This window comes from Xenophilus arseniciresistens, from assembly GCF_028023875.1.
GTDB classification, from domain to species: Bacteria; Pseudomonadota; Gammaproteobacteria; order Burkholderiales; family Burkholderiaceae_C; genus Xenophilus; species Xenophilus arseniciresistens.
Window position 1 is genome coordinate 114,843 of the sequence record NZ_JAQIPB010000003.1, and the last position, 54,818, is coordinate 169,660.

At 69.1% G+C, this 54,818-nt stretch carries 54 protein-coding genes and 5 tRNA genes (2 of these 59 cut by a window edge); 14 read left to right on the top strand and 45 right to left on the bottom strand.

Annotation, left to right across the window (positions count from 1 at the left end; genetic code table 11):
• The 6 genes from fabG to PGB34_RS09205 form a co-directional block, all read right to left on the bottom strand.
• Positions 1-44, bottom strand: partial view of a 3-oxoacyl-ACP reductase FabG gene (gene fabG / locus PGB34_RS09180; RefSeq protein ID WP_271427786.1) — the 5' end (the start) only. It extends 703 nt beyond the left edge of the window; the window shows 44 of its 747 coding nt (coding positions 1-44); its start codon is at positions 42-44; its stop codon lies off the left edge, out of view.
• A 17-nt stretch (positions 45-61) separates the two neighbouring features.
• Positions 62-1,015 (bottom strand): ACP S-malonyltransferase, encoded by a 954-nt coding sequence (gene fabD, locus PGB34_RS09185; protein WP_271427787.1) that lies wholly within the window; start codon positions 1,013-1,015, stop codon positions 62-64.
• 72 nt (positions 1,016-1,087) lie between these two features.
• Positions 1,088-2,065, bottom strand: a complete 978-nt coding sequence (locus tag PGB34_RS09190) for a beta-ketoacyl-ACP synthase III (RefSeq protein WP_271427788.1) — start codon at positions 2,063-2,065, stop codon at positions 1,088-1,090.
• Positions 2,065-3,165 carry a phosphate acyltransferase PlsX gene (plsX, locus tag PGB34_RS09195; RefSeq protein ID WP_271427789.1) on the bottom strand — a complete coding sequence of 367 codons (1,101 nt, stop codon included), beginning with the start codon at positions 3,163-3,165 and terminating at the stop codon, positions 2,065-2,067. The genes PGB34_RS09190 and plsX overlap by 1 nt, the downstream gene beginning before the upstream one ends.
• 61 nt (positions 3,166-3,226) lie before the next feature.
• Entirely contained in the window at positions 3,227-3,409 is a 183-nt protein-coding gene (rpmF, locus tag PGB34_RS09200) for a 50S ribosomal protein L32 (protein WP_271427790.1), read from the bottom strand.
• 285 nt (positions 3,410-3,694) lie between these two features.
• On the bottom strand, positions 3,695-4,249 hold the full coding sequence (locus PGB34_RS09205) for a YceD family protein (RefSeq protein ID WP_271427791.1): 555 nt from the start codon (positions 4,247-4,249) through the stop codon (positions 3,695-3,697).
• Positions 4,250-4,346: 97 nt separating this feature from the next.
• Here PGB34_RS09205 and PGB34_RS09210 point away from each other — a divergent pair, with 97 nt between their 5' ends.
• From PGB34_RS09210 to PGB34_RS09220, 3 genes are read left to right on the top strand one after another with little or no spacing between them, the layout of a single operon-like run.
• Positions 4,347-4,928, top strand: coding sequence for a Maf family nucleotide pyrophosphatase (locus PGB34_RS09210; RefSeq protein WP_271427792.1), 582 nt, complete (start codon positions 4,347-4,349; stop codon positions 4,926-4,928).
• Between the two features lie 9 nt (positions 4,929-4,937).
• Complete coding sequence (locus PGB34_RS09215) at positions 4,938-5,705, top strand: SAM-dependent methyltransferase (protein ID WP_271427793.1); 768 nt, start codon at positions 4,938-4,940, stop codon at positions 5,703-5,705.
• A 51-nt stretch (positions 5,706-5,756) separates the two neighbouring features.
• On the top strand, positions 5,757-6,902 hold the full coding sequence (locus tag PGB34_RS09220; protein ID WP_271427794.1) for an MFS transporter: 1,146 nt from the start codon (positions 5,757-5,759) through the stop codon (positions 6,900-6,902).
• A gap of 7 nt (positions 6,903-6,909) precedes the next feature.
• Here the strand turns inward: PGB34_RS09220 and PGB34_RS09225 are convergent, their stop codons facing one another.
• From PGB34_RS09225 to PGB34_RS09240, 4 genes are read right to left on the bottom strand one after another with little or no spacing between them, the layout of a single operon-like run.
• A complete protein-coding gene (locus PGB34_RS09225; RefSeq protein WP_271427795.1) occupies positions 6,910-7,956 on the bottom strand; it encodes a S49 family peptidase in 1,047 nt (348 codons plus the stop codon).
• Between the two features lie 29 nt (positions 7,957-7,985).
• Positions 7,986-8,366, bottom strand: coding sequence for a Rieske (2Fe-2S) protein (locus PGB34_RS09230; RefSeq protein WP_271427796.1), 381 nt, complete (start codon positions 8,364-8,366; stop codon positions 7,986-7,988).
• Between the two features lie 43 nt (positions 8,367-8,409).
• The gene (locus tag PGB34_RS09235) at positions 8,410-9,090 is read right to left on the bottom strand and encodes an HAD family hydrolase (RefSeq protein WP_271427797.1); all 681 of its coding nucleotides are present in this window, start codon (positions 9,088-9,090) and stop codon (positions 8,410-8,412) included.
• Positions 9,074-10,114: an RluA family pseudouridine synthase gene (locus tag PGB34_RS09240; protein ID WP_408647869.1), complete on the bottom strand. Its 1,041-nt coding sequence runs from the start codon at positions 10,112-10,114 to the stop codon at positions 9,074-9,076. Before PGB34_RS09240 ends, PGB34_RS09235 begins: the two co-directional genes overlap by 17 nt.
• A gap of 577 nt (positions 10,115-10,691) precedes the next feature.
• Here PGB34_RS09240 and PGB34_RS09245 point away from each other — a divergent pair.
• Positions 10,692-13,772 carry an Rne/Rng family ribonuclease gene (locus PGB34_RS09245; RefSeq protein ID WP_271427799.1) on the top strand — a complete coding sequence of 1,027 codons (3,081 nt, stop codon included), beginning with the start codon at positions 10,692-10,694 and terminating at the stop codon, positions 13,770-13,772.
• A 104-nt stretch (positions 13,773-13,876) separates the two neighbouring features.
• Here PGB34_RS09245 and PGB34_RS09250 read toward each other — a convergent pair whose 3' ends face one another.
• The 7 genes from PGB34_RS09250 to PGB34_RS09280 all read right to left on the bottom strand — a co-directional run bounded on the left by PGB34_RS09250 (position 13,877) and on the right by PGB34_RS09280 (position 22,469).
• The gene (locus PGB34_RS09250) at positions 13,877-14,104 is read right to left on the bottom strand and encodes a hypothetical protein (RefSeq protein WP_271427800.1); all 228 of its coding nucleotides are present in this window, start codon (positions 14,102-14,104) and stop codon (positions 13,877-13,879) included.
• Positions 14,101-15,324, bottom strand: a complete 1,224-nt coding sequence (locus PGB34_RS09255; RefSeq protein ID WP_271428246.1) for a PepSY-associated TM helix domain-containing protein — start codon at positions 15,322-15,324, stop codon at positions 14,101-14,103. The genes PGB34_RS09250 and PGB34_RS09255 overlap by 4 nt, the downstream gene beginning before the upstream one ends.
• Before the next feature lie 33 nt (positions 15,325-15,357).
• Positions 15,358-17,451 (bottom strand): TonB-dependent siderophore receptor, encoded by a 2,094-nt coding sequence (locus PGB34_RS09260; protein ID WP_271427801.1) that lies wholly within the window; start codon positions 17,449-17,451, stop codon positions 15,358-15,360.
• Between the two features lie 175 nt (positions 17,452-17,626).
• Positions 17,627-18,757, bottom strand: a complete 1,131-nt coding sequence (locus tag PGB34_RS09265) for a DUF1513 domain-containing protein (protein WP_333909026.1) — start codon at positions 18,755-18,757, stop codon at positions 17,627-17,629.
• Positions 18,741-19,775, bottom strand: a complete 1,035-nt coding sequence (locus tag PGB34_RS09270; RefSeq protein WP_271427802.1) for an imelysin family protein — start codon at positions 19,773-19,775, stop codon at positions 18,741-18,743. The genes PGB34_RS09265 and PGB34_RS09270 overlap by 17 nt, the downstream gene beginning before the upstream one ends.
• A gap of 19 nt (positions 19,776-19,794) precedes the next feature.
• A complete protein-coding gene (locus tag PGB34_RS09275; protein ID WP_408647857.1) occupies positions 19,795-21,237 on the bottom strand; it encodes a di-heme oxidoreductase family protein in 1,443 nt (480 codons plus the stop codon).
• A 35-nt stretch (positions 21,238-21,272) separates the two neighbouring features.
• Complete coding sequence (locus tag PGB34_RS09280) at positions 21,273-22,469, bottom strand: imelysin family protein (RefSeq protein WP_271427803.1); 1,197 nt, start codon at positions 22,467-22,469, stop codon at positions 21,273-21,275.
• A 157-nt stretch (positions 22,470-22,626) separates the two neighbouring features.
• On the opposite strand from PGB34_RS09280, the gene mobA reads away from it, so the two are divergent.
• From mobA to PGB34_RS09295, 3 genes are read left to right on the top strand one after another with little or no spacing between them, the layout of a single operon-like run.
• On the top strand, positions 22,627-23,271 hold the full coding sequence (gene mobA, locus PGB34_RS09285; RefSeq protein WP_271427804.1) for a molybdenum cofactor guanylyltransferase MobA: 645 nt from the start codon (positions 22,627-22,629) through the stop codon (positions 23,269-23,271).
• 59 nt (positions 23,272-23,330) lie between these two features.
• The gene (gene xth / locus PGB34_RS09290) at positions 23,331-24,110 is read left to right on the top strand and encodes an exodeoxyribonuclease III (RefSeq protein WP_271427805.1); all 780 of its coding nucleotides are present in this window, start codon (positions 23,331-23,333) and stop codon (positions 24,108-24,110) included.
• 17 nt (positions 24,111-24,127) lie between these two features.
• Positions 24,128-24,706 (top strand): YgdI/YgdR family lipoprotein, encoded by a 579-nt coding sequence (locus tag PGB34_RS09295; protein ID WP_271427806.1) that lies wholly within the window; start codon positions 24,128-24,130, stop codon positions 24,704-24,706.
• 9 nt (positions 24,707-24,715) lie between these two features.
• Here PGB34_RS09295 and ntrC read toward each other — a convergent pair whose 3' ends face one another.
• The 22 genes from ntrC to folC form a co-directional block, all read right to left on the bottom strand.
• On the bottom strand, positions 24,716-26,284 hold the full coding sequence (gene ntrC / locus PGB34_RS09300; protein ID WP_271427807.1) for a nitrogen regulation protein NR(I): 1,569 nt from the start codon (positions 26,282-26,284) through the stop codon (positions 24,716-24,718).
• A gap of 22 nt (positions 26,285-26,306) precedes the next feature.
• Positions 26,307-27,389, bottom strand: a complete 1,083-nt coding sequence (glnL, locus tag PGB34_RS09305) for a nitrogen regulation protein NR(II) (RefSeq protein ID WP_271427808.1) — start codon at positions 27,387-27,389, stop codon at positions 26,307-26,309.
• A complete protein-coding gene (locus PGB34_RS09310; protein ID WP_271427809.1) occupies positions 27,389-27,910 on the bottom strand; it encodes a hypothetical protein in 522 nt (173 codons plus the stop codon). The genes glnL and PGB34_RS09310 overlap by 1 nt, the downstream gene beginning before the upstream one ends.
• 146 nt (positions 27,911-28,056) lie before the next feature.
• A complete protein-coding gene (glnA, locus tag PGB34_RS09315) occupies positions 28,057-29,472 on the bottom strand; it encodes a type I glutamate--ammonia ligase (protein ID WP_271427810.1) in 1,416 nt (471 codons plus the stop codon).
• 153 nt (positions 29,473-29,625) lie between these two features.
• Positions 29,626-30,420 carry a competence/damage-inducible protein A gene (locus PGB34_RS09320; RefSeq protein WP_271427811.1) on the bottom strand — a complete coding sequence of 265 codons (795 nt, stop codon included), beginning with the start codon at positions 30,418-30,420 and terminating at the stop codon, positions 29,626-29,628.
• Complete coding sequence (locus tag PGB34_RS09325; protein WP_271427812.1) at positions 30,417-31,304, bottom strand: EI24 domain-containing protein; 888 nt, start codon at positions 31,302-31,304, stop codon at positions 30,417-30,419. The genes PGB34_RS09320 and PGB34_RS09325 overlap by 4 nt, the downstream gene beginning before the upstream one ends.
• 51 nt (positions 31,305-31,355) lie before the next feature.
• Positions 31,356-32,357 carry a sterol desaturase family protein gene (locus PGB34_RS09330; protein ID WP_271427813.1) on the bottom strand — a complete coding sequence of 334 codons (1,002 nt, stop codon included), beginning with the start codon at positions 32,355-32,357 and terminating at the stop codon, positions 31,356-31,358.
• Positions 32,358-32,365: 8 nt separating this feature from the next.
• Complete coding sequence (locus PGB34_RS09335; RefSeq protein WP_271427814.1) at positions 32,366-33,172, bottom strand: polysaccharide deacetylase family protein; 807 nt, start codon at positions 33,170-33,172, stop codon at positions 32,366-32,368.
• Positions 33,159-34,121: a YncE family protein gene (locus PGB34_RS09340; RefSeq protein ID WP_408647870.1), complete on the bottom strand. Its 963-nt coding sequence runs from the start codon at positions 34,119-34,121 to the stop codon at positions 33,159-33,161. Before PGB34_RS09340 ends, PGB34_RS09335 begins: the two co-directional genes overlap by 14 nt.
• A 172-nt stretch (positions 34,122-34,293) precedes the next feature.
• Positions 34,294-35,028 carry a pseudouridine synthase gene (locus PGB34_RS09345; RefSeq protein ID WP_271428250.1) on the bottom strand — a complete coding sequence of 245 codons (735 nt, stop codon included), beginning with the start codon at positions 35,026-35,028 and terminating at the stop codon, positions 34,294-34,296.
• 42 nt (positions 35,029-35,070) lie between these two features.
• Entirely contained in the window at positions 35,071-36,675 is a 1,605-nt protein-coding gene (locus tag PGB34_RS09350; RefSeq protein ID WP_271427815.1) for a methyltransferase regulatory domain-containing protein, read from the bottom strand.
• Between the two features lie 213 nt (positions 36,676-36,888).
• Positions 36,889-36,965 (bottom strand) — tRNA-Asp (locus PGB34_RS09355).
• A 61-nt stretch (positions 36,966-37,026) separates the two neighbouring features.
• Positions 37,027-37,102 (bottom strand) — tRNA-Glu (locus PGB34_RS09360).
• An 83-nt stretch (positions 37,103-37,185) separates the two neighbouring features.
• Positions 37,186-37,262: transfer RNA gene (locus PGB34_RS09365), tRNA-Asp, on the bottom strand.
• Positions 37,263-37,308: 46 nt separating this feature from the next.
• Positions 37,309-37,384 (bottom strand) — tRNA-Glu (locus tag PGB34_RS09370).
• Positions 37,385-37,440: 56 nt separating this feature from the next.
• Positions 37,441-37,516 (bottom strand) — tRNA-Ala (locus tag PGB34_RS09375).
• A gap of 108 nt (positions 37,517-37,624) precedes the next feature.
• Entirely contained in the window at positions 37,625-39,010 is a 1,386-nt protein-coding gene (gltX, locus tag PGB34_RS09380; RefSeq protein WP_271427816.1) for a glutamate--tRNA ligase, read from the bottom strand.
• Positions 39,011-39,026: 16 nt separating this feature from the next.
• The gene (locus PGB34_RS09385) at positions 39,027-40,241 is read right to left on the bottom strand and encodes an O-succinylhomoserine sulfhydrylase (RefSeq protein ID WP_271427817.1); all 1,215 of its coding nucleotides are present in this window, start codon (positions 40,239-40,241) and stop codon (positions 39,027-39,029) included.
• 31 nt (positions 40,242-40,272) lie between these two features.
• Complete coding sequence (gene purF, locus PGB34_RS09390) at positions 40,273-41,790, bottom strand: amidophosphoribosyltransferase (protein ID WP_271427818.1); 1,518 nt, start codon at positions 41,788-41,790, stop codon at positions 40,273-40,275.
• A 44-nt stretch (positions 41,791-41,834) separates the two neighbouring features.
• Positions 41,835-42,320, bottom strand: coding sequence for a CvpA family protein (locus tag PGB34_RS09395; protein ID WP_271427819.1), 486 nt, complete (start codon positions 42,318-42,320; stop codon positions 41,835-41,837).
• A 12-nt stretch (positions 42,321-42,332) separates the two neighbouring features.
• Positions 42,333-43,172: an SPOR domain-containing protein gene (locus PGB34_RS09400; protein ID WP_271427820.1), complete on the bottom strand. Its 840-nt coding sequence runs from the start codon at positions 43,170-43,172 to the stop codon at positions 42,333-42,335.
• 60 nt (positions 43,173-43,232) lie between these two features.
• Positions 43,233-44,549: a bifunctional tetrahydrofolate synthase/dihydrofolate synthase gene (gene folC, locus PGB34_RS09405; RefSeq protein ID WP_271427821.1), complete on the bottom strand. Its 1,317-nt coding sequence runs from the start codon at positions 44,547-44,549 to the stop codon at positions 43,233-43,235.
• 36 nt (positions 44,550-44,585) lie between these two features.
• On the opposite strand from folC, the gene PGB34_RS09410 reads away from it, so the two are divergent.
• The 3 genes from PGB34_RS09410 to ppnP all read left to right on the top strand — a co-directional run bounded on the left by PGB34_RS09410 (position 44,586) and on the right by ppnP (position 46,028).
• Entirely contained in the window at positions 44,586-44,942 is a 357-nt protein-coding gene (locus tag PGB34_RS09410) for an ArsC family reductase (RefSeq protein WP_271427822.1), read from the top strand.
• Positions 44,943-45,029: 87 nt separating this feature from the next.
• Entirely contained in the window at positions 45,030-45,656 is a 627-nt protein-coding gene (locus PGB34_RS09415; RefSeq protein ID WP_271427823.1) for a hypothetical protein, read from the top strand.
• 51 nt (positions 45,657-45,707) lie between these two features.
• The gene (gene ppnP, locus PGB34_RS09420; protein ID WP_271427824.1) at positions 45,708-46,028 is read left to right on the top strand and encodes a pyrimidine/purine nucleoside phosphorylase; all 321 of its coding nucleotides are present in this window, start codon (positions 45,708-45,710) and stop codon (positions 46,026-46,028) included.
• A gap of 90 nt (positions 46,029-46,118) precedes the next feature.
• On the opposite strand, the gene PGB34_RS09425 is transcribed toward ppnP, so the two are convergent.
• Together PGB34_RS09425 and murB are read right to left on the bottom strand one after the other, a co-directional pair.
• Positions 46,119-46,985, bottom strand: a complete 867-nt coding sequence (locus PGB34_RS09425; RefSeq protein ID WP_271427825.1) for a glycine-rich domain-containing protein — start codon at positions 46,983-46,985, stop codon at positions 46,119-46,121.
• A complete protein-coding gene (murB, locus tag PGB34_RS09430) occupies positions 46,982-48,034 on the bottom strand; it encodes a UDP-N-acetylmuramate dehydrogenase (protein ID WP_271427826.1) in 1,053 nt (350 codons plus the stop codon). Before murB ends, PGB34_RS09425 begins: the two co-directional genes overlap by 4 nt.
• Before the next feature lie 63 nt (positions 48,035-48,097).
• On the opposite strand from murB, the gene PGB34_RS09435 reads away from it, so the two are divergent.
• Together PGB34_RS09435 and PGB34_RS09440 are read left to right on the top strand one after the other, a co-directional pair.
• Positions 48,098-48,583 carry a YajQ family cyclic di-GMP-binding protein gene (locus PGB34_RS09435; RefSeq protein ID WP_271427827.1) on the top strand — a complete coding sequence of 162 codons (486 nt, stop codon included), beginning with the start codon at positions 48,098-48,100 and terminating at the stop codon, positions 48,581-48,583.
• Between the two features lie 9 nt (positions 48,584-48,592).
• Positions 48,593-49,243: a retropepsin-like aspartic protease family protein gene (locus PGB34_RS09440; protein WP_271427828.1), complete on the top strand. Its 651-nt coding sequence runs from the start codon at positions 48,593-48,595 to the stop codon at positions 49,241-49,243.
• A gap of 27 nt (positions 49,244-49,270) precedes the next feature.
• On the opposite strand, the gene PGB34_RS09445 is transcribed toward PGB34_RS09440, so the two are convergent.
• The 4 genes from PGB34_RS09445 to PGB34_RS09460 are packed head-to-tail and all read right to left on the bottom strand — an operon-like array spanning position 49,271 to position 51,957.
• The gene (locus PGB34_RS09445) at positions 49,271-49,624 is read right to left on the bottom strand and encodes a RidA family protein (protein ID WP_271427829.1); all 354 of its coding nucleotides are present in this window, start codon (positions 49,622-49,624) and stop codon (positions 49,271-49,273) included.
• A 48-nt stretch (positions 49,625-49,672) separates the two neighbouring features.
• On the bottom strand, positions 49,673-50,311 hold the full coding sequence (gene plsY, locus PGB34_RS09450; RefSeq protein ID WP_271427830.1) for a glycerol-3-phosphate 1-O-acyltransferase PlsY: 639 nt from the start codon (positions 50,309-50,311) through the stop codon (positions 49,673-49,675).
• Positions 50,312-50,357: 46 nt separating this feature from the next.
• On the bottom strand, positions 50,358-50,855 hold the full coding sequence (locus PGB34_RS09455; RefSeq protein WP_271427831.1) for an aminoacyl-tRNA deacylase: 498 nt from the start codon (positions 50,853-50,855) through the stop codon (positions 50,358-50,360).
• Positions 50,856-50,889: 34 nt separating this feature from the next.
• Positions 50,890-51,957, bottom strand: a complete 1,068-nt coding sequence (locus PGB34_RS09460) for an aldo/keto reductase (RefSeq protein WP_408647858.1) — start codon at positions 51,955-51,957, stop codon at positions 50,890-50,892.
• A gap of 129 nt (positions 51,958-52,086) precedes the next feature.
• On the opposite strand from PGB34_RS09460, the gene PGB34_RS09465 reads away from it, so the two are divergent.
• Positions 52,087-53,019 carry an alpha/beta fold hydrolase gene (locus tag PGB34_RS09465; RefSeq protein ID WP_271427832.1) on the top strand — a complete coding sequence of 311 codons (933 nt, stop codon included), beginning with the start codon at positions 52,087-52,089 and terminating at the stop codon, positions 53,017-53,019.
• Positions 53,020-53,176: 157 nt separating this feature from the next.
• Positions 53,177-54,818: the 5' portion of a response regulator gene (locus PGB34_RS09470; RefSeq protein WP_271427833.1), read on the top strand. Its footprint extends 1,862 nt past the window's final position; only the first 1,642 of its 3,504 coding nucleotides appear in the window; the start codon lies at positions 53,177-53,179; its stop codon lies beyond the right edge, outside the window.

Sequence of the window (54,818 nt, forward strand, 5' to 3'; positions counted from 1 at the left end):
GTGACCAGGGCCACCTGGCCTGCGATGTTCGTGTTGTCGCTCATGACTGTGCTCTTTGGGTTCAGGCCGCCAGCAGCTCGCGCGTCTGCGCCAGCGAAGCCGGGTCGAAGATGGCGCCGTTGCCCAGCTCGGGCGCGATGCGCTTGGCCATGCCGGCCAGCACCTTGCCCGGCCCGCATTCGATGATCGCGCCCACGCCCCGGGCCTGCAGGGCCTGCATGCTTTCGACCCAGCGCACAGGGCCCGCCGCCTGACGCACCAGCGCCTCGCGGATGCGCGCAGGGTCGGTCTCGGTCGCCACGTCGATGTTGTTGAGCACCGGGATCTGCGGCGCGGCCAGCTCCAGCGTGGCCAGGCGCGCGCGCAGCGCCTCGGCCGCCGGCTTCATCAGGCTCGAATGGAACGGTGCCGACACCGGCAGCAGCAGCGCACGCTTGGCGCCCTGCGCCTTGAGCACCTCGCAGGCCTTGTCCACGGCCGCCTTGCTGCCCGCGATCACGGTCTGCATCGGATCGTTGAAGTTCACGGCCTCGACCACCTCGGCGCTGCCGGCGCCAAAACTGGCCGTCACCTCGGCGCAGCCTGCCTTGACCTGATCGGCCGCCATGCCCAGCACGGCCGCCATGGCGCCGGTGCCCACGGGCACGGCTTCCTGCATGGCCTGGGCGCGGAAGCGCACCAGCGGCGCCGCCTGTGCCAGCGTCAGCACGCCCGAAGCGACCAGGGCCGAATACTCGCCCAGCGAATGGCCGGCCACGATGGCCGGCAGCGCGCCGCCTTCGGCACGCCAGGCACGCCAGGCGGCCACGGCGGCGACCAGCATCACGGGCTGCGTGTTGGTGGTCAGCGCCAGCGCTTCCTTGGGGCCTTCATGGATCAGCTTGGCCACGTCCTCGCCCAGCGCTTCGGAGGCCTCGGCCAGCGCCTCGCGCACGGCCGGATGGTCGCCCCAGGCATCGAGCATGCCGACGGCCTGCGAGCCCTGGCCGGGAAAGACAAAAGCAAAGGAAGTCATCGTGTGTGTGTCTCCTACAAGCAGGAAGAAGCCGATCGGCCGCGGCGGCGACGCGCCCCGCAGCCGCTGCCACTACAGCGTCAGCAGCACCGCGCCCCAGGTGAAGCCGCCGCCCACGCCCTCGAGCATGACAGTGTCACCCTTGTTCACGCGACCGCTGCGCACCGCCGCGTCCAGCGCCAGCGGAATGGAGGCGGCCGAGGTGTTGCCATGCTCGTCCACGGTCACGATCAGCTTGTCCAGCGGCAGCTTCAGCTTCTTGGCCGTGCCCTGCATGATGCGGATGTTGGCCTGGTGCGGGATCAGCCAGTCGATGTCGGCGTCGGTCTTGCCGGCCTTGGCCAGCGTGGCCCGCGCCGCGTCTTCGAGCACGCGCACGGCCAGCTTGAACACGGCCTGACCGTCCATCTTGAGCAGGGGGCTGCCCAGCACCTGCCCACCCGACACATGGCCAGGCGTGCACAGAATGCCCACGTGCGAGCCGTCCGCATGCAGGTCGCTGGCCAGGATGCCGGGCGTGTCGCTGGCTTCCAGCACCACGGCGCCGGCGCCATCGCCGAACAGCACGCAGGTGGTGCGGTCGTTGAAATCGAGGATGCGCGAGAAGACCTCTGCGCCCACCACCAGCGCGCATCTGGCGCCGCCGGTGCGGATCATGGCGTCGGCCACGGTCAGCGCATAGACGAAACCGCTGCACACGGCCTGCACGTCGAAGGCCGGGCAGCCGGCAATGCCCAGCTTGTTCTGCAGGATGGCGGCCGACGAAGGGAAGACCATGTCCGGCGTCGAGGTCGCGACGATGATCAGGTCCACCTCGCTGGCCCGGCGACCGGCGGCTTCCAGCGCCTGGCGGCAGGCCGGTAGCGCCAGATCGCTGCTGGTCACATCAGGCGCGGCGAAGTGGCGCGCGCGAATGCCCGTGCGTTCGACGATCCACTCATCGGAGGTCTCGATGCCGCGCTGCGCCAGTTCGCGGGCCAGATCGTCGTTGGTCACTCGGCGCTCGGGCAGATGGCTGCCGGTGCCGGTGATGCGGGAAAAGAGGGTCATCAGGGATGCGTGGCTGCCGCGGCTTCGGGAGCGGGCACTGGCGCCGAGCGCGCCAGCAGAGGCGCGGCTCGCGCGATGCGCTCTTGCACGCGGTCAAGCAGGTTGTTGCGGGCGGCATCATAAGCCCGATCCAGGGCATGGCCGAAAGCCCACTCGTCGGCCGAGCCGTGGCTCTTGAACACCAGGCCGCGCAGGCCCAACAGCGCGGCGCCGTTGTAGCGGCGGTGATCCAGCCGGCCCTTGAGCGCCTTGAGCACCGGGTAGGCCACCACGGCCGCCAGCTTGCTCAGCACCCCGCGCGAGAACTCCTGGCGCATGAAGTCCACGATCATGGACGCCACGCCTTCGGTCGCCTTGAGCGCGATGTTGCCGACGAAACCGTCGCACACCACGATCTCCGTGGTGCCCTTGAAGATGTCGTTGCCTTCCACGTTGCCGTGGAAGTTCAGTGCGCCCGCGCGCCCGGCTTCCTGCAGCAGCAGGCTGGCTTTCTTGATGGTTTCGCTGCCCTTGATGGCTTCTTCGCCCACATTGAGCAGGCCCACCGTGGGCGTTTCGTTGCCCGTGAGCGCAGACACCAGGGCCGAGCCCAGCACGGCGAACTGCAGCAGGTCTTCGGCGTCGCAATCCACGTTGGCGCCCAGGTCCAGCACCGTGGTGGCGCCGCCCTTGCCGTTGGGCAGTTGCGGGGCGATGGCCGGCCGGTCGATGCCTTCGAGGGTTTTGAGCAGATAGCGCGCGATGGCCATCAGCGCGCCGGTGTTGCCTGCAGAAATGGCGGCCTGCGCAGCGCCATCCTTGACCTGCTGGATGGCCACGCGCATCGAAGAATCCTTCTTCTTGCGCAAGGCGATCTCGACCGGATCGTCCATGCCCACCACTTCGCTCGCGGCCACCACAGTGGCGCGCGGATGCGAGAAGGCGGCCAGCGCCTCGAGCCTGCCCACCAGCACGAGGCGCGCGTCGGGGTGGCGCTCCAGGAAGGCGCGGCAGGCCGACAGCGTCACGCCCGGCCCGTGGTCACCACCCATGCAGTCCACCGCCAGCGTGATGCCAGCCGGCGTGGGCGCGGAATCTGAAGAAGAAAGGTCGAGACTCATCAAAACAAAGGCCCGCAGCTACAAAGGAGGTAGCTCGGGCCTCGGCCTTGAAAGGACTGGATCAGGCTTCAGCCTTGGTCTTCAGAACCTTGCGGCCACGGTAGAAACCGTTGGGGCTGATGTGGTGACGCAGATGCGTTTCGCCGGTGGTGGGTTCTACGGCGATGCCGGGCGTGCCCAGTGCGTTGTGCGAACGGTGCATGCCACGCTTGGAGGGCGACTTCTTGTTTTGCTGAACGGCCATGATCGGCTCCTGCTAATTCGGTAAAGAGTGAGTGGGTGCCGCGCGACCGCTCATCGATCCGGCCCCGCCCTGCCCACGAATGGACACGGCTTCGGCCGGCAGATCGGGGCTGGCCCCGCCTTTGGCACCGGACCTGCCCCTGTGAAGACCTTCCGGGCCTGCGCTGCAACGAGTGACTGCGCAATGCCTTTGCTGGAAGTCCTGCGAGCCGGCAGGCGCGCGCGAAGCCCACGATTATATGCCGAGTGGGGACGGGGGCGCCAGCCCCTGCTGACGCACGACCGGTCAGCCCGGTCCGCCGGGCTTTTTCTTGAGCTGCGCCAGCGCGGCAAAGGGATTGGGGCGCTCGGCCTGCGCGGCTTCGAAATCCTCATCCTGAACCGACATGGGCACTTCGGTCGGGCAATGCGCATGGCGCGGAGCCACCGGCATCTCCATCAGCAATTCGTCCTCGACCAGCTCACGCAGGTCGAAGCTCTTGCTGATCACCAGCACGTCCTCCTCGGCATCCTCGTCCTCCAGGGCCGCGGTTTCCTCGTCGGCCACGAAACGGAACCAGCGCTGCGCCTGCAGCTCCGCAGCCAGGGGCTGCAGGCAGCGCTGGCAGGTCAGCGGGAGGGTGGCCTCGGCCTGCACATGCAGCCAGGGCGTGGCCGCGCCGCCACTGTCGCTGCGCCACTCGCCCTGCGCGCGCCACTGCACGCCCGAAGGCAGGTCGCTGCTGGCGGCCTCGGCCTGCAGCCGCTCGAAGGCGCGCAGGGGCTCGCTGGCCTCCAGCAGCGCGCCCGCCTGCGCAAAGGCCGCCACATCCAGGCGGCTGGCATCGAAATCCTTTTTCATGGGGGCAGTCTACGCGCCAGCGGGCCCAGCCCGGCCCCGCATCGCAGGACAGCCACACGGCCCGCGCGCGTCACGGTGCGCGACGAAAATGCGCGCCATGCAAAGAACCGTGATCCTTGGCTCCACCTCGCGCTACCGCCGCGGCCTGATGGAGCGCCTGCAGATGCCCTTCGAAGTCCACGCACCCGAAGTCGATGAAAGCCCCCTGCCCGGCGAGGCGCCGGCCGCGCTGGCCGCGCGCCTGGCCCTGGCCAAGGCCCGCGCGGTGGCCCGGCGCTTTCCCGAGGCGGTGGTGATCGGTTCGGACCAGGTGGCCGACCTGGACGGCGAGGCCCTGGGCAAGCCCGGCGACCATGCGCGCGCGGTGGCTCAGTTGCAGCGCATGCGCGGGCGCACGCTGGTGTTCCAGACGGCGCTGGCGGTGGTCTGCGAAGCCAGCTGTTTCGTCCAGCAGGACCTGGCGCCCGTGCGCGTGGTGTTCCGCGAACTCAGCGATGCCGCCATCGAGCAGTACCTGCGCGCCGAGCAGCCCTACGACTGCGCCGGCAGCGCCAAGAGCGAAGGCCTGGGCATCGCGCTGCTCGACGCCATCGACAGCGACGACCCCACGGCGCTGGTGGGCCTGCCGCTGATCCGCACCTGCCGCATGCTGCGCGCGGCCGGCATCGCCCTGCTCTGAACGGGCACGATGGCCACGCTCTACCTCGTTCCCGCGCCGCTGGATTTCGGCTGCGAGACCCAGACCCCCATCGCCGACGTGTTGCCGCACGCCACGCTGGCCGCGGCCGCGGGGCTCACGCACTGGATCTGCGAAAACGCCAAGAGCGCGCGCGCCGTGCTCAAGCGCATCGACGTCGTGGTGCCGCTGGCCGCGCCGCTGCAGGCCCAGATCATTCAGGAACTGCCGCGCGCGGTGCACAAGAAAGGCGACCACGCGGGCAGTGCCGGCGCCGCGCCCTTCGATGCGCGCACGCTGCTGGCGCCGCTGGCGGCGGGGCAGGACATGGGCCTGATCAGCGAAGCCGGCATGCCCGCGGTGGCCGACCCCGGCAGCGCAGTGGTGCGGGCCGCGCACGCCATGGGCGCTGCGGTGGTGCCGCTGGTGGGGCCGGTCTCGCTGCTGCTGGCGCTGGCCGCCAGCGGCCTCAATGGCCAGAACTTCGCCTTCGTGGGCTATCTGCCGCAGGATGCGTCCGCGCGCCAGCAGCGCATCCGCGAGCTTGAAGCCCTGGCCCTGCGCACGGGACAGACCCAGTTGTTCATCGAAACGCCTTATCGCAACGCCGCCGTACATGACGCGCTGCTGGCCACCCTGCAGCCCGGCACCCGGCTGGCCGAAGCCGCCGGGCTGACCCTGGCGCAGGCCAGCATCCTCAGCGACAGCATCCAGGGCTGGCGCCGCCGGCCGGCGCCCACGCATCACCGGCTGCCCACGGTCTTTGCCATCGGTGCCTGACGCGATCGCCTTTTTTCGCGCCTGCATGCGCACTTCCTTTTCCCTTCTGACTTGAACACCTCCGCTTCCCTGCACACCGCGACCCGCTGGGCCGCACGCAACCAGTTCTTCTGCTCGGGCTTCATCTTTGCGACCTGGGGCGTCCACATCCCTACCGTCAAGGCGCACTACGGGCTGGACGAAGCCACGCTGGGCCTGGCCATGCTGGCGGCCGGCTTCGGCGCCCTGTTCGGCCTCACGCGCGCCAGCCGCTGGATCGCGCGCTTCGGCGCCGGCCCCTGCGCCCGCCTGAGCGGGGCGGTCTACGCCCTGCTGCTGGCGGGGCTGCTGGCCATGCCCGGCTACGCAGGCCTGCTGGCGCTGCTGGCGGTCTTCGGCGTGGTCACCAGCGTGTTCGACGTGGCCATCAACACCGAAGCCGCGCAGATCGAACTGCTGCAAGGCCAGCCGCTGATGAGCGGCATGCACGGGATGTTCAGCCTGGGCGGCATGGTGGGCGCCATGAGTGGCAGCGCCGCGCTGGCGGCCGGCCTCGGGGCCACCGCGCATCTGCTGGCGGTGGCGCTGCTGGTGGCCGCAGCCATCGGGGGCCTGGGCCACTGGATGCTGCCGGCGCGCCACACGCAGTCGGCGGCCACCCAGGAGGGCTTTCGCCTGCCCCGCGGCGCGCTGGTGGTGCTGGGCGTGCTGGCCGCGCTGGGGCTGATCGCCGAAGGCGCCATGTACGACTGGAGCGTGCTGTACCTGCAGCAGGAACTGGGCAGCCCGCAGGAGCAGGCGGCGCTGGCCTACGCCAGCTTCTCGGCCGCGATGGCGGCTGCGCGTTTCGGCGGCGATGCGCTGCGTGCGCGCTTCGACGCCGCGGTGCTGGTACGCGGCAGCGCGTTGCTCGCCGCCGCGGCCATGACGCTGGTGCTGCTGACCGATTCACCCTGGATCGCGCTGGCCGGCTGTGCCGGCGTGGGCATCGGCTTTGCCAACGTGGTGCCGGTGCTGTTCGCCGCCGCGGCGCGCGTGCCGGGCATCGAGCCGGCTCGCGGCATTGCGGCTGTTTCTGCTGCGGCCTACCTGGGCTTCATGGCCGGCCCGCCGCTGATCGGGCTGGTCGCGCGCGTCAGTTCGCTGACGCTGGCACTGGGCGTGGTGGTGCTGTTCGCGCTGGCACTGGCCGTCTCGGCCAGGCACGCGCGCGCCTGAACACCGCTCAGCGCACCGCGGGCGTGGACTGCAGCGCGCGCACCGTGGCCGCGCCCGCAGCCGCGCCGAAGCGCTTGGCCAGGCGCTCTGCCACGTTTTCGCGGCGCGTGTAGTCGATGATTTCCTCGGCCTTGAGCACGTCGCGGGCCACGAATTCAACGCTGCCCAGCTTGTCGGCCAGGCCCAGTTCCACGGCCTGCTGGCCGGTCCAGAACAAGCCGCTGAACAGGCCCGGCGTGTCGGCCTTCAGGCGATCGCCGCGGCCCTTTTTCACCACGTCGATGAACTGGGCGTGGATCTGGTCGAGCATCTGCTGCGCATGCGCGCGCTGGGCTTCGCTCACGGGGCTGAACGGGTCCAGGAAGCCCTTGTTCTCGCCCGAGGTCATCAGGCGGCGTTCCACCCCCAGCTTTTCCATGGTGCCGGTGAAGCCGAAGCCGTCCATCAGCACGCCGATGCTGCCCACCAGGCTGGCCTTGTCGACGAAGATCTCGTCGGCCGCCGCCGCGATGTAGTAGGCCGCCGAGGCGCAGCTTTCTTCCACCACCACATACACCGGCTTGTTGTGCTTGGCGCGCAGGCGCTTGATCTCGTCATGGATGATGCCGGCCTGCACGGGGCTGCCGCCGGGCGAGTTGATGAGCAGCACCACGCCCTTGGAGCCCGCGTCCTCGAAGGCGCTGCGCATGGCGGCCACGATGTGCTCGGCGCTGACATCCGAATCGCCGGCGATGGCGCCCTCGATCTCGACCACCGCCGTGTGCGGCGTGGTGTTCACCGTGGTGCTGGGCGCGCGCGAGAGACCCAGCCAGACCAGCGCCACGAAAAAGGCCAGCCAGGCCAGACGCACGAAGGTCTTCCAGCGGCGCGCGGCGCGTTGTTCCTTGATTGCGGCGAAGGCCAGCTTCTCGAGCGTGGCGCGCTCCCAGCCGGGCTTGGAGGTGGGGTCGTTGTTCACAGGGGATGCAGGTGCGGTGAAAGGCGCCGGCGCAGCCGGCGTGGGAAGCGGATCGGGGCCGAAGCCCGCGGGCTCGCGTCGGTCAGGGTCGCTCATGGGGGAATCGATGGCCGCCCGTGTGGCGGCTAGAACTGCAGGGGCTGCAGGTTCCAGGCAGTATGCCAGTGCACCACGCCGTCCTGCTCGCTCAGGGGGATCTTGACCAGGCCGCCTCGGCAGGGGCCGCCGGCGCACTCGCCGCTGTCGGGCCGGTAGGCCGCGCCATGGGTGGCGCACAGAAGCCACTGGCCGCTGTCGTCGAAGAAGCGGTTTTCCTGGTAGTCCATCTCCATCGCCACGTGGGTGCAGCGGTTCAGGTAGGCATGCGCGCGGCCCTCGAAGCGGATGGCGAAGGCGCGGCAGCTCTGTCCGCCGTAGACCACATCGAAGGGCACGGCGCGGCCGCCCTCGACCAGATCGCGCGAATGGCACAGGGCCACGGCGGGGCCCCTGTCCTCCTCAGGCATGGGCCGGGGTGGCGGGGGGCTGGGCAGCATGGCTTCCTGCTTCTCAGGCGTGGGCCTGCAGCCAGGCCGAAAGATCGGGCACCGAATGCGCCACGTGCAGGGGCGACAGCGGCGCGAAGCCTTCGGGCGTGTGGGCGCCGTAGCTCACCCCGACGCTGGCGCAACCGGCATTGAGGGCCAGCTGCAGGTCGTGCGTGGTGTCGCCGATCATCAGCGTGCGCTCGGCCGGCACCTGCAGCTCTTCCATCAACTCCAGCAGCATGCGCGGATGCGGCTTGCCGAAGGTCTCGTCGGCGGTGCGCGAGGCATCGAAGCGTTCGCGCAGGGCCACGGTGTCCAGCGCCAGGTCCAGCCCGCGGCGCGACTTGCCCGTGGCCACGGCCAGCTTGTGGCCGCGCGCACGCAAGGCGTCGAGCATGGGCAGCACGCCGTCGAAGAGCACCAGGTCGTCCTGATGGGCCAGGAAGTGGTAGCGGTAGCGCGCGCCCAGTTCGGGGTACCTGGCCGGTGGCACGTCGGGTGCGGCCTTGGCCAGGGCCTCGGCCAGGCCCAGGCCGATGACCCAGGCCGCGTCGTGGTCGGTGGGGCGGCGCCCGCCCACGTCGACCACGGCCGACTGGATGCAGCGCACGATCAGCGCCGTGGAGTCGTACAGCGTGCCATCCCAGTCGAAGGCAATCAGGTCAAAGCGGCGCGCGCGCGCCGCATCAGGCGGAAGGGTCATGGTCGGCAAGGGATTGCAGTGCGGCCGGCGGCAGCAGCGCCGCCAGCTCGGAAGGAAGATCGGCCTGCAGCGCCAGCGGCTGGCCCGTGGCCGGATGCGTCAAGCGCAGGCGCCAGGCATGCAGGAACATGCGCCTGACGCCCAGTTGCGTCAGCGCGCGGCGGCGCTCGAAGTCGCCGTATTTGTCATCGCCCACGATGGGGTGGCCGGCCGAAGACAGGTGCACGCGGATCTGGTGCGTGCGCCCGGTCTTGATGGTGACGGCCAGCAGGCTCATGGGCTGATCATCGCCGGCCAGCGTGACACGCGCGAGCACGCGCACCAAAGTCAGCGCGCGCAGGGCGTCGGGGTGGTCCTTGTCCACGACCTTGACGCGGCGCTCGCCCTCGGCCTGCCCGGGCTGGGGCGGCAGCAGGTAGCGCGCCAGCGGCGCGTCCAGCACCTTCAGGCGCGCGGGCCAGTCGCCCTCCACCAGCGCCAGGTAGGTCTTGCCGGTCTCGCGCGTGCGGAACTGGGCCTGCAGCGCCGTGAGCGCGCTGCGTTTCTTGGCCACCAGCAGCACGCCCGAGGTCTCGCGGTCCAGCCGGTGCACCAGTTCGAGGAAGCGGGCCGTGGGCCGCGCGGCGCGCAGCTGCTCGATCACGCCGAAGCTCAGGCCGCTGCCGCCATGCACCGCCACGCCGGCCGGCTTGTTGATGGCCAGCAGCGCTTCGTCTTCGTGCAGCAGATCGAAGCCGCGCGGCGGCGCCGCCGGTGCCGGTGCGGCGGCGCTCACGCGCACGGGCGGCAGGCGCAGCAGGTCGCCCGCGGCCACGCGCGTGTCGGCCTGCACGCGGCCCTTGTTCAGCCGCACCTCGCCCGAGCGGATGATCCGGTAGACATGGGTCTTGGGCACGCCCTTGAGCATGCGGAACAGGAAGTTGTCCAGTCGCTGACCGGCGGACTCCTCGTCCACGGTCAGGAATTGCACCTCACCGGACGAAGGTGTGCGACCTGCCGCCGATGCCTGCGGCTTCGCACCTATAATGTTTTTCACCAGCGCGCCTGTGTAAGTGCTTGATTTGAACGAGAAGTTTAGAGCACCCAACTAAGCCCTGGCAGGTCGATGCCGCCCCGGCAGTGCCACCCCAAGCCCCGCGCATCCGCGCCCGGCACCGGAAAGCACCCAAGGGTCTGGCCGACACAGACGAAACCCCGACACGGAATACCCCAAGCCGACCGGCGCCCCAATCGGTGCGCTGATCGGTGGATACAAGCGAGTGCCCCTGCTGTGCTGATGTGGCTGATTCAAATGTGCCTGCGCTGGCTGATGCCCGCGCCGCAGGGCATTGAAGCCACGACCGCCAGCGTCAAGACCGACCGCCCCGCCCCACGAGGGCCGGCCGCTTGGCCTCGACGCGGCATCGGCCTCGCCCCCATCCTCGCGCCACCCACCCCCTGGCCAGCGGGCTGAGCCCGACCGCAGGTGGGGCGGCTGACTGCCCCTCCTACGAACGCCTTGCGGAGTGCCACGGCCATTCCCCCGTCGTTTCGCTGCGTCGTCCGCGCATCGTGGGCCCCCATCGGGCCAGTACGAGACAACCAAAAGGACACGCACTCCCATGAAGCGGATGCTGATCAACGCCACGCAGGCCGAAGAACGCCGCCTGGCCATCGTCGACGGGCAAAAGCTCCTCGACTATGAAATCGAGATCGAAGGGCGCGAACAGCGCAAGGGCAACATCTACAAGGCCGTCGTCACGCGCGTCGAGCCTTCGCTGGAAGCCTGCTTCGTCAACTATGGCGAAGAACGCCACGGCTTCCTGCCGTTCAAGGAAATCTCCAAGCAGTACTTCGCCGAAGGCGTTTCCGCCAGCTCGGCCCGCATCCAGGATGCGATCAAGGAAGGCCAGGAAATCCTGGTGCAGGTGGAGAAGGAAGAACGTGGCAACAAGGGCGCAGCCCTGACCACCTTCATCAGCCTGGCCGGCCGCTATGTGGTGCTGATGCCCAACAACCCGCGCGGCGGCGGTGTGAGCCGGCGCATCGAGGGCGAGAAGCGCGCCGAGCTCAAGGAAGCGCTGGACCAGCTCGACTACCCCAAGGGCATGAGCATCATCGTGCGCACGGCAGGCATCGAGCGCTCGGCCAAGGAACTGCAGTGGGACCTGAGCTACCTGCTCAAGCTCTGGACCGCCATCGAAAGCGCCAGCAGCGGCAAGGGCGCCTTCCTGATCTACCAGGAATCCTCGCTCGTCATCCGCGCGATCCGCGACTACTTCGACGAGAAGATGGGTGATGTCCTGATCGACGAGGACAACATCTACGAGCAGGCCAAGCAGTTCATGCAGTACGTGATGCCTGAGCATGCAGCCAAGATCAAGCGCTACCGCGACGACGCGGCGCTGTTCAGCCGCTTCCAGATCGAGCATCAGATCGAATCGGCCTACGCCCGCACGGTGCAGCTGCCCAGCGGCGGCGCCATCGTGATCGACCACACCGAAGCGCTGGTGTCCATCGACGTCAACTCGGCGCGCGCCATCAAGGGCAGCGACATCGAGGAAACCGCCACCCGCACCAACCTGGAAGCCGCCGACGAAGTGGCGCGCCAGCTGCGCCTGCGCGACATCGGCGGCCTGGTGGTAATCGACTTCATCGACATGGATGAGTCGAAGAACCGCCGCGAGGTCGAAGAGCGCCTGAAGAACGCCCTCAAGCAGGACCGTGCGCGCCTGCAGTTCGGCTCCATCAGCAAGTTCGGCCTGCTCGAGATGAGCCGCCAGCGCCTCAAGCCCGCGCTCAGCGAAGGCGCGTCCATCCCCTGCCCGCGCTGCGGCGGCTCGGGCCACATCCGCGACACCGAATCGAGCGCGCTGCAGATCCTGCGCATCATTCAGGAAGAGTCCATGAAGGACAACACGGCCGCCGTGCACACGCAGGTGCCGGTGGAAGTGGCCTCCTTCCTGCTCAACGAGAAGCGCACCGAGATCGCCAAGATCGAGATCAAGCAGCGCGTGAGCGTGCTGATGGTGCCCAACAAGACGCTGGAGACGCCCAACTACCGCCTGGAGCGCCTCAAGCACGACGACCCGCGCCTGGACCAGCTGCGCGCCAGCTACACCATGGCCGAGGACTTCGACGAGCAGGAAGGCATCACGCGCCGCTCGCAGGAGCCCACCAACCGCCAGACGCCCGTGATCAAGGGCCTGGTGGTGCCCGATTCGCCGCCGCCGCAGCCCGAGCCTCGCGCCCCCAGGGCCGAAGCCGCGCCGGCCCCGGCCGTCGCCCCCGCGCCCGTGGCGGCGCCCGCACCCGCGCCCGCGCAGGGCGGCATCCTGGGCTGGATCAAGAGCCTGTTCGGCGGCAGCAGCAGCAACGCGCCGGCGCCCGTGGCTGCGCCCGCCCCTGCGGCAGCACCGGCGGCCGACGAAGCCCGCGCACCGCGCCGTGAAGGACGTGGTGGTCGTGGCCGTGGCGGTGAACGCCGTGATGGCGAGCGCGGTGAACGCGGCGAGCGTCGTGATGGTGAACGCGCTGAGCGTGGCGGTGAACGCCGTGATGAGCGTCGTGTCGAAGGCAGCGAACGCGGTGAACGTGGCGAGCGCCGTGACGGCGAACGCGGTGAGCGCCGCGGCCGTGGCAATGGCGAAGGCCGCCGCGAAGGTGGACGTGGTGAAGGTGATCGCGACCCGAATCGCGCACCACGCGAAGCGGGCGAACGCCGCCCGCGTGGCGAACGCCGTGAAAACCTTGAAGCCCTGCCGGCCGGCGAAGCACTGCAGGACGACAACAACAGCAGCAGCAGCAACGGCTTCAACGCCGAAGCGCGCGAGGGCCATGGCGAAGCTCGTGAGGGCCGTGAAGGTTCACGCTCGCGCCGTGGTTCGGGCGAACGTCGCCAGGACGACGAAGGCCGTGCGCCGCGTGAAGAACGTGGTGAGCGCGGCGAACGCGGTGAAGGCCGCGCCCGCCCCCTGGCCGCCGATGCCGAAGGCAACCTGAACGACGGTGCGGCTGAACCTCAGGAGTTCAATGGCGCCGAAGCAGCCGGCACCCGTGGCGACGAAGAGCCGCGCCGCGGCCGTTCGCGTGACCGCTATGGCCGTGACCGGCGCGAGCGCGGTGAGCGCGGCCCGCGTGAAGGTCGCGAAGGCCGTGAAGACCGCGATGCGCGCGGCGATGAGCAGGAAGGCGCTGCTGCCGCACTGGCGGTGGCCGACTCCATGGCGGCCCAGCCGCCGGTGAGCGTGCAGGCCGCCGCCGCCCAGGTTGCCGAGCCGCAGGACAGCCCGAGCGCCGTGGCCAGCGAGGCCCCGGCCCGTGTGGAGCCGGCACCGGTGGCGCCCGTGGGTGCGGCCGAGCCGGTGGTGACGCAGGCAACTGCAGCCCCGGTGGCTGCATCGGCGCCCGCCGCCACGCGCAGCGGACTGCCCCGCGTGCAGGCCTTCGAACTGCCCGTGCAGGACCTCAATGCCATCGCCGAAAGCGCGCAGCTGGAATGGGTGAACTCGAACGCCGAGCGCGTGGCGCAGGTGCGCGCCGCCATCGCGGCCGAGCCCGCACCGGTGCATGTGCCGCGCCAGCGCCCGCCGCTGATCGTGATCGACGAAGGCGCGCTCGAACTGGTGGAAACGCGCCAGGACCTGGGCCGCATGGAGCTGCCCAACGTGCGCAGCGACGAGGCTCCCGCCGCGCGGGTCTGAGCACCGCCGCGCCGCCATCTGGCGGCGCCGGCCGGATGGCACAACGCCCCGATGCCAGGACCGGCATCGGGGCGTTGTTCTTTGCGCGCTCCACGGATCGGGGCTCAGCCCCGTCGCAGCCACCCCCACCACACGCAGCCCAGCGCGGGAACGCCCAGGCACACCCAGGCCAGCCAGTCACCCACGCCTGCATCGCTGAACAGGGCCGTGCTCAGGCCCACCAGCGTCAGCAGGCCCAGCAGCAGCGGCCAGCCCCACAGGCGCCAGAAGGCGCTGCGCGCGGCTTGATGCGGGCGCGCGGCCTCCCGCTTGCGGATTTCAACGCCGCTCATGCACTGCGGCCCTCAAGGGCATCACCCTCACGCATCTGGGCTTCGCGGCGTGCGGCCAATGGTGGCGACAGCCCCACGCCAGGCACCGGCGCGGCAGGGGCAGGCGGGCGCCGGTGCTCATTCACCGGATTGCCCTTCTTGAGCCACAGATAAAGCCCACTGCCCAGCACCACGATGGTGGCGATGTCCAGCACCGCCCAGAGGATCTGCATGGGCATGCCGCCGTAGTCGCCGAAGTGCAGCGGCTGCGACACCAGCAGCGCCGTCAGGTACCAGGGCAGCTTGGGCGCGGCCGTCACCTCGGCCGTCCGGGCATCCACCAGCACGGGCTGCAGCAGGCGCGAGGTCAGTGGCGTGTTGCCCTTGAGGAAGAAGGTGTGGTGGTGCGGGCTGGAAAAGGCCGTGCCCGGAAAGGCGATGAACGAAAGCCGGTTGCCGGGCGCCTGCTGGTGCGCGACCTGCAGCGACTGCTGCAGCGATGCGCGCTCGGCCACGGGCACCGTGGGCTGGTCCTTGTAGGGCGCCAGCAGGGTGCTGAGCTGGTCGTACTGCCAGTACTTGATGAGCAGGTCGGCCCAGGTGTTGATCATGCCGGTGGCGCCGACCACGAAAAACCACACCAGGGTGACGATGCCCAGCAGGTTGTGCAGGTCCAGCCACTTCAGGCGCGGGCGTCGGTCGCGCCGCACGGTGGCGAAGTCGAGCTTGCGCATGAAGGGGCTGTAGAGCACCACGCCGCTGACGATGGCCACCAGCAGCAGCAGGCCCATCAGCCCCAGGAAGAGCTTGCCCGGCAGGCCTGCGAACAGGTCCACATGCAGCTTGAACATCACCCACATGAAGCCCTCGTCGAAGCGCGGCGTGGGCAGCGCCTGGGCGGTGCGCGCGTCCACCGCCACCGAGCGGAAGTCGTCGGTGGGCGCGGGTGTGGGCGTGAGCGTCACGAACCAGAGGTTCTCGTCGTCCTCGCTCAGCGATGCGAACTGCACCACGCGCTCGGGGTGCTTCGCCCGCGCCACGTCGAGGATGCGGTCCAGGCTCTGGTGCGGGATGCCGGGCGCCATCTTCGGCGCTTCCACTTCGGTGCCCAGCAGGTGCCCGATCTCGTGGTGGAAGATCAGCGGCAGGCCCGTCAGGCACAGCAGCAGCATGAAGACGGTGCAGACCAGGCTGCTCCATTTGTGGACCCAGGTCCAGGTCTTGATGGCGTGGGTGGTCAGGGCCATGGCCGGAATCTCACGAAAGGGTGTCGCTCAGAATTTGTAGGTTGCACTGGCCACCACGTTGCGGCGGGCGCCCCACCAGCAGTCGCCACGGGCCAGGCAGGTGCTGAAGTACACCTTGTCGGTGGCGTTGTTGACGTTCAGGGCCAGGCGCCACTGGTCGGACTCGTAGGCCAGCATCAGGTCGAGCAGGGCCACCGAGGGTACACGCGGGCCCGCCGCGGCGCCGATGCCGTCGCGGAATGCGCTCATGTAGCGCACCCCGGCGCCGGCCGAGAAGCCCGGCATGCCCGCGACGGCGAAGCGGTACTTGCCCCACACCGCAGCCTGACTGCCGGGCATGCCGCCGAGCTTGGCGTCGGCATCGATGTAGTTGTAGTGGGCGATCAGGTCGAAGTCGCGCGCCAGCGTGGTCTTGAGCTCGAGTTCCAGGCCCTTGTTCTTGGTCATGTCGAGCTGGCGGCCGTAGTTCGGATTGGTGCTGTCCGAGACCACGCGGTTCTTTTCTTCGAGCGAGTACACCGAGGCGGTGAAGCTGGTGGCCGAGCCGGCCGGCTGGTACTTCACGCCCGCTTCCCACTGCTCGCCGCGCAGCGGCTTGAACAGGCGGCCGCCGGCATCGGTGCCGGCCAGCGGCGTGAAGGATTCGGTGTAGCTCAGGTACGGCGACCAGCCCGAAGGCAGCATGTACATCGCGCCCAGGCGCCGCGTCGTGGCCGTGGTCGTCTCGGAGGCGCCGCCCGCCGTGCCGGCCGTGCTGCGGTCATGGCGCAGGCCGGCCACAAAGGCCCAGTTGCCCCACTTCATCTGGTCCTGCACGTAGACGCCGGCGTTGCGCTGCGTGGTGCGGGGCTGGTCGCTCAGCTCGAGCACCGGCACATGGCCGAAGCCATAAAGCGGCGCATAGGCGTCGATGACGCTGGCCACCGAGCCCTGGCGCTTGTCCTGGCGCTGGCGCGAGTATTCCGCGCCCAGCAGCAGCGTGTGGCGCACGGGGCCGGTGTCCAGGGTGCCCTGCACGTGGTTGTCGATGCTGCCGATGCGCGTCCAGGTCAGGGCCTTGTCGTTGTAGCGGCCGAGCAGGCGCTGGCCCGCGGGGTCTGCGCCCCAGCCGCCCGTGATGGAGAAGAAATCGCCCCAGTGGTAGTGCGAGTCGTTGAACGTGTGCGCCATGCGCGCGTTCTGGCGGAAGGTCCACCGGTCGTTGAAGCGGTGCTCGAAGAGCCAGCCGAAGGTCTTGCGGTCAGTGTCGTAGCCGTCGCCGGGCTCGCCGATGAAGCGGCTGCTGGGCAGCGGGCCATTGACGTTCGGCAGGATCGTGCCCTGCCAGGGGAAGAACTGCGCGGTGCTGCCGGTGCGGTCCTCCTGCCACAGCCCCTGCAGCGTCAGCGAGGTGGCCGCGCTGGGCTGCCACGTGAGCGAGGGCATGATCAGCGAGCGATCGTCCGGCACATGGTCCACCTGCGTGTCGGCCTTGCGGTGCAGTGCCACCAGGCGGTACGACCAGGTGCCGTCGGCCGTCAGCGGGCCGGTCAGGTCGGCCTGGATCTGCTTGCGCCCCCAGGAGCCGAACTGCACGCCCACCTCGCGCGCGGCCACCGGCTGCGGACGCTTGCTGACCATGTTGAGCACACCGGCGGCGGTGCCGGCGCCGAACAGCATGCCGGCCGGGCCGCGCAGCACTTCGAGCCGCTCCAGCGTGTACGGGTCGGGACGCGCGGTCGCGGTGTACCAGCCGGAGGAATACATCTGCAGCCCGTCGAGGTACATCGAGGGTTCGCTGCCGCGCACCATGAAGCTGTCGGCACGCGAATCCAGGCCGTAGCCATCGGAGCGCACGCCGGCCGCATAGGTCAACGCATCCTGCAGGGTGGTTGCGCCCTGGTCCGTGATCTGGTCGCGCGTGACCACCGTCACCGACTGCGGCGTCTCGGCCAGCGGCGTGTCGGTCTTGGTGGCGGTCGCGGCGTTGCGCGCGCGGTAGCCGATCACGGGCGAGGTGGCGGTTTCGCGCTCGGCCTCGGCGCCCACGCGGATCACCGGAAGGGTGTTCTCCGGCGGCACGGCAGGCTCGGCGGTCTGCGCGGCGACGGGTGTTGCGGCAGCGCTCAACGCGGCGGCCATGGCAAGGCAGCGGTATCGCAAAGGCATCGGGTGCGTGACAGGCATGGATGGGCGAGCTTTGATTGAATATGAACGAAAACCGTTCTCATTATCAAATATCTCGCCCGTGCCGGCGAGTGGCGCGTGGCCGGTTGTTGGCGCCACGCGCCAGGCGCGGCACCGCGCCGCGCCTGCCCTACCCCAGCATCAGCCAGTGGTTGTCCACCCGCAGTCCGCCGATGGCGGGATGGTCGCCCGGCAGGGGCAGCCGCGCCGCCGCATCGCGCCCGCCGGCCCACAGCAGGGCGCCCTTGCGGTCGGCGGCCAGGGGGCAGGCCTCGGCCAAGGGCGCGAATCCCTCCCATTGGCCATCGGCCCGCCACAGCGCCACGCCGTCGGCGCGCGGGCAACTGACGGCGAAGCGGCCGCCCGCGAAGGCGATGTCGCCGCCGTAGCCGTTCAGGGTGTGGGCAGCGCCGTGGGCCGTGAGCTGCCGGCCGTCGAAGCGGGCCAGCAGGGGTGCGGCGCGCCGGGCCGCCGCATCCTCGTGCTCGGCCTGCAGCGCGATGCCCAGCACGCGCGCGCCCTGCGCGTCGGCGCCCCAGGCGATGTGGCGCAGGCTCAGGCGCGAGTCGGCCAGCCGCCATTGGCCCAGCAGCTGGCCGCTTCGCGTGTCCAGCCGCACCAGCGACGCGTCCATGCGGTGCAGCTCGACCTTGAGCCGCCCGGTCTCGGGCAAGGTGGGGATGCCGCCGTTGGCCACCAACAGCGAGCCATCGGCATCGAGCAGCAGCTCGTGCGGGTCCGCGCCATGGGTGCGCCATTCGCCCACCTTTTCCAGGCTGGCCGCGTCGCGCACGCCGATCAGGCCTTCGGCCGTCTCCAGGTCGGTTTCGGTGGTGTAGAGCTGCTTGCCGTCGGCACTGGCGATCACATGGCCATTGAAGGCGCGGCCACCGTCCATCCAGCTCCAGGCCAGGGCCTTGCCGTCGCTCATGCGCAGGCGCAGCAGCCAGTCGCCGGGCCGGCGTGCAACGGCCAGCAGCGTGCCGCCGGGCTCGGCCCACACGCCATGGGCGCGCGTGGGCACGCTCAGCGCGCAGGCGCGCGCCAGCGGGCCCGCAGGTTTTTGCTGCTGCAGCACGCCGACCTGGTAACCCCCGGCTTCGGATTCCCAGGCCGCGGCAAAGCGCAGCGGCTCACTGCCATCGGCTTGCGCAAGCACCGGCCGCGCGGCCGCGGCCAGGCCCAGCGCCGCCACCTGCGCCAGCCAGCGACGGCGACTGCTGCTCGCCACCATGGCGCCGGGCTCAGTCACCATCGCCATCCGAGAAACCGATGGTCACATCGAGCACGGGGGCGATCTCGGCCTCGATGAGCTTCTTGACCGCACCCAGCGCCTCCACGGCCGGTGCCAGCGTGGCCGGCTGATCGGGCCGCGCGGCACCCATGGCCTTGTCGGCCTGCGCCAGCGCGCCTTGCAGTCGCGTGGCCAGTTCGCCCTTGCCGCGCGCCTGCAGCGCCGCAGCCACCGGATCGCCCAGGCTGCGCTGGGCCTCCCAGTTGGCGGCCCAGGTGGCACCGGTGTGGCCGCTGGCGGCGCGCGTGAAGGCCGGGGCCTTTTTCTGGCTGCTGCTTTCGGCGGCCTTCAAAGGCTTGTCGATCTGCGTCCAGCGCAGGCGTTCCACGCCGCCCAGCCACTGGTTGACCAGCTCCTGCATGCCCAGGAAGGTGGCGCGCTTTTCCTGCGCCCAGTCGGTGCGCGCCTGCGTGGCAAAGCCTTCGGCGATCACGCCGGCCTCGCGCGCCAGCTCGCGCGCCACCTGCTGCGTGTAGCGGCAGGCCGGGCTCTGCGGTGCGGGCTTGCCGCTCCACAGCAGCCATTCCAGCGCCGGGATGCCCTTGGCCGGGGTGCCGATGCGCTCCATCGCCTCGGGGCCGCTGGGCGCGCTCTGGATCGCGCGCTCGATGGTGGCAGGGCGCGTGGGGTTGAAGTCCAGCGCCGTGAGCGCGCGCCGCTTGACCAGCGGCCCCACGGCCACGCCGGCCAGGCGGTCCCATGCGGCCGTGGTGCTGCGCCATTGCGCCTGCGCCGCCGCCAGGCCGGTGGCGCCCTGCGCGGCGGGGCCGTCGCACAACGCATCCACGGCGCTCGCCAGCCGCGTGGCCTGCTGGGCAAAGGCGGCTGAGCGCGGCACGAACTGCTGCCCATAGGCCTGCTGCAGCAGCGCCACGGTGTCGGGCTGCGGCACCGGGGGCTCGGAAGGCTGCGCGCCGGCGGGCCCGGCCAGCAACACGGCAGCGCTCAGCACCAGGCCGCGCACGAAATCAGAAGTGGGCAGCATCGAAGGCGCCTCCTCTTGTTCACAGGGAATTGATGAAGCGCACCAGGGCATCGCGCTCGCTGGCCGACATGCGCTGCACGGCCTCGCGGCTTTCGCGCGCCTCGCCGTCATGCCAGAGGATGGCCTCGAGCACGCCGCGCGCGCGGCCGTCATGCAGCAGGCGCTGGTGGCCGTTCACGTCCTCGATCAGGCCGATGCCCCACAGCGGCGGCGTGCGCCACTGGCGGCCGCCGGCCTCGAAGTCGGGGCGGCCATCGGCCAGGCCCTCGCCCATGTCGTGCAGCAGCAAGTCGGTGTAGGGGTGGATGCGCTGGCCCAGCAAGGCCTTGCTGGTCACGCGCTCGGTCAGCGGCGGGAACAGCGCCTGCGCCGTGGTGTACGAGGGCCGGTGGCAGGCCGCGCATTGGGCCTGGGCAAAGAGCTTCTGGCCCTGCAGCACCTGCGCGCCCTGCGCATCGCGGCGCGCGGGCGGCGCCAGGGTGGATTGGTAGAAGGTGACCTGCGACAGCGTCTGGTCGTCGATCTCCACGCCCTGCCCTGCATGGCCCGCAGGCGCGGCCAGGCAGTCCTTCTGCCGCGCCGAGCAGTTCTGCTGCGGGAACAGGCGCGAGGTGATGCCGATGTCGCCCTGGAAGGCCGCCGCCGTCTGGTGCTCGATGGTGGCCACATTGGCCTTCCAGCCGAAGCGGCCGATCATCATCTGCTGCGAGGGCTGGTCCCACACGCGGTTCACGCGGCCCTTCACGGGCCCGGGCGTGGCCGCCTGCACCTGGGCGTTGCGCAGGATCTCCTCTTCGGGGATCAGCTCCAGCAGCCCCATGCCGATGACCTGCGGCGCGATGCGCGGGCTGATCATCAGGCCCGGCGCCGTGCGGCCGTAGTTGAGCTTGCCCAGCTTGTAGGCGGGCTTTTGCAGCTCGTAGGGCGTGCCATCGGCGAAGCTGCCGCGCACGGTGCTGTGGCGGATCTCGATCACGCCTTCGGGCTGCACGCCGCGCACGGCGAAGTTCTGGAACTGGTCGCCATAGACCGGATCGGCCTTGGGGCCGCCATGCGCACCCGCGCCGGGAACCGAGAGGCGCAGCAGCAAAGCCACGGGCGGGTCCGACAAGCCCTTGCTGAAATCCGGCGGCGCGCCACGCCCGTCCTGCACATGGCAGCCGCCGCAGGAACGCGCGATGAAATGCGGCCCCAGTCCGTCGCGCGCCTGGGTGGAGGCCGGCGCCTGCACCCAGTTGCGGCGGAAGAAGGAATTGCCGATCACGAAGCGCGTGCGCTCGGCGTCGCTGAGGTTGGCGGCCGGAAAGGAAAAAGCGTTGCGCCCCGTGGCATGCACGGTGGTGGCGCCGCCGACCAGGCTGTCGTCGGCTTCGGCGGTGGCGAGCGCCTGTGGCATGGCGGCCAGCAGCACCACCGCGATGGCTGCGGCCCCCATGGTGCAGGCCTTGGCTGCGCGGTCCATAGAGAAAAGGAGAAAAAAGACAGGAGGGCGGGCTCTTATTCGGGATTGACCAAGGTCAGGCGCGTGATGCCGATGGCGCCCGCGGCCTCCACCAGGTCCTTGCTCTGCTGCGTGAGGCTGTCGATGGTCTTTTGCACGCGCTGGCGGCCCGGCGCATCGGCGCCGCCGGTGATCTCGCGGTCGAACGGTGCCTGGATGGCCTCGGCCGCCGCCACCGACGCGGCGATCTGCGCGGTGGTGCGTTCGGCCAGTGCACCGTTCTTCGCGGCCACCAGCTCACGCAGCGACGGGCCCTGCAGGGTGCTGCCGTCGCGCCGCACGTAGCGGCCGGTCCAGACGTTCTGGATGCCCTTGGCGTTGGTCACGGCATCGCGGTGCGTGTTGTCGGAAAAGCAGGAATGCTCGTCTTCCTGGTCCTGGCTGGCCAGCGCCACCTCCAGCCGCTCGCCGGCCAGCTCGCCGCGCGAGAGCGACCCCAGGCCCACGAAGATGCGACGCAGCGATTCGGTGCCGCCACGCTCGAAGCGGGCGCGGTAGTTGCCCTTGTGCGCGGGCGCCCAGGCCTTGGTCAGCGAACGCAGGTCGTCGACCAGCAGCTCGGTGGTGACCAGCAGGTACTGGCGCCTCCGGTCGGCATTGGGCTTCTTGCCATCCACGAAGTCTTCGAAACTGCGGTTGCCCGGCCCGGTCTCGCTCAAGTCCTGGCCCCAGAGCATGAACTCGATGGCGTGCCAGCCGGTCGCGATGTTCTCTTCGCCGTCGCGCTCGTTGAGCGCCGCCAGGTTCTTTTTGGTGATGGCCACCTTGCGGTCGTTGACCAGGCCTGCCGTTTCGCTGCCCACCACGGAGTCCACATAGGACTCGTCCATGGGCCAGGCATTGATGCGCCCTTCGGGGCCGTTGTCGTCGTCGATGGGGCCGCCGTAGAAGCGGAAGGCCTCCGTCTGGCCATAGGACTCGCGCGCCGCCAGCCAGGCCTTGCGCGCGGCTTCCAGGCCGGCCTGCGAAGGCGCGGCCGCAAAAGCCTTGACGGCGCCTTGCAGTTCCAGCGCGCCGGCCAGCGTGTCGTCATAGCCGGCCTGCACCAGCACCGCGTAGTGCTGCACCACGCGGGCCGGCGTCGCGGCCGCAGGCACGGTCTGGGCCTGTGCCGGCGCCGCCAGCAGCGCAAACGGCGCAGCCACGCCAAAGGAAAGTGCTGCGCAGGCAGCGGCCAGGGCCAGTTTTTTCATGGGGGAGGGATGGTGGCGTCGAGGCAGGAAGCCGGCCCGCGCATGCCTTTGACCGCAGTCAGGGCCGCTGCCAGGGCTGGTGCTGGGCTCACATTCTAGTTGCGAGTCATTCTCAGCATTTGCATTCCGGCGATCGGCCCTTGCGGCACACTCGGGCATGCCTGCGCCGCCCCCCGAGACGCCACTCCCGCCCGAAGCCATCGCGCGCGAGCACATCACCGGCCTGGTGCTGGCCGGCGGCGAGGGGCGCCGCATGGGCGGCGTGGACAAGGGCCTCCAGCTGCACCGCGGCCGGCCTCTGGCGCTGCATGCGCTCAGGCGGCTGCAGCCGCAGGTGGGGCCGGCCCTGCTCAGCGCCAACCGGCACCTGGCGGCCTACGAGGCGATGGGCGTGCCGGTCTGGCCCGATGTGATCGACGGCCATGCGGGCCCGCTCGCGGGTCTGCTGACGGGGCTGACGCACGCGCGCACGGCCTGGCTGGTCACCGTGCCTTGCGACACGCCGAACTTCCCGCAGGACCTGGTGCCGCGACTGGCCGCGGCAGCCCTGCAGCAGGGCGCCGACATCGCCATGGCCGCCACGCGCGAAGGCGCGCAGCCCGTGTTCTGCCTGCTGCGCACTGGCTTGATCGGCAGCCTGCGGGCCTTCCTGCAATCCGGCGAGCGCAAATTCGGCGCCTGGACTGCCAGGCATGCCTGCGTGCAGGTGCTCTTTGACGACGCGCAGGCCTTCTTCAATGCCAACACGACCGAAGAGCTGGCGCAGTTGCAGCAGCAACCGCCGCCCGCCGCCGTCGGGTGAGCAGGCACTTAGACTATCCGCCCCGCTCCCGCTCCCCACCCCACACCGCAGGCTCCGTCATGCGCATCGCCACCTGGAACGTCAACTCCCTCACCGCCCGCCTGCAGCATGTGCTGGACTGGCTGATCGCCAACCCGGTGGACGTGCTGTGCCTGCAGGAGCTGAAGATGAGCGACGACAAGTTCCCGCTCGAGGTGCTGCAGTCGGCCGGCTACCACGCCGCCGTGTTCGGCCAGAAAACCTATAACGGCGTGGCCATCCTGAGCCTGGCGCCGGTGCGCGACGTGCTGCGCAACATCACGGGGTTTGAAGACGCGCATTCGCGCGTGATCGCCGCGACGCTGGACACGCCCGCGGGCGAGCTGCGCGTGATCAACGGCTACTTCGTCAACGGCCAGGAGCCCGGCAGCGAAAAGTTCGCCTACAAGATGCGCTGGCTGGACAGCCTCAGGCAGATGGTGCGCGACGAACTGGCCGCGCACGAGCGGCTGGTTCTGCTGGGCGACTTCAACATCACGCCCGAAGACCGCGACAGCTACGACCCCGAGGGCCTGCGCGAGACCATCCACCACACGACCGAGGAACGCCAGCATTTCCAGGCCCTGATCGACCTGGGCCTGGTCGACGGCTTTCGCCTGTTCGAGCAGCCCGAGAAGAGCTTCTCGTGGTGGGACTACCGCATGCTGGGCTACCAGAAGAACCGCGGCCTGCGCATCGACCACATCCTGCTGAGCCAGGCCCTGGTGCCAGCGGCGCGCGGCTGCATCATCGACCGCGTGCCGCGCAAATGGGAAAAGCCCAGCGACCACGCGCCTGTGGTGGTCGATCTGGCACTCTGAGGCAAAGGGAGGTCATCATGGCTGCGCCTACATTCGGACTGCATGACAACCAGCGTGCTGGCGCCGACATGCGAAAGGCGCGCCGGCTCGCTTCGCTCTTGTGCGCGGTGAGCCTGAGCCTGGCGGGCTGCTCGCTGCTGCCCAAGGCCGATGACGCGGCCAGCACGCCTGACGGCACGCCCGCGCAGGCCGACGGCAAGCCCGGTGACGGCGCAGCGCCGCACGATGTGCCCACCGTGCGGCTGATCACCGCGCAAACGCCCACGGTGCGCGCCTGGCGCAAACAGGGCGCCCAGCACATCTACAAGCGCTACGCGAGCAAGATCTACAAGGGCAAGATCCCGCCGCTGGTCTATGCCGTGGTGGTGGTTGAGACCGACCTGGATGCCGCAGGCCGCGTGGTGCAGGTCAGCTTCAGCCGCACGCCCGGCCATGCGCCCGAAGTGCCGCCGCAGATCGCCGAGATGATCAAGGCGGCGTCGCCCTTCCCTGCGCCGGGTCGCCTGGGTGCCCACACCTATGTGGACACCTGGCTGTGGGACAAGAGCGGCAAGTTCCAGCTGGACACGCTCACGCAGGGCCAGCGCAGCCGCTAGGAACAGCTTCTACGCGTCGTCCAGGCCCAGCTCCGAAATCTTGCGCGTGATGGTGTTGCGGCCGATGCCCAGCTTCTGCGCGGCCTCGATGCGGCGCCCGCGCGTGAAGCCCAGGGCCGTGCGGATCAGTTGCGACTCGACGCGCTGCGTGAGCACGTCCCAGACGTCGTGCCGGCCCGCCATCAAAAGCGCCTGGGCTTCGGCCTGCAGGCCCTGCTCCCAGGCCGCGGCCGCTGCGGGCACGGCCGCGCCCTCGGTCGCCGGGGCCAGGCCCGCGGGCATGGGCGCCCCCTCGGCCGGCGAGGCTTCGTCGGCCAGCGGCGCCGCCACCGCGGCTGCGCCGGGCTGAACCAGGGGCGGTGCTGCCACCGGCGCCACGGCCGCCAGCGCAGCGGCTGGTGTGCTCTCTGCATCCAGCACTTCGGGCGGCAGGTCCTTGGCCTCGATGAGCTGGGCCGGCGCCATCACCGTGAGCCAGTGGCAGATGTTCTCGAGCTGCCGCACGTTGCCCGGGAAGTTGAAGCCCGCCAGCCGCGCCAGCGCCGATTCGGAAATGCGCTTGGGTTCCACGCCCAGTTGCTTGGCGCTTTGCTGCAGGAAGTGGCGGGCCAGCGAAGGCACGTCCTCCTTGCGCTCGCGCAGGGCCGGCAGGCGCAGCCGGATCACGTTCAGGCGGTGGAAGAGGTCCTCGCGGAAGCCCCCCTGCTTGACGCGCTGCTCCAGGTCCTGGTGGGTCGCGGCGATCACGCGCACGTTGGCCTTGACGGCGTTGTGGCCGCCCACGCGGTAGAAGTGCCCGTCCGACAGCACGCGCAGCAGGCGCGTCTGCAGGTCGAAGGGCATGTCGCCGATTTCATCGAGAAAGAGCGTGCCGCCCTCGGCCTGCTCGAAGCGGCCGCGGCGCATGGTCTGCGCGCCCGTGAAGGCGCCGCGCTCATGGCCGAAAAGCTCGGACTCCAGCAGGTCCTTCGGGATCGCCGCCGTGTTGATGGCCACGAAGGGCCCGTTGGCGCGCGGCGAGTGCTTGTGCAGCGCACGCGCCACCAGTTCCTTGCCCGAGCCGGATTCGCCCGTGATCAGCACCGTCACGTTGCTCTGCGAGAGCCGGCCGATGGCGCGGAACACGTCCTGCATCGCGGGGGCCTGGCCCAGCATTTCCGGCGCGGCCTGCATGCGCTCTTCCGACACCTCCTCGCGCTGGCTCTCGTCCACCGCGCGGCGGATCAGCTCCACGGCACGCGGCAGGTCGAAGGGCTTGGGCAGGTATTCGAAGGCGCCGCCCTGGAAGGCCGACACGGCACTGTCCAGGTCCGAGAAGGCGGTCATGATGATGACCGGCAGGCCCGGATGCTTGGCCTTGATTTTGTCCAGCAGGTCCAGGCCCGAGCCGCCGGGCATCCGGATGTCGCTCACCAGGACCTGCGGGCCCTGCATCTCGTCGTCATTGGCTGCTTCCAGCGCAGCCAGGACTTCGCGCGTGTTGGTGAAGCTGCGCGTGGGCAGGTCTTCGCGCAGCAGCGCTTTCTCGAGCACGAAGCGTATCGATTGGTCGTCATCTACTATCCAGATCGGCTTCATGCGGGTCCTTGAGTTCCTTGTGCTAGGGCAGCGGCAACGTGATCTTGAAATTGGTCCGGCCTGGCTCGCTGTCGCACTCGATCACCCCATGGTGCTGCTGCACGAAAGTCTGCGCCAGCGTGAGCCCCAGCCCCGTACCGCCCTCCCGTCCCGACACCAGCGGGTAGAAGAGTCGGTCCTGGATGGCCTCGGGCACGCCCGGTCCGTTGTCGATGACATGCAATTCCAATGCCAGTCGCCACCATTGCTTGTTCAGGATGACGTGGCGGACCACCCGCGTGCGGAAGATGATCTTCGCATCGCCCTCAAGGCGGCGCTCGGCCAGCGCCAGCGCCGCGTTGTGCGCGATGTTGAGCGTGGCCTGGATCAGCTGCTCGCGGTCTCCGCGGAACTCGGGGATCGAGGGGTCGAAATCGCGCTCGATCTCCAGTCCGTTCGGGAACTCGGCCATCAGCACGGCCCGCACGCGTTCGCAGACTTCGTGGATGTTCACGTCGCCCACCACATGCGGGCGCCGGTGCGGCGCCAGCAGGCGATCGACCAGCGTCTGCAGGCGGTCGGCCTCGTGGATGATGACCTGCGTGTACTCGATCAGGTCGCGTGACTCGACCTCCATCTGCAACAGCTGCGCCGCGCCGCGAATGCCGCCCAGCGGGTTCTTGATCTCATGGGCCAGGTTGCGGATCAGTTCCTTGTTGGCCTGCGCCTGATCCAGCAGGCGCTCCTCGCGGTCCTGGCGGGCCTGCTGCTCCTGCGGCGTCATCTCGAGCACCAGCTCGCCGCGCGTGTCGGTCTGGGCCAGCGTCACCTGCACGGGCAGCGGCTCGGTGCTGCTGCTGCGCCGCAGGAAGGCTTCATAGCGCAAGGTGGCGAAGTCGTTGGCGCGCGCGCCCTGGATCGCATTCAGCAGCACCGAGGCATCGACGAAGCAGCTTGAGAAGGCCGCACCGGCCAGCGTGCGGCGCGAATGGCCCAGCGCATCCTCGAGTGCCGAATTCGCGAAGATCAGCGTCCCGTCCTCGCGGATGATGGCGATCAGCGTGGCCAGAAGGTCGAAGGACTGGAAGCGCCGCGCCGCCGCCACCAGCCCCTTGCCAAAGGCCATCAGCGTTGCGGCAGACGAGAGATCTCGCGCTGCAGGCCGGCAATGTCGCTTTCGTTGCGGGCGATCTGCGCTTTCATGTCAGCCACCCGGTCCAGGTACTTCTGGTAGTTCTTGGCCTCGCCGCCCTGCTTCTCGGGCTCGCCGTTGTTGTACTCGCGCTGCAGCTCGGCCTGGCGCGCCTGCGCCTTCTGCAGTTCGGCCTCCAGCACGGCACGCGCGTCGGAATCGCGCTGGCGCTGCTCGGCGCTTTCCACGCGCGGACTGCCTGCGGGTGCGCGGGCCGCGCCGCTGCCGCCGGAGGCACTCGCCGAGGCGGCGGACCGCGCAGCGGCACTGGCGCCCTGGACCACGGTCACGTTGCCGCCTTCCATGAGCTTGCAATTGCGGCGCTGGGCATCGGCCGCGTTGTTGGTGTATTCGTTGCCGCAGCGCCAGACACGCTCCTGTGCCTGGGCCGGCATGCCCGCCAGCATCGACGCCGAAACTGCAGCCGCGAGCGCCGAGAAAGTAAGGATCTTCATGGTCCTGGCCTATGGAGAAGGAAAAGCATTTTCTTGCACTTCGACGACCCGTCGGTGAACGCGGTTCCCGGAAAAAAGCAAAAGGACGGCGCAAGCCGTCCTTTTTTGTGGGAGCCGGCTTCGCAGGCGATGCCGGTCCGCCCGCCTTACAGCGAGTAGTACATGTCGAATTCGACCGGGTGCGGAGCCATGCGGAAGCGCGTGACTTCCTGCATCTTCAGGTCGATGTAGGCATCGATGAAGGCATCGGTGAACACGCCGCCCTTGGTCAGGAACGAGCGGCCCTTGTCCAGGTATTCCAGCGCCTGGTCGAGGCTGTGGCAGACGGTGGGCACCAGCGCGTCTTCTTCCGGCGGCAGGTGGTACAGGTCCTTCGTGGCGGCTTCGCCCGGGTGGATCTTGTTCTCGATGCCGTCCAGGCCGGCCATCAGCAGGGCCGAGAAGCACAGGTAGGGGTTGGCCAGCGGATCGGGGAAGCGCGCTTCGATGCGGCGGGCCTTGGGGTTGGCCACGAAGGGGATGCGGATCGAGGCCGAGCGGTTCTTGGCCGAGTAGGCCAGCTTCACCGGGGCTTCGAAGCCGGGGACCAGGCGCTTGTAGCTGTTGGTGCCGGGGTTGGTGATGGCGTTCAGGGCACGGGCGTGCTTGATGATGCCGCCGATGTAGTACAGGGCGGTATCGCTCAGGCCGGCGTAGCCATCGCCGGCGAACAGGTTCTTGCCGTCCTTCCAGATCGACTGGTGCACGTGCATGCCCGAGCCGTTGTCGCCCTGCAGGGGCTTGGGCATGAAGGTGGCCGTCTTGCCGTAGGCGTGGCAGACGTTCCAGATCACGTACTTGAGCTTCTGGGTCCAGTCGGCGCGCTCGACCAGCGTGCTGAACTTGGTACCGATTTCGTTCTGGCCGGCGCCCGCCACTTCGTGGTGGAACACTTCGACCGGGATGCCCAGCGATTCGAGCACCAGCGAGATTTCGGCGCGGATGTCCTGGCTGCTGTCGACCGGGGGCACGGGGAAGTAGCCGCCCTTGACGGTGGGACGGTGGCCGCTGTTGCCGCTTTCGTACTTCTTGCCGGTGTTCCAGGGAGCTTCATCGACGTCGATCTTGACGAAGCTGCCCGACATGTCGGCTTGCCAGCGCACGTCGTCGAAGATGAAGAATTCGGGTTCGGGACCGAAGAAGGCGGTATCGCCCAAGCCCGAGGACTTCAGGTAGGCCTCAGCCTTCTTGGCGATGGAGCGGGGATCGCGGTCGTAGGGCTTGCCATCGGCCGGCTCCAGCACGTCGCAGGTCAGGTTCAGCGTGGTCTCTTCAAAGAAGGGATCGATCACGGCCGTGTTCGGATCGGGCATCAGCAGCATGTCCGAAGCCTCGATGCCCTTCCAGCCAGCGATGGACGAACCGTCGAAAGCGTGGCCCGACTGGAACTTGTCTTCGTCGAAGTGCGAGACCGGCACCGTGACGTGCTGCTCCTTGCCACGGGTGTCGGTGAATCGGAAGTCGACGAACTTGACCTCGTTTTCCTTGACGAGTTTCAGCACATCGGCGACGGTCTTGGCCATCAGGATCTCCTGGTTTGGATGGGTGGTTTAAGCAGTTTGCGCGGGAGGGAATGCAGTTTCTGTGCCATCGGCGCCCGCCGCTCCCGCTGCAGGCTGTGCAGGGTACACGATGCGCGCGACCCGGATAAGCTCACCAAAAGCGTGCGCCACCCGTCATCGCACCAATTCAGGGCCAGTGGATGCACCGAATTCGTGCAGTCCTGTTTTGAGCTGCATGTAGGCGGCCTCCAGGCGTGAAGGCTCGCCCTTGACGCCCAGCTCGATGTGGCGCCCGTATTCTGGGTGGTCCACGCTGGGCAGGCTGAACACCTTGACGCCCGGATGGGCCCGCTCCACCGCCTCCATCAGGGGCGTGAGGCTGGCCTCCATTGCACCGAAAACGATCACGGAGCGCTCCTGCGTGACCACCGGCCGCAGTTGATCGGCATAGACCTTGTCCAGCACCCATTCGGCCATGGGCCAGGCCATGACCGGGAAGCCTGGCAGGAAATGGACATGGCCCAGGCTGAAGCCCGGGATCTTGTTGTACGGGTTCGGGATCAGCGTCGCGCCCTCGGGGAACACGCCCATGTTGAGCCGGTGCTGGTTGTCGGCGCGCTCAGGCTCGTAGGGCCGGCCTTCCTCGCGCGCCACGTCCTGCATGCGCTCGCGGATCAGGCGTGCCGCCTCGGGGTGCAGGGCCAGCGGCCGGCCCAGGGCAGCGGCGGCGCACTGGCGCGTGTGGTCATCAGGCGTGGCACCGATGCCGCCGGTGGAAAAGACCACATCGCCGCCCTCGAAGGCGCGCCGCAAGGTGGCGGTGATGCGTACCGGGTCGTCGCCCACGTATTCGGCCCAGGCCAGGGGCAGGCCGCGCGCGGCCAGCAGTTCGATGAAGCGGGGCAGGTGCTTGTCGGCACGCTTGCCCGAGAGGATTTCGTCGCCGACGATGATGAGGCCGAAGTTCATGGGGCAGCAGGCGGGATGGGTGCGTTGGAATCGCCGGACGGCAGCGCGGCTGCGGGGGGCGGCGGCTCGCCATTGAGGCTGAGCGCCACGCGCGCGGCGCGCAGCTGGGCCAGCGCATCCAGCGCATAGTGGGCGAACCACAGCGCCGAGAAGGCGAAGACCACGGTGTAGATCCAGATGGCCAGCGGCACCAGCACGAAGAAGGCGGCCGCGAACAGCAGGCCCGAGGCCCAGACGATGCTGGGCGCCGCCCCGAGGTAGCCGCACAGCACGCCGATGGCCAGCAGTTGCAGCCGGTGCTCGCGCATCAGCGTCTGGCGCTCCTCGGCGCTCGCATGCTCGGCCAGCGCGTCGAAGGCCATGACCTTGAAGGTGAGCCAGCCCCAGATCAGCGGCGGCAGCACCAGCACCAGCGGCGGGATCAGCCACAGCGGCATGGACACCAGCAGCGCCAGCACGGCCAGCGCCGTGAGCCCCAGCGAGCGCGCCACGCTGAACACGAAGCTGGCGCCCTTCTTGAGTTCCAGGCTCGTGAAACGGCGCGAGGCCACCAGGCGGGTCAGGGCCGGGGCCATGAAGGCCGCCACCACCACCAGCGACGCCAGCACCACCAGGGGCGTGAGCGCCAGCACCACCACCAGCGGCGCCAGCATGTCGCGCACGTCGGCCGAGAACAGGCCCTGCAGCCAGGCCCAGAAGCCGGCCAGCAGCGGCCAGCCGTTGAGCGCCTCGTGCGTCCAGGCCACGGCCGGTTCCCAGTAGAAGTAGCCCAGCCCCAGGCCCAGCGCCACCATCAGCGCCAGCGGCAGCAGCGACAACAGGATCACGCGCGGCATCAGGCAATAGGCCGCCGCGCGCCAGAAGGAATCGAGGAAGAGTTTCATGGCTGGGCGAGCATAGCCGGCCCGTGCGCAGCCCCGCCGGCCAAAGGCTCTTCAGCCGCGGCCCGCCAGGCGGCACAGGCCCAGCCACTGCTGGGCCCAGAAGCCGCGGCCGTAGTCGCGCAAACGGCCGTGCGCATCGGGCTCCACCTGGTCACGGATGCCGGTGTCGGGGTAGCGGCTGCTGAAGTCGGCACTGCGAAAAAGCATGTCCCACCACGGCAGAAGCACGCCGAAGTTGCAGCCGCCCAGGGCACGGGTGGTGGATGGCGGCTGCGCCGTCAAAGGCTCGGGCCGCTCATGCCCGATGCCGATGGCATGGTGCGTGCGGTGGAAGGCCGGGCTGATCCACAGCCGCTCGCCCCAGCGGCCGAAGGACAGGCGCAGGTTGGCGTGCTGCAGGCTTTCGGACAGTTGCGTGAAGGCGACCACGGCGATGAACTGGCCCGGCGCAACACCGATCAGCTGCGCCACCACGACGATGATCGCGTCGTGCAGCAGGTCGTCCAGCAGGTGGTTGCGGTTGTCGCTCCACATGGTCATCTGCCGCTGCGAATGATGCAGCGCATGCAGGCTCCACCACCACTGCCAGCGGTGCTGGCCGCGGTGGATCAGGTACTCCACGAAGTCCAGCACCACCAGGTAGATCAGCAGCGAGACCCACGCGATGTCGGTGACGCCGGGCCAAAGCTGGTCTAGGTGAAGCGTGCCCCAGCCCGCGCCGCGCAGCGCGCCCAGCACGTCGTCGAAGAGCGGATCGACCCCGAAGAACAGGACCAGCCTGAACAGGCCCAGCCGGTGGATCAGCGTGTAGAGGATGTCGGTGCGGATGGCCTGGCGGTCATGCACCGGCTCCACCGGCCGCCAGCGCTGCAGCGGCGCAAAGACGGCGAGCATCACCGCGATCTGCAGGAGCCCGACCAGCAGCCAGCCCGTGGCGTCGAAGGCGTCCTCCGTCCAGCCGCCCAGGCCGGCGGCGTACACCAGCGGCTGCACCACGGCCTCGAACAGGGTCTGCTGCAGCCAGCCGAAGGCGTCTGCCAGGTGGTCAAGCATGGACAAATTCAGGGATGCGCGGCGATCCAGGCGCGGTAGTCCGGATGCTCGCGCAGCGTGCGAAAGCAAAAGCCCTGGGCCTTCAGGCCCACGAGCAGCGGCTCCAGAACGGCGGGCGCCCACGGGTCCTTGCGCGACCAGATGCCCAGGTGGGCCAGCAGGATGTCGCCGGGCTGGATCTTCTCCAGCGCCTGCGCCAGCAGCTTGTCGTTGGGGTACTTCTCGCTGGGCAGCTCGTCGCCGAGGAAGCCCGCGGGCGACCAGCCCACATGGCGGTAGCCACAGGCCTGGGCCGCCTGCTCCAGCTTCGGCGAGGTCTTGCCGCCCGGCGCGCGCCACAACGGCAGCGGCTTGACGCCCGTGATGTGGGCCAGCCGGTCGCTGGCCTGCTGGATGCTCTCGCAGTACTGCGCCGCGCTCCAGGTGAAGGTGCGGCCCGCAAAGGCGCCTGCCGAGGGGCGGATGCGAAAGCGCGGCTCCACCGTGCGCTCGTCGCCCATCCAGTAGGCATGGCTGTGCGTGTGCGAGGCGAAGGCATGGCCTTCGGCCGCCCTCGCCTTCCACCACGGCGCCCAGTGGTTGTCCAGGCTGTCGCCGTCGGTCAGCGTCTTCTCGGCGGCGCCGAAGAAGGTCACGCGGACCTGCTGGCGCTTGAGCACGTCGGCCACCAGCGGGGCCACGCCCATGTGGCCGGTGTCGAAGGTCAGGTACAGCGGCTTATCGCAGCTGGCGGGCGCTGCGGGAATGGGCTGTGCCGCCGCAACCCCGGCCACCAGGGCCAGCCCGGCCAGCGCAAGGCGTTCAGCGCCTGGCATGGTCCAGCGTCCAGACGCCGTGCGGCGAACGGCCCACGGGCACGCTGCGGCTGAGCTTGCCACTGGCCAGATCGATCACGCTGAGTTTGCGCGCCCAGCGCGAGGTCACATACAACGTCTTGCCATCGGCCGACACGTCCATGCAGTCCGGCCCGCCAGGCACGGCGTAGGTGGCGCTGACCTTGAGGCTGGCCAGGTCGATGCGGCTGATGGTGTTGGCCACGCGGTTGCTCACGAAGACGGACTTGCCGTCGCCCGCCGAGCGGAAGGCGTGCGCGCCCTTTCCGGTGACGATGCGGCTGGTCTCGCGCGGCGTGGGGCCGGAGACGTCGAAGACCTGCACGGCGTCGCTGCCCGTCAGGCCCACGAGCAGGGTCTTGTCGCCCGGCAGGCCGAACACGTCGGCCGGCATCGCGCCCGTGGCCACGCGCCAGCGGATGCGCTGCGTGGCCAGGTCGACGGCGATCAGCTCGTCGCTGTCCTGCATGCTCACGTAGGCGACGGTGCTGCGGCTGTCGATCCAGATGTGGCTGGGCGTCTTGCCGGTGGGGATGCGCTGGGCCAGCTGCAGGTCCTTGCCGTTCCAGCGGTACACATCCACGTGGTTGAGCCGGTTCGCCGCCGTGACGAACCACTTCATGTCGGGCGAGAAGCGCAGGTGATAGGGGTCGATGATGTCGTACACCGTGCGCTGCAGCGCGCCCGTGCGCGGGTCGAAAAAGCTCAGCGAATCACCGGCCGAATTGGCCACGATCACCGATTTCTCGTCGGGCGTGAGGTACAGGTGATGGGGCTCCTTGCCCACGGCCACGCGCTGGCGCTCGCTCCAGCTCAGCGGGTCGATGAGGCTCACGGTGGCGTCCAGCGAATTGAGCACGAAGATCGGCGGCGCGGCCCCCGCCCCGGCCGGCTGCGCCAGCGCAGGCAGCGCGCTCAGGCCCGTCAGCAGGGCACAACAGGCCGTGAGGGCAAGACGGAATGACCGCAGCAGGCGGGCACGGACAGGGGCAAAAACGGAGGGCAAGGTGCGCATTCCTCAACAGCGGTGCGCAGCATAACGGCCCAGTGTGCGTTCCGGCTGACCAGGCGCAGCGGCTGACGCCTGCGCCCCACACATGTCTTCAGCGAGGCCGCTGGCGCAGCGCCTCCACCTCGTCGGGCGTCAGCCAGCGCCACTGGCCCGGGGCCAGGTCCTCGGGCAGCACCAGATCGCCGACGCGCGAGCGATGCAGGCCCTCCACGCGGTTGCCCACGGCGGCCACCATGCGCTTGACCTGGTGGTACTTGCCTTCGGTGATCGTCAGGCGCAGATGCAGCTCAGCCACGCGCTCGGCGGCCGCGGCGCGCACGGGCGCCGGATCGTCGTCCAGCACCACGCCCGCGCAGAGCTTGCGGATCTGCTCGTCGCTCACCGGGTGCTTGGCCTGCACTTCGTAGACCTTGGGCACATGGTGCTTGGGAGACGCCATGCGATGGATGAACTGCCCGTCGTCGGACAGCAGCAGCAGGCCCGTGGTGTCCTGGTCGAGCCGGCCGATGGTCTGTACGCCCGACAGCGCCGTGCGCGCCGGGCGCTGGCGCAGCGGCGCAGGCAGCAGCGTGTAGATGCTGGGCCAGGCCGAGGGCTTGTGCGAACACTCGGTGCCCGCGGGTTTGTTCAGCAGCACATAGGCCAGCGCGTGGTAGCGCCAGGCCTGGCCCTGCACCTCGAAGGGCAGGTCTTCCACCGCTTCCACCTGCTGGGTGGCATCGCGAACCGGCACGCCGTCCACCTTCACCCACCCCTGCTGGACCAGCCCCGCGCACACGCGGCGCGTGCCAAACCCCTGGCTGTAGAGCAACTCCTGCAACTGCATCAATGACGACGACATCGACTTCCTGGTTCCTTCTTTTCTTCTTCAAGCAATGAGCAATCCTTTTCGGCGCAGCTGGCGCAGCGCGGGCTGCAATTGCTCCTGCGCCAGCACCTCCTGCAGGGCTGCGTCGGTCACGGCCTGATCGTCCTTCATGAAGCGCAGGCGCCCGGCGCGCACTTCGGCCAGCACATGCGCGCTCAACTGCTGCGCGTCATGGGCGCCGTCGAGCAGCGGCAGCAGCGTGCGTTCGAGCGCCGTGAGCGCCACCAGCTCATGCCACTGGTTGCAGACCGAGGCCTCGGCCCCGTCGGCCAGGTCCAGGCCGGGCGCCTGGCGCACCAGGTGCGAAACCAGCGGCGCGGACGACACGTCCGGCGCCACCAGCAAGGGCTGGCAGCGCACGCGCACCGCGCCCAGGATCAGCAGCTCCTCGAGCATGGCCATCACCGGATCGTGAACGCTGGCCTGCGGCTCGCCCACGCGCGCCGACACGGCGGCCACCAGGGTGTCCACATCCACGGTGGCCGGATAGCGCTGCTCCAGTTCCATCGCCACCGCCTTGTGCACCGGCAGGCGCAGCGTCAGCGAATGGTTGCGCAGGCCGACGCAGGGCTGCTCCTGCGCGTCCAGCGTGATGGGCGAGCCGTCCGGTGCCGCAAACATGCCCGCGTAGTGCAGCGCGCGCAGCCGCGTGCGCTCCAGCCGGTAGCGGATCTGCGGCTGGCGCGCCTGGTGCACCAGCAGGCTCTGGCGGAAGGTGCGGTTGACGAGGAAGTCCAGGTACTGCTCTAGCATGACCTGGCTGCCGCCGCATTCGCGCAGCAGCGGCTCGCGCACCTTCTCGCCGTAGTTCTGCACGAACATGGTGGAAGGCTCGGCATCGCAGAGGTAGGCCAGTTCGTGCTCGCCCGCACGCGCGACGAACTCCTTGAAATAACAGGGCGCGTTGCACGGCTCCAGGAACTCGTGCAGCAGGTACGAATTGCTGGCGCTGCGCACGATGGGCATGGCCTCGTCCAGCGTCTTCTTGAGCACGCTGTCGGGCCTGGCCGACTGCTCCAGAAACTCCAGCATGCCCCGCGCATACGCGAGCTTTTCCTCGGGCGTGTCGCGCGGGCCGCCGCGCAGCATCATGGCATCGCGCACGATCTCGCGCGCCTTCCAGCCCGGGTAGACGTTGTAGCTCACGTAGGCCACGCCCTCGGGCGCCAGGTTCTGCCGGCACACGCGCAGGATCGCGGCCTGCACCTCGGGCGGCACCCAGCTGTAGACACCATGGCACAGGATGTAGTCGAACTGGCCCAGCGAGGCGTCGATGTCGGTGATGCTCAGCGTGCGCAACTGCGCATTGGGCACATGCACGCGCGCCAGCAGCGCCTGGCCATCCTGGATCTGCAGCGCCGACAGGTCCACGCCCAGCATCTGCGCCTGCGGATGGCGCGCAGCCATGGGGACGAGATTGCCGCCGGAAGCGCAGCCCAGCTCCAGCACGCGGGCGCGCGCAGGCACTGCGGCCTCCAGCGCGAACAGCGCGGCCAGCACCTCCAGATGCTCGATGTCCGTCTGGGGAAAGGGGTGCGAGACATAGGGCACCGCGTCGTAGTACCTGCCGATCTGTTCGGACTCGCTGGAAGGCATCGCTGACATGGTTCTCCTCTCGGGACGGGGCGCCAGAGACGACCTGGCGGCGGGCGCTCGCGCATTGGAGCACAGGGCTAAGCACGCACAAGGGCGCGCCTGGCCGGCCATCCACCGGCTCGCGGGTGGGCGTCATTCAAGGGCCATTGATGGACGAGCGGGCATGGCCCATGGCAGCAGCCAAAGAAAAAGCCCCTGCAGATGACTGCAAGGGCTTGGATCTGGCGGAGTGGACGGGACTCGAACCCGCGACCCCCGGCGTGACAGGCCGGTATTCTAACCAACTGAACTACCACTCCGCGGTGGTGCTGCTTTCGCGCCTGCATGCCGAGCGATGCAAGCGCCAAGTGCCACAGAACTTGGCGACCCTACGGGGATTCGAACCCCGGTACTCACCGTGAAAGGGTGATGTCCTAGGCCTCTAGACGATAGGGTCAGGCCTTTGGAATGCGCGTCACGATCAACGCAGCATTCCGGCAATAAAAAGCCCTTTCGGATTTCTCCAAAAGGGCTCCTGTTTGGCGGAGTGGACGGGACTCGAACCCGCGACCCCCGGCGTGACAGGCCGGTATTCTAACCAACTGAACTACCACTCCTGGTAGGTAGCTTCGGCGCCTTTCGGCAACCCAAGCGCTACTGACTTGGCGACCCTACGGGGATTCGAACCCCGGTACTCACCGTGAAAGGGTGATGTCCTAGGCCTCTAGACGATAGGGTCAAAACCTAAGAACCGCGTCGCGATCAACGCTTTCTTCTCGACAACGATTGGATGAATGGTGGAGGTAAACGGGATCGAACCGATGACCTCTTGCATGCCATGCAAGCGCTCTCCCAGCTGAGCTATACCCCCACGAAATCTTTTCAGATTCTGCTTTTCGTCTGCTTCCGCCGGGCTTTCGCTTCGGCTTTGTTTTCGAAAAGCTTCGTTGCTGTCGAGCCTCGCAGTATATAGCGATTTTCAGTGCTCACGCAATCTTTTCAAGATTTTTTCTCGGTCGAACAGCGCGAGCACGGCATCGACTGACGGCGTCTGCGGCGTGCCCATCACGAGCACGCGCACAGGCATGGCCAGCTGCGGCATCTTGAGGCCGTGAGCGGCGAGCGTTTCCTTGATCGCAGCTGCGATGGCGGCCTTGTCCCAGGACACCTGCGCAAGCTTGTCGGCCAGCGTGGCAATCGCAGGCTGGATGGCCTCGGTCAGGTGCTGCACGCGGTCCTCGTCCTTGATCTGCACATCGGCGTAGAAGGGTCGCACCCACTGCGCAAGGGCCACGGTGGTGTCGCAGCGGTCCTTGAACAGCGCGCACAGGGCCGGCAGGCGCTCGTCGGCGGCGATGCCTTCCTTGGCCAGTTGCGCGGCCACCAGCGGTGCCAGCGCCTCATCAGCCATGGCCTTGATGTGCTGGGCATTGACCCAGCGCAACTTGGCCTCGTCGAACTGCGCCGCGCTGCGGCCCAGGTGGTCGAGGTCGAACCATTGCAGGAACTGCTCGCGGCTGAAGATCTCGTCGTCGCCGTGGCTCCAGCCCAGGCGCGCCAGGTAGTTGACCATGGCGTCAGGCAGATAGCCCTCGTCGCGGTACTGCGTGACGGGCTTGGCACCGTTGCGCTTGCTCATCTTCTCGCCTTGCTCGTTGAGCACGGTGGGCAGGTGGGCGTACACGGGCGGCTCCTTGCCCAGGGCCTTGAAGATGTTGATCTGGCGCGGCGTGTTGTTGACGTGGTCGTCACCGCGGATCACATGCGTGATCGCCATGTCGATGTCGTCCACCACCACGCAGAAGTTGTAGGTGGGCGTGCCGTCGGGGCGCGCGATCACCAGGTCGTCGAGCTCGTCGTTGCTGATCTCGATGCGGCCCTTGACCTTGTCGTCCCAGGCCACCACGCCGCCTTGCGGGTTCCTGAAGCGCAGCACGGGCTGCACGCCTTCGGGCACGGGCGGCAGCACCTTGCCCGGCTCGGGCCGCCAGGTGCCGTCATAGCGCGGCTTTTCCTTGTTGGCCATCTGGCGCTCGCGCAGGGCGTCGAGCTCGGCCACGCTCATGTAGCAGGGGTAGACCTGGCCGGCCGCCTGCAGCTCGGCCAGCACCGCCTTGTAGCGGTCCATGCGCTGCATTTGGTAGAACGGGCCCTCGTCATGGTTCAGGCCCAGCCAGGCCATGCCTTCGATGATCACGTCCACGGCCGCCTGCGTGGAGCGCTCGAGATCGGTGTCTTCGATGCGCAGGATGAAGTCGCCGCCCGTGGCCCGGGCGAAGGCCCAGGGGTACAGGGCCGAGCGGATGTTGCCCAGATGGATGAAGCCGGTGGGCGAAGGGGCGAAGCGGGTTCGGGTCTTGCTCATTGTTCTTTTACGGAGTTCAGGCAGGCAGGGTGTGCAGGCCGCGCAGCAGGTCGTCCTGGATGTCCTCGATGTGCTCCAGGCCCACCGCCAGGCGGATCACGCCCTGGCAGATGCCGGCGGCCTGGCGCTGCTCTTCCGTGAGGCGGCCATGCGAGGTGGTGGCCGGGTGGCTGATGATGGTCTTGGTGTCGCCGAGGTTGGTGGCGATGGACAGCACGCGGCAGCTGTTGATCACGTGGAAGGCCTTGGCGCGCGCTGCCTCGGGCGTGTCGCCGGCCAACTCGAAGCTCAGCACGCCGCCACCCAGGCCGCTTTGCTGGCGCATGGCCAGCTCATGCTGCGGATGTGAGGGCAGGCCCGGGTAGTACACGCGCGCCACTTCGCTCTGCGCTTCCAGCCAGCGGCCGATGGCCAGCGCGTTCTCGCACTGCGCCTTCACACGCACGCCCAGCGTTTCCATGCCCTTGAGGACCACCCAGGCATTGAAAGGCGACAGCACCATGCCGGCCGTGCGCACCACGGGCGCGAACTTCTCGGTGATCAGTTGGCGGCTGCCGCACAGCGCACCGGCCATCACGCGGCCCTGGCCGTCCAGGTACTTGGTGCCCGAGTGCATGACGATGTCTGCACCCAGTTGCGTGGGCTTTTGCAGGATGGGCGTGGCGAAGGCGTTGTCCACCGCCAGCAGCGCGCCGGCCGCGTGGGCGATCTCGGCCAGCGCCGCGATGTCGCACACCTCGGTCAGCGGATTGGTGGGCGTCTCGGCGAACAACAGGCGGGTGTTGGGACGCACGGCCGCGCGCCACTCGTCTACATCGGTCTGCGAAACGAAGTCGGTCTGCACGCCGAACTTGCCGAACTCCTTGGCGAACAGGCTCAAGGTGGAGCCGAACATGGAGCGCGACAGGATCACATGGTCGCCGGCCTTGAGCAGGCCCATGATCATCATGAGGATGGCGCCCATGCCGCTGGCCGCGGCGATGGCGGCTTCGGTACCCTCCAGCGCCGCCAGCCGCTGCTCGAAGCTGGTGACGGTGGGATTGGAGGTGCGCGCATAGGTGTAGCCCTCGCCCGAGGCGAAGCGCGCGGCCGAGGTGGCCGCGTCGGGCTGCACGAAGCCGGTCGTCAGGTAAAGGGCCTCGGAGTTCTCGCCGTACTGGCTGCGCTCGATGGCCGTGCGCACCGCCAGCGTCTCGGGCCGCAGGCCTTCGGGCAGGGACTTGTCTGTCATGGCCATCCTTGCTGCAGAAAAAGAAGTCGGATCAGCTGGCGTTGGGCAGCACCAGGCGCGAGGAATCCTCTTCGGTTTCCTCGATGCGCGGGCGGTTGCCGTTCATGCGCTGGATGGCCTCGGTGTCGATGTCGCCCGTGACATACACGCCGTCGAAGCACGAGGCCTCGAAGCCCGCCAGCGGCACGCTGCCGCCCTGTGCGGGCGCGGCCTTGCGCACGGCGCGCTTCATTGCGTCGACGTCCTGGTAGATCAGCGCATCGCAGCCGATCAGCTGGCGGATCTCTTCGATGCTGCGGCCATGCGCCACCAGTTCGTCCTTGGTCGGCATGTCGATGCCGTAGACGTTGGGGAAGCGCACCGGCGGCGCCGCGCTGGCCATGTAGACCTTGCGCGCACCCGCGTCGCGGGCCATCTGCACGATCTCGCGGCTGGTGGTGCCGCGCACGATGGAGTCGTCGACCAGCAGCACGTTGCGGCCCTTGAACTCGCTGGCGATCACGTTGAGCTTCTGGCGCACCGACTTCTTGCGCACGCCCTGCCCCGGCATGATGAAGGTGCGGCCCACGTAGCGGTTCTTCACGAAGCCTTCGCGGTACGGAATGCCCAGCAGGTGCGCCAGCTGCGTGGCGCTCGGGCGGCTCGACTCGGGAATCGGCACGATCACGTCGATCTCGTTGGGCGGCACGGTGGAGATCACGCGCTGCGCCAGCGTCTCGCCCAGGTTCAGGCGCGCCTGGTAGACCGAGATGCCGTCGATGGTCGAATCGGGGCGGGCCAGGTAGACGAACTCGAAGATGCACGGGTCCAGCACGGGATCGGCCGCGCACTGGCGTGCGTGCAGCTGGCCCTGCAGGTCGATGAACACGGCTTCACCGGGCGCCACGTCGCGCTCGAAGGTGAAGCCCGAGCCCTCCAGCGCCACCGACTCGCTGGCCGCCATCCAGGCGCCATCGGCCGAGCGGCCCAGGCACAGCGGGCGGATGCCGTAGGGATCGCGGAACACCAGCAGGCCATGGCCGGCGATCAGCGACACCACGGCATAGGAGCCGCGCAGGCGCCGATGCACGGCCGTCGCGGCCTTGAAGATTTCTTCCAGTTGCAGCGGCGCGCCCTGCGTGGCGCGGGCCAGTTCATGCGCCAGCACGTTGAGCAGCACCTCGGAGTCGCTCTCGGTGTTGGTGTGGCGGTGATCGGTGGAGAACAGCTCGGCGCGCAGCGCGTGCGCGTTGGTCAGGTTGCCGTTGTGCACCAGCGTGATGCCGAAGGGCGCATTGACGTAGAAGGGCTGGGCCTCTTCCTCGCTGTCGGCGTTGCCGGCCGTCGGGTAGCGCACCTGGCCCAGGCCGATGTTGCCGGGCAGCGCGCGCATGTTTCGCGTGCGGAACACGTCGCGCACCATGCCCTTGGCCTTGTGCATGAAGAACTTGCGCTCGAGCATCGTGACGATGCCGGCCGCGTCCTGTCCGCGGTGCTGCAGCAGCAGCATCGCGTCATACAGCAATTGATTGACCGGCGCGTTGCTGACGACGCCAACGATTCCACACATGGGGAGTTCCTCTTGAACTGGGACGGTACTAACGCAGGGACTGGCTAGGGCAGGTAGCTTGCCAGTTTTTGCGGCAACGCGGGCTTGATGCCCTGCAAAGCCGCATCGATCCAGGGTGCGCTCATCGACTGCTGCCACCAGGCTTCCTGCCCCAGGGCCAGCAGATGCACCACGACCGCAAAGGCCAGCAGCGCGACCAGCGCGCGGGCGGCGCCGAACAGGCCGCCCAGCGTGCGGTCCACGGGGCGCAGGCCCGCAGCGCTGACCAGCTTGCGCACCAGCGCAGCCACCAGGCCACCCGCAAAGGCGATGACGATGAACAGCAGGATGAAGGCTGCGGCATAGCGCCAGGACGCATCGGGCTCGCCGACGGGCAGCCATTGCGCCACGTCGGCCGCGAACCACTGGGCGCCCACGAAGGCCGCTATCCAGCCCAGCAGCACCAGCACTTCATAGAAAAACCCGCGCCACAGGCCGATCACCATCGAGGCTGCGATCAGCACCAGGGCGATCCAGTCGAAGAAGGCCACGGCCGCGCAGGATCAGAGTGACAGGACGGCCGCCGGCAGGGCCAGGCCCTTGATGCGTTCGGCCGCGCGCTCGGCTTCGGCGCGCGAGCCGAAGGGCCCCACGCGCACGCGCGTGCGGTCCCCATCGGCCGTCTTGGCCACCTGGGTATAGGTCTTCAGGCCCGCGCGCTCGAGCTTGCTGCGCGTCTCGCGCGCCTTGTCCGCATCGGCAAAGGCGCCCACCTGGACGATGAAGCGGCCGGCGCTTTCGGCGGCAGCGGTTGCCGCAGCAGAAGCCGCTGCAGCCCGGCCTTCCAGCAGCGCACGGGCACGGGCTCCGTCGTCGCGGGAAGCTGGTGCAGGCGCAGGCGCAGGCGCTGGTGCCGGGGCGGGCGCGGGAGCCGGAGGTGCTGGTGGTGGGGGTGGCGGCGGCGCGAGGGTGGGCGCAGGGGCCGGCGCAGGCTCGGGCGCTGGCGGCGGCGCAGGAGGTGCAGGCGGCGCGGGGCGCGGGGCCGGCGCTTCGCTTCGCACCTCGCTGCCGTCCGCGCGCTCGGTGATCATGCCGCCCGTGCTGGGCGCCTGGGCCACGCGGCTGTCGCCGTTGCCCTCGCGCGGCAGCGCCAGCGGTGGCGTGCGCTGGCGGTCCGGGATCTCGATCGGAATGTCCACGGCCACGGGCCGGGGTTGCGTGTCGAACAGCAGCGGAAAGCCCACCACGCCCATCAACACGAGCACCGCTGCGCCCAACAGCCGGTGGCGTGCGCGGCGACGCAGGGTTTCGACTGTTTCCGCCGGGGCCGTTGCAGCCGCGGCAGCCGCGCCGCGTCCGTCGCCCGCCTGGGAGCCCTTGCTGCGGAACTTGAAGAACGCCATGAAGGTGATGTCTGAGCGGATCGCGAAGGCTGAAAGCAAGCAGATCGGGTTGCCGCCGACTCAGCCGCCCACGGGGGTGTTCGGAAGATGCGGGGCCTGCAAGCGAGGCGTGCCATTGCGCAGAACGCCGCCCACGGTGAAGAAGGAACCAAAGACCACGATTCTATCAGTGGGGTTCGCAGCAGCCACGGCGGCCTGCAGCGCCGCCTCAGGGTCGGCGAAGGTGGCGGCACTCACGTCGGTGCGCTTGTTCTGGGCCTGCCAGGCGGCCTGCACATCGACAGCCGCTGCGGCGCGTGGCGTGGGCAGGTCGGTGAAGTACCAGTGCTCGACCAGCGGGCCCATGCGCGCGAGGATGGGCGCCAATTCCTTGTCTGCCATCACGCCGAAAACGGCGTGGGTGCGCGGGTAGAAGCCCATGGCGTCCAGGTTCTCGGCCAGCGCCGCCACCGAATGCGGGTTGTGCGCGACGTCCAGCACCAGCACCGGCTGGCCCGGCACGATCTGGAAGCGCCCGGGCAGCTCCACCGTGGCCAGGCCGTTGCGCACGGCCTGCGCGGTCACGGGCAGCACGGGGCGCAGGGCCTCCAGCGCCGCCAGCACGCCTGCCGCGTTGACCAGCTGGTTGGCCCCGCGCAGCGCCGGGTAGGCCAGGCCGGCATAGCGGCGCCCGCGCCCCTGCCAGTTCCATTGCTGCTTGTCGCCGCCGGCATGGAAGTCGCGGCCCGGCAGCCAGAGGTCGGCGCCCAGCCGCTCGGCCGTGGCCTGCAGGCTCGCCGGCGGCATGGGGTCGCTCACGATGGCGGGCTTGCCCGCGCGCATGATGCCGGCCTTCTCGGCGCCGATGGCCTCGCGGTCGTGGCCCAGCCAGTCCATGTGGTCCAGGTCGATGCTGGTGATCACGGCGCAGTCGGTGTCGATGATGTTCACGGCGTCCAGGCGCCCGCCCAGGCCGACTTCGAGCACCGCCACGTCCAGCCGCGCCGCGGCCATGCAGGCCAGGATGGCCAGCGTGGTGAATTCGAAGTAGGTCAGCGGGATCTCGGCGCGCGCCTGTTCCACGGCCTCGAAATGCGGCAGCAGCACCTCGGCACGCACGGCCTCGCCCTGCAGCCGCAGGCGCTCTTCGAAGTGCACCAGGTGCGGCGAGGTGAACACGCCCGTGCGGTAGCCGGCATGGCCCAGGATGGCCTCCAGCATGGCGCAGGTCGAGCCCTTGCCGTTGGTGCCCGCCACGGTGAAGACGGGGCAATCGAAGCGCAGCCCCATGCGCTGGGCCACGGCCTGGCAGCGTGCCAGACCGAGCTCGATGGATTGGGGATGCGTTTGCTCGACGTAGGCGAGCCAGTCAGCCAGGGTTTTCATGGAGCCGGGCATTGTCGCGCAGCGCGCGCTCGCGCATGATCGCGCCCCATGATCAAGCTCTACGGCATTCCGAACTGCGACACCGTCAAACGCGCGCGCACCTGGCTGGACACCCAGCAACTGGGCTACCAGTTCCACGATTTCAAGAAGCAGGGCGTGCCCGAAGCCGCGCTGGACCACTGGCTGGCCGGCCCCGGCTGGGAAGCGCTGGTCAACCGCCGCGGCACCACCTGGCGCCAGCTGGAGGCCGCCGAGCGCGAGGGCGTGGTCGATGCGGCTTCGGCCCGTGCGGCGCTGATCGCGCATCCGAGCCTGATCAAGCGGCCCGTGGTCGAGTGGCAGGACGGCGCCATCACCGTGGGCTTTGACGAGCAGGCCTGGCGCAACCGGGCCGCAGCAGGCTGAATGCATGGGCCGGTTGAACTCCGGCCCCATCGCGGCGTCCAATGGGCTCGGGCCGTCCGAAGCGCCGGCCGCAAGGAGAGTTTCACCATGACACATGGCATCCTGACCGGCCGCGCTCTGGGCGCGGCAACCCTGGGCACCGCCCTGCTGCTGGGCGCCTCCGGCGTGCTGGCGCAAGGCGGCACGGCGCAGGCCCGTGTGCTGTCCAGCACCCCGCTGACCGAACAGGGCCAGGTGAGCGGCTATTCGGTCGAGTACGAATACGACGGCCAACGCTACACCACGCGCACACAGCAGCCGCCCGGCGCCACCCTGCCGGTGCAGGTCACCTCGATGGGCGTGAGCACCTACCCGGTGGCGCCGCAGGCCACACCATCGGCCCGGCCGCTGGATGAGCAGCCCGGCGTCTACGGCACCGCACCTGCCCCGGGCGCACCGGCCTGGGCCCATGTGCAGCCGCAGCCCGGCGTGGTGCTGTCGGCGGGCGAGGCGCCGCAAGCGGCCTACCCGGCTCCGGCGGTGAGCTACTACCCTGCGCCGCCACCGGTGGTCTACGGTGCCCCGGTCTACGGTACCCCGGTCTACGCCTACCCGCAGGCCCAGCCCTGGGTCTACCCGCCGGTGAACCTGTCTTTCAACCTGGGCTATTCGCGCGGCTGGGGCGGCCATGGCTACCGCGGCCGACATGGCTACTACGGGCGTGGCTGGCGCTGAGGCTCTGCCTAGAATCCGCCCTCCTCTGAACCCCTTCGCTTCATTCTCGCCATGACCACCCTCACCCTGGACAACGTCAGCGTCTCCACCAAGGCCAATGTGTATTTCGATGGCAAGTGCGTCTCGCACAGCCTGGTGCTGGCCGATGGCCGCAAATGCAGCGTGGGCGTGATCATGCCCGGCACCCTGAGCTTCGGCACGGCCGCGGCCGAGATCATGGAATGCAGCAGCGGCGCCTGCGAATACCGCCTGGCCGGCACCGAGGAATGGGTGCGTTCGGCCGCGGGCGAGCAGTTCAGCGTGCCCGCCAACTCCAAGTTCGACATCCGCGTGACGGGTGAGCCCTACTCGTACATCTGCCACTACGCGTAAGGCGTCCTCAAGCGGCGCCCGCACAAGGGCGCCACACATGAAAAAACCGGCTCGATGCCGGTTTTGTTTTTTGGGATGCGGCGTTGCCGCTCAGTCGCCGCCACCGCCGCCGCAACCACCCCCGCCGCAGCCGCCGCCATCACTGCCGCTGCTGCTGTCGCTGCCGCCGTGGCTGCTGCCATGCCCGTCCGAAGACGACGAAGGCCCATCGCTGCCGCCCAGGCCCTGCGCATCGCCAGGGCCGCTGGCGCCGTCGGAGAAGTGGCTGCCGCAATGCGAGTTGGACTGCGCAGCGCGTTCGATGCTGCCGCAATCGGCCTGGTACATGAAGCCGCCCGCCACGGCGAACTTGGCATCGAGCGCGAACAGCAGCGGCAGGCGCGAAGGCTTGCGCGGATCGATGCTTTCCTCCTTGCAGGCCCAGTACCAGCTGCGGCGCAGGCCGTCGTTGCGCCGCGCGTCGCGGCCCAGTACCTCGGCCGGCGTGTGGTGCAGCATGCCGCCGAAGGCCGCCTCGCACCAGCGCTGGTAGCCCTGGGTGTGCAGGATGTACTGGTGCCAGGCCTCGTCCACCACCCTGGAGGGCATGGCCACGAAGCGGCGCCCGCTGCGCAGGTGGGCCATGAAGAACTGGCGCAGGCCGCGCAGCACCAGCTCGGCGTCGCGCGTGGAGAGCTGCGGATAGGTCTCGCGCAGCTTGCCGATCAGAAAGGGCGGCAGGCTCGCTTCGCGGATGAACAGGCGCCGCAGGCTGGCCTCCCAGGCGCGCAGTGCGGCATGCAGGGCCACGCCGGCCAGCAGCAGCGGCACCGCGGCCCAGAACGAATCCCGGCCCACGATCAGCGCGGCCACCAGCAACAGTGGCCACAGCAGCCGCTGCGCGCCCACCACGGCGGCAATGCGGCGCCTGAAGTTCAGTTCGGGCCAGTGCAGGCCCTGGACCTTGAGCCGGCTCAAACCACCACCGGCTCGGGCTCCAGCCGGATGCCGAAGCGCTCGTACACGCTGGTCTGGATGGCCTTGGCCAGGGTCATCACCTCGCCGCCCGTGGCCGGGTGCGCGGCGCCGCCGCGATTGACCAGCACCAGCGCCTGCCGTTCATACACGCCCGCATTGCCCATGCTCTTGCCCTTCCAGCCGCAGGCATCGATGAGCCAGCCGGCCGCCAGCTTGATGCTGCCGTCGGGCAGCGGGTAGTGAACCACCTTCGGGTCGCGCGCGATGATGTCGGCGCACTGCTCGGGCGTGACGGTGGGGTTCTTGAAGAAGCTGCCGGCATTGCCCAGCACGCGCCAGTCGGGCAGCTTGGCCTGGCGGATGGCGCAGACCCAGTCGAAGATCTGGCGCGGCGAAGGGTCGCGCACGCCGGCCTCCTCCATCTTGCGCTCCAGGTCCAGGTAGCCCAGCACCGGCTTCCAGGGCCTGGGCAGCCGCAGGCGCACCCGGGTGATGAGCGCGCGACCGGCCAGCCCGAAATCGTTAGTGCCGCGGCCCACGTGCTTGAACACCGAGTCGCGGTAGCCGAAGGCGCATTGCGCGGCATCGAGCGTGAAGGCCTGGCCCGTGACGAGGTCGATGCCGTCCAGCGATTCGAAGCGGTCCTGCAGCTCGACGCCGTAGGCGCCGATGTTCTGCACCGGCGCACCGCCCACGGTGCCGGGGATCAGCGCCATGTTCTCCAGGCCCGGCCAGCCCTGGTCCATGAGCCAGGCCACGGTGTCATGCCACAGCTCGCCGGCGCCCACCTCCACGATCCAGGCGCGCGGCGTCTCCTCGACCAGCCGGCGCCCCATGATCTCCACCTTCAGCACCAGTGGCTTGATGTCGCCGGTGATCACCACGTTGCTGCCGCCACCGAGCACGAATTTGGGCACGTCGCGCCAGCGCGCGTCGGCCAGCAGCGCCCGCACATCGGCCTCGCTGCGCACGCGCAGCAGATGCTGCGCACGGGCCACGATGCCAAAGCTGTTGTGCGCTTGCAGGGGGACGTTGGGCTCCACGATCATGGGAGAATTCTCGCATCCGTCCCGTCCCATTCGTCAGCGGCGGGCGCATTGCAGGAGAGACCCATGCCTTCATTCGACACCGTCTGCGAACCCGACCTGGTCGAGGTGCGCAACGCCGTCGACAACACCGCCAAGGAAATCGGCACGCGCTTCGATTTCAAGGGCACCGCGGCCGCCATCGAGCTCAAGGACAAGGAGATCACGCTGATCGGCGATGCCGAGTTCCAGCTGGTGCAGGTCGAGGACATCCTTCGCAACAAAATGACCAAGCGCAGCGTGGACGTGCGCTTCCTCGACAAGGGCGACATCACCAAGATCGGCGGCGACAAGGTCAAGCAGGTGATCAAGGTCAAGAACGGCATCGAGTCCGAAACCGCCAAGAAGATCCAGCGCCTGATCAAGGACAGCAAGCTCAAGGTGCAGGCCGCCATCCAGGGCGACGCCGTGCGCGTGACCGGCGCCAAGCGCGACGACCTGCAGGCCGCGATGGCGCTGATCCGGAAGGACGTGGCGGATCTGCCCCTGTCCTTCAACAATTTCAGAGACTGAGCCCGACCCATGCGCCGCGCGCTTCTTGCCTGGGTGCTCCTCGGCCTGCTGGCCGGGCCGGGGGTGGCGCAAGCCCAGTCCGTGATGCTCACGGGCAGCATCGGCAATCGCGCGATTCTGATCATCGACGGCGCTGCGCCGCGCACCTTGGCGCCGGGCCAGACGGTGCAGGGCGTCAGGCTGATCGGCATGCAGGGCGACGAGGCCGTGATCGAGGCCGGCGGGCGGCGCAGTACGCTGCGCATGGACTCGGTGGTGAGCGTGGGCGGCTCGGGTGGCGGCGGCGCCAATGGCAGCCGCATCGTGCTCACGGCCGACAGCCGCGGCCACTTCCTCACCCAGGGCAGCATCAACGGCCGCTCGGTCAACTTCATGCTCGACACCGGCGCCACCAGCATCGCCATGTCGGCCGCCGACGCGCAGCGCATCGGCCTGGATGCCAGCAAGGGCCAGCCGGTGCAGATGCGCACGGCCAATGGCATCACCCAGGGTTATCGCGTGCGGCTGAATTCGGTGCGCGTGGGTGATGTCGAGGTGTTCGACGTCGAAGGCATCGTGTCGCCCCAGCCCATGCCTTTTGTGCTGCTGGGCAACAGCTTCATCAACCGCTTCTCGATGCGGCGCGACGCCGAGCAGATGGTGCTCGAGCGGCGCTTCTGAGGCGCCCTCAAAGCCATTGCCTGCTGCTCAAGCCTGGGCAGCGGTCACCACGATCTCGATCTTCCAGGCCGCATTGGCCAGCGCCGCCTGCACGGTGGCGCGCGGCGGCGTGTGGCCGGCGGGGATCCACGCGTCCCACACCTCGTTCATCCCCGCGATGTCCCGGATGTCGGTCAGGAAGATCTGGGCCATCAGGATGCGGCTCTTGTCGCTGCCCGCTTCGGCCAGCAGGCGCTCCACCATGGCCAGCACCTGGGCGGTCTGGCCACGGATGTCCTGCGTGGGGTCGTCAGGCACCTGGCCCGCAAGGTAGACGGTGCCGTTGTGCACGGCACTCTCGGACAGGCGCGGGCCCACATGGAAACGGGTGATCTGAGGCATGGGAAAAAGCTCCTTGGCTTGGTGGATGCGCCCGCATGCGGCGGCGCGTCAGTCCTTCTTTTTCTTGGCGCCCAACTTGGACTCCTGACCCGCCATCAGGCGGCGGATGTTCTCGCGGTGGCGCCACACCAGCAGCGCACTCATCGCCAGCACCGACACCATCACCAGCCGCAGGAAGGGCCAGGCGATCTGCGCACCCAGCAGGTAGTAGGCCGGTGCAAAGAAGGCGGCCACCAGCGAGGCCAGCGAGGAATAGCGGAAGAAGAAGGCAATGATCAGCCAGGTGGTGCCGGTGGCCAGGCCCAGCAGCCAGTCGATGCCCACCAGCGCGCCCGCGGCCGTGGCCACGCCCTTGCCGCCCTGGAAGCCGAAGAACACGGGGTAGAGATGCCCGAGGAAGGCCGCCAGGCCGGCCAGCGCCGCCACGCCCGGCCCCAGGCCCCAGCGCGCGCCATAGTGGTCGATCAGGAACACGGGCAGCCAGCCCTTGAGCGCGTCCAGCAGCAAGGTGGCCAGCGCCGCGCCCTTGCGGCCCGAACGCAGCACGTTGGTGGCGCCGGGGTTGCCGCTGCCATAGTTGCGTGGGTCGTCCATGCCCAGCGCGCGGCTGACGATGACGGCAAAGGACAGCGAGCCCAGCAGGTAGCTGGCCACGACGGCGATCAGGGCGTAAAGATGGGCACTCAAGACAGACTCCGGCGCGCCCTGGACGGGCCCGTGTGCAAGAAGGGCGTCATTCTGCCAGCGCGCACTGCACGGGCCGGGCGCCCAGCAGCTGCACGCACAGTTGCGGGTCAATGCCCACCAGGTAGCCGCGCCGCCCACCGTTGATGAGGATGCGGGGCAGATCGAGGATGGTCGATTCGATGAACACCGGCATCTCGCGCCGCGTGCCAAAAGGCGAGGTGCCGCCCACCTGGTAGCCCGAATGGCGCTGCGCCACCTCAGGCTTGCAGGGCTCCACCGATTTGGCGCCGATCTGCCGCGCAAGGTTCTTGGTCGACACCGTGCGGTTGCCGTGCATCAGCACGATCAGCGGCTTGGCGTCCTGGTCCTGCATCACCAGCGTCTTGACGACGGCGAAGGGGTCATGCCCCAGCACAGCCGCGCTGTGCTGCGCACCGCCGTGCTCCAGGTACTCGTAGGGATGCTCGCTAAACACCGCCTTCGCCGCGCGCAGCACGGCGGTGGCGGGCGTCTCGCTCACATGCGCTTTGTCTTTCTTGGCCATAGCGGCGGCATTCTGCCGCGCGCGGGCCGCGTGCTCACGCCGCCGGGTCGCGCAGCTCCCACCGGATCCTGTCGATCCCCGCCAGCAGCTCGGGCGAGAGCGTGGTGCCCCAGGCGTCGAGGTCTTCGTCCAGTTGCGCGACGGAGGTCACGCCGATGATGGTGCTGGCCACCTGCCACTTGGTGTAGCAGAAGGCCAGCGCCAGCTGGGCGGGCGTGAGGCCGTGCTCGCGCGCGAGCTTGTTGTAGCGGCGCGCGGCCGTGAGCGCGTCCTCGCGGCCCCAGCGCTGCTTGCGCACCGATTCATAGCTGGCGATGCGCGCACCCCTGGGTGCGTCGGGGCCGGTGGTGCCGCCCAGGTCGTACTTGCCCGTGAGCAGGCCAAAGGCCAGCGGCGAATAGGCCAGCAGCGACACATCGAGGCGGTGCATGGTCTCGTCCAGGCCGTTTTCCAGCGCGCGGCTGATCAGGCAGTAGACGTTCTGCACGGTGGCCACGCGCGGCAGGTCGTGCTGCTCGGCCAGGCGCACGAACTCGTGCACGCCATAGGGCGTCTCGTTTGAAAGACCGATGTAGCGCACCTTGCCGGCCTTCACCAGGCCGCCCAGCGCCTCGAGCTGCTCGTGGATCGAGGTCTGGCTGCGCTCCTGCTTCGGGTCGTAGTAGATGTTGCCGAAGGCCGGCACGTGGCGCTCGGGCCAGTGGATCTGGTAGAGGTCGATCACATCGGTCTGCAGGCGCTTGAGGCTGGCCTCGCAGGAAGCCACGATGTCGGCCGCCGTCATGCCCGCGCCTTCGCGCACCCAGGGCATGCCGCGCGAGGGGCCGGCCACCTTGGTGGCCAGGGTCAGCTTCTGGCGCGCGCCCGGGTTCCTGGCGAACCAGTTGCCGATGATGGTTTCGGTGGCACCAAAGGTTTCCTGGCGCGCGGGCACGGCGTACATCTCGGCCGTGTCGATGAAGTCCACGCCGCGCTCTTGGGAACGGCTGAGGATGGCGTGCGCGGTCGGCTCGTCGACCTGCTCGCCGAAGGTCATGGTGCCCAGGCAGATGGGGGTGACGCGCAGCTCGCTGCGCCCGAGGGTGACTTGAGGCAAATTCATGGCGGCGATGCTATCGCCGCCCGCGCGCGGCTGCTGGCGCGGTGTCTTGTGCAGGACGGGCCGCGCGGCCCGGGCTTTCTATGATCCACGCGCCATCCCCAACGGCCATTCCCCAAAGCGCCCTGCCCCATGTACCAGCCACGCCGCCTGTCCCGCTCCGAATCCGTCCCCGTGCGCACGCTGGACTACCACGTGCGGCTGTGGGGCCAGCCCTCGCCCGGGCGCGCGCCGCTGGTGCTGCTGCATGGCTGGATGGACGTGAGCGCCTCCTGGCAGTTCGTGATCGACGCGATGGCCGAAGAACGTTTCGTCATCGCGCCCGACTGGCGCGGCTTCGGCCTGACGGCGGGTGCCCCCGGCGATGGCCGGGTCGACAACTACTGGCTGCCCGACTACCTGGCCGACCTGGACTGGCTGCTGGACCACTACACGGGCGAGCAGCCCGTCGACCTGGTGGGCCACAGCATGGGCGGCAACGTGGCCATGCACTACGGCGGCGTGCGGCCGCAGCGCGTGCGCCGGCTGGTCAACCTGGAGGGCTTCGGCATGCCGGCCTTCCGGCCGGACGAGGCGCCCGGGCGCTACGCGCGCTGGATCGACGAGCTCAAGCGCCTGCACAAGGGCGAGATGAGCCTGTCGAGCTACCCGGGGCCCGAGGGCGTGGCGCGCCGGCTGATGAAGACCAACCCGCGCCTGGACGAGCACAAGGCGCAGTGGCTGGCCCGCCAGTGGGCCCGCGAGGGCCAGGACGCGCAGGGCCAGCCGCGCTGGGAGATCCTGGGCGATCCGGCGCACAAGATCGTGAACGCGCACCTGTTCCGGGTCGACGAGATGCTCGCGCTGTACGCCGCCATCACCGCGCCCGTGCTGGCCGTGGAAGCCAGCGACGACAGCCTGGGCGGCTGGTGGGGCAAGCGCTACGGCCTGGACGAATACCACCAGCGGCTGAAGTCGGTGCGCGAAGTCCGCATCGCGCAGGTGCCGGAGGCCGGCCACATGCTGCACCACGACCAGCCCGCGCGCGTGGCCACGCTGATCGAAGCGTTTTTGCAGGCCGACTGAAGCGCTGCGCAAGGGCCGGGCGCAGCAAGCGCTCACCCTGGCAGGTTTGCGGCGCGGTGGGCCGGCACGCGGCGGCCCGAGTCGGGCATCTCTCTGACAGTCACAAATTGTGAACTGAGGCAGAGTGCGGCGGTTTTGCCCACGTTCCTCTGCCACCATGCCCCAAGCGCCCAGCGCCACTGCCATCGCCCCCCAGGACTTCCGCCGCCTGCTGGCGCGCAACGTCAAGCTGCCGCTGCTGCTGGGCCTGGCCGGCGCACTGGTGTTCGTGGGCCTGATCTTCTATCTGCTGTCGGTGATCAGCTGGGTCGAGCACACCGACCGCGTCACCCGCGATTCGATCGAGGCGCAGCGTGAGCAGGCCGAGATGCAGTCGGCCGTGCGCGGCTTCCTGCTCACCGGCGATGACAGCTTCCTGCAACCCTTCGACGCTTCCGAACGCCGGGCCCAGGCGCTGCTGGCCGAGCTGCCGGCCCGCGTGGCCGACAACCCGCCCCAGGTCAGCCGCGCCACGGCGCTGATCGAGCTGCAAAAGCGCTGGTCCGAGTACGCACGCGACGTGATCGAGCGCCGCCGCGCCGGCGAGGCGCTCGAAACCGTGCTGCAGACCGGCCGCGGCAAGCAGCTGGCCGATGAGATCCGCACCGTCTCCGGCACCTTCCTGCAGGCCGAACAGGCCTTGCGCGAAACGCGCAACGCCCAGGCCAACCGCACGGCGCTGATCGTGGTGATTGGCTACCTGGTGGTCTGCCTGTCCATCAGCGCCGTGCTGGCCCTGTGGGGCCGCCGCCAGCTGCTGGGCCTGTCGCAGGCCTACGACCAGACGCTGTCCGAACACCTGGCCCAGTCCGACCTGCTGCGCGAGCAGGCCTGGCTGCGCGGCGCGCAGACCGAGCTGGCCAGCCAGACCGTGGGCCAGCTCTCTGCGCACGACCTGGGCGAGCGCGTGCTGCGCTTCTTTGCAACGCATGCGGGCAGCGTGATCGGCGCGGCCTACGTCAGCGAGGCCCAGGGCACGCTGCGGCGCGTGGCCACCTATGGCTACTCGCGCGAGGCCGAGGCCCTGCCCCACTTCGTGCAGCCCGGCGAGGGGCTGGTGGGCCAGGCCGCGGCGCAGGGCAGGCTGCTGCAGCTCTCACCCGTGCCCGAAGGCTATGTGCGCGTCAACTCCGGCCTGGGCGAGGCCAGCCCGCACACCTTGCTGCTGCTGCCCATCGCGCATGAAGGCGAAGTCAATGGTGTGATCGAGCTGGGCCTGCTGGCCGAGCCGGGCCCGCAGGTGCTGGCGCTCCTTCACAGCGTGGCCGAAGACGCCGGCAGTTCCATGGCCGCCGCGCGTTATCGCGAACGGCTGCAGAACGTGCTGGCCCAGACGCAGCAGCTCAACGAGGAGCTGCAGGTGCAGCAGGAGGAGCTGCGCACCGCCAACGAGGAACTGGAAGAGCAGTCGCGCGCGCTGAAGGAATCGCAGGTCCACCTGGAAAACCAGCAGGCCGAGCTGGAGCAGACCAACAGCCAGCTGGCCGAGCGCACCGAGCAGCTGGACCAGCGCAACCTGCTGCTGCGCCGCGCGCAGCAGGACCTGGAGCAGCGCGCCGACGACCTGCAGCGCGCCAGCCGCTACAAGTCGGAATTCCTGGCCAACATGTCGCACGAGCTGCGCACGCCGCTCAACAGCTCGCTGATCCTGTCCAAGCTGCTGGCCGACAACCCGCAGGGCAACTTGAGCCAGGAGCAGGTCAAGTTCGCGCAGTCCATCTATTCCTCGGGCAACGACCTGCTGGTGCTGATCAACGACG

Excerpts from the sequence above, each read along its gene's own strand:
- fabD (WP_271427787.1), bottom strand. The coding sequence starts at position 1,015 with ATGACTTCCTTTGCTTTTGTCTTTCCCGGCCAGGGCTCGCAGGCCGTC.
- PGB34_RS09190 (WP_271427788.1), bottom strand. The coding sequence starts at position 2,065 with ATGACCCTCTTTTCCCGCATCACCGGCACCGGCAGCCATCTGCCCGAG.
- plsX (WP_271427789.1), bottom strand. The coding sequence starts at position 3,165 with ATGAGTCTCGACCTTTCTTCTTCAGATTCCGCGCCCACGCCGGCTGGC.
- rpmF (WP_271427790.1), bottom strand. The coding sequence starts at position 3,409 with ATGGCCGTTCAGCAAAACAAGAAGTCGCCCTCCAAGCGTGGCATGCAC.
- PGB34_RS09205 (WP_271427791.1), bottom strand. The coding sequence starts at position 4,249 with ATGAAAAAGGATTTCGATGCCAGCCGCCTGGATGTGGCGGCCTTTGCG.
- PGB34_RS09210 (WP_271427792.1), top strand. The coding sequence starts at position 4,347 with ATGCAAAGAACCGTGATCCTTGGCTCCACCTCGCGCTACCGCCGCGGC.
- PGB34_RS09215 (WP_271427793.1), top strand. The coding sequence starts at position 4,938 with ATGGCCACGCTCTACCTCGTTCCCGCGCCGCTGGATTTCGGCTGCGAG.
- PGB34_RS09225 (WP_271427795.1), bottom strand. The coding sequence starts at position 7,956 with ATGAGCGACCCTGACCGACGCGAGCCCGCGGGCTTCGGCCCCGATCCG.
- PGB34_RS09230 (WP_271427796.1), bottom strand. The coding sequence starts at position 8,366 with ATGCCTGAGGAGGACAGGGGCCCCGCCGTGGCCCTGTGCCATTCGCGC.
- PGB34_RS09235 (WP_271427797.1), bottom strand. The coding sequence starts at position 9,090 with ATGACCCTTCCGCCTGATGCGGCGCGCGCGCGCCGCTTTGACCTGATT.
- PGB34_RS09245 (WP_271427799.1), top strand. The coding sequence starts at position 10,692 with ATGAAGCGGATGCTGATCAACGCCACGCAGGCCGAAGAACGCCGCCTG.
- PGB34_RS09250 (WP_271427800.1), bottom strand. The coding sequence starts at position 14,104 with ATGAGCGGCGTTGAAATCCGCAAGCGGGAGGCCGCGCGCCCGCATCAA.
- PGB34_RS09260 (WP_271427801.1), bottom strand. The coding sequence starts at position 17,451 with ATGGCCGCCGCGTTGAGCGCTGCCGCAACACCCGTCGCCGCGCAGACC.
- PGB34_RS09265 (WP_333909026.1), bottom strand. The coding sequence starts at position 18,757 with ATGGCGATGGTGACTGAGCCCGGCGCCATGGTGGCGAGCAGCAGTCGC.
- PGB34_RS09270 (WP_271427802.1), bottom strand. The coding sequence starts at position 19,775 with ATGCTGCCCACTTCTGATTTCGTGCGCGGCCTGGTGCTGAGCGCTGCC.
- PGB34_RS09275 (WP_408647857.1), bottom strand. The coding sequence starts at position 21,237 with ATGGACCGCGCAGCCAAGGCCTGCACCATGGGGGCCGCAGCCATCGCG.
- PGB34_RS09280 (WP_271427803.1), bottom strand. The coding sequence starts at position 22,469 with ATGAAAAAACTGGCCCTGGCCGCTGCCTGCGCAGCACTTTCCTTTGGC.
- mobA (WP_271427804.1), top strand. The coding sequence starts at position 22,627 with ATGCCTGCGCCGCCCCCCGAGACGCCACTCCCGCCCGAAGCCATCGCG.
- xth (WP_271427805.1), top strand. The coding sequence starts at position 23,331 with ATGCGCATCGCCACCTGGAACGTCAACTCCCTCACCGCCCGCCTGCAG.
- PGB34_RS09295 (WP_271427806.1), top strand. The coding sequence starts at position 24,128 with ATGGCTGCGCCTACATTCGGACTGCATGACAACCAGCGTGCTGGCGCC.
- ntrC (WP_271427807.1), bottom strand. The coding sequence starts at position 26,284 with ATGAAGCCGATCTGGATAGTAGATGACGACCAATCGATACGCTTCGTG.
- glnL (WP_271427808.1), bottom strand. The coding sequence starts at position 27,389 with ATGGCCTTTGGCAAGGGGCTGGTGGCGGCGGCGCGGCGCTTCCAGTCC.
- PGB34_RS09310 (WP_271427809.1), bottom strand. The coding sequence starts at position 27,910 with ATGAAGATCCTTACTTTCTCGGCGCTCGCGGCTGCAGTTTCGGCGTCG.
- glnA (WP_271427810.1), bottom strand. The coding sequence starts at position 29,472 with ATGGCCAAGACCGTCGCCGATGTGCTGAAACTCGTCAAGGAAAACGAG.
- PGB34_RS09320 (WP_271427811.1), bottom strand. The coding sequence starts at position 30,420 with ATGAACTTCGGCCTCATCATCGTCGGCGACGAAATCCTCTCGGGCAAG.
- PGB34_RS09325 (WP_271427812.1), bottom strand. The coding sequence starts at position 31,304 with ATGAAACTCTTCCTCGATTCCTTCTGGCGCGCGGCGGCCTATTGCCTG.
- PGB34_RS09330 (WP_271427813.1), bottom strand. The coding sequence starts at position 32,357 with ATGCTTGACCACCTGGCAGACGCCTTCGGCTGGCTGCAGCAGACCCTG.
- PGB34_RS09335 (WP_271427814.1), bottom strand. The coding sequence starts at position 33,172 with ATGCCAGGCGCTGAACGCCTTGCGCTGGCCGGGCTGGCCCTGGTGGCC.
- PGB34_RS09345 (WP_271428250.1), bottom strand. The coding sequence starts at position 35,028 with ATGCAGTTGCAGGAGTTGCTCTACAGCCAGGGGTTTGGCACGCGCCGC.
- PGB34_RS09350 (WP_271427815.1), bottom strand. The coding sequence starts at position 36,675 with ATGTCAGCGATGCCTTCCAGCGAGTCCGAACAGATCGGCAGGTACTAC.
- gltX (WP_271427816.1), bottom strand. The coding sequence starts at position 39,010 with ATGAGCAAGACCCGAACCCGCTTCGCCCCTTCGCCCACCGGCTTCATC.
- PGB34_RS09385 (WP_271427817.1), bottom strand. The coding sequence starts at position 40,241 with ATGACAGACAAGTCCCTGCCCGAAGGCCTGCGGCCCGAGACGCTGGCG.
- purF (WP_271427818.1), bottom strand. The coding sequence starts at position 41,790 with ATGTGTGGAATCGTTGGCGTCGTCAGCAACGCGCCGGTCAATCAATTG.
- PGB34_RS09400 (WP_271427820.1), bottom strand. The coding sequence starts at position 43,172 with ATGGCGTTCTTCAAGTTCCGCAGCAAGGGCTCCCAGGCGGGCGACGGA.
- folC (WP_271427821.1), bottom strand. The coding sequence starts at position 44,549 with ATGCCCGGCTCCATGAAAACCCTGGCTGACTGGCTCGCCTACGTCGAG.
- PGB34_RS09410 (WP_271427822.1), top strand. The coding sequence starts at position 44,586 with ATGATCAAGCTCTACGGCATTCCGAACTGCGACACCGTCAAACGCGCG.
- PGB34_RS09415 (WP_271427823.1), top strand. The coding sequence starts at position 45,030 with ATGACACATGGCATCCTGACCGGCCGCGCTCTGGGCGCGGCAACCCTG.
- ppnP (WP_271427824.1), top strand. The coding sequence starts at position 45,708 with ATGACCACCCTCACCCTGGACAACGTCAGCGTCTCCACCAAGGCCAAT.
- murB (WP_271427826.1), bottom strand. The coding sequence starts at position 48,034 with ATGATCGTGGAGCCCAACGTCCCCCTGCAAGCGCACAACAGCTTTGGC.
- PGB34_RS09435 (WP_271427827.1), top strand. The coding sequence starts at position 48,098 with ATGCCTTCATTCGACACCGTCTGCGAACCCGACCTGGTCGAGGTGCGC.
- PGB34_RS09440 (WP_271427828.1), top strand. The coding sequence starts at position 48,593 with ATGCGCCGCGCGCTTCTTGCCTGGGTGCTCCTCGGCCTGCTGGCCGGG.
- PGB34_RS09445 (WP_271427829.1), bottom strand. The coding sequence starts at position 49,624 with ATGCCTCAGATCACCCGTTTCCATGTGGGCCCGCGCCTGTCCGAGAGT.
- PGB34_RS09455 (WP_271427831.1), bottom strand. The coding sequence starts at position 50,855 with ATGGCCAAGAAAGACAAAGCGCATGTGAGCGAGACGCCCGCCACCGCC.
- PGB34_RS09460 (WP_408647858.1), bottom strand. The coding sequence starts at position 51,957 with ATGAATTTGCCTCAAGTCACCCTCGGGCGCAGCGAGCTGCGCGTCACC.
- PGB34_RS09465 (WP_271427832.1), top strand. The coding sequence starts at position 52,087 with ATGTACCAGCCACGCCGCCTGTCCCGCTCCGAATCCGTCCCCGTGCGC.